Here is a 48,042-nt window from a genome sequence, read left to right on the forward strand (position 1 = left end):
CAGGCGAAATTTCGGCGCCGATGGAGCCGCCCTTGAGCGGCGCGGCAAATTCCACGCCCGGCGTGTCTTTCCAGCCCTTGAACGAGATATTGAATACCTTGTACAGCAAGCCGACGGCAAAACCGCCGAAGATGATCTTCGCGCGGCGCTTGGCGTCCAGCGCGGCGGCCGAATCCTTCTCGATGCTTTCACCGGCGGCGATGCGCGATTCTTCCGTGGCGGCCGCCTTGAGCACTTCGGCGCACGCCGTGCCTTCGGGGAATTTGAGTTCCTTGTGCTGGTCGACGATCATGGTGCGGCGCATGGGGATCATCATCAAAATGCCCAGCAGGCCGCCAAGGATACCGACCAGCATGACCCGCGAGATTTCCAGGTCGAAGCCGAGGATCAAAATGGCGGGCATGGTCACGCCCAGGCCGAAGGCCAGCGATTCGCCGGCCGAACCGGCCGTTTGCGTGATGCTGTTTTCCAGGATCGACGAATCCTTGCCGCCCACCTTCTTGGCCAGGCCGAACAGGGTGATGGCGATCACGGCGACGGGAATCGAGGCGCTGACGGTGAGGCCCACTTTCAGCACCAGGTACAGCGAGGAGGCGCCAAAGACCATCCCCAGGATGACGCCCATGAATAGCGCGCGGAAGGTCATCTCGGGCAGCTTCGCATCGGCCGGAATGTACGGCTTCACGACGCTCGGTGTTGCATCTTTTGCCATGGATATTTCCTTAATTTTTAAAAATAAACAGCCCGGATTGACGCCCGGGCTATTTTCTTGAAGCCGAGACTATCGCACAGCCGCGTTTCGATGAAAAGGTTTTTTGCTCCCGGTCCCGGCGGCCGGCCCTGCCGCCCCGCCCGCGCCGGAACGGCTGGCGCATTGGTCTATAATCGCTGCCACCGTGCCTTGCACGCTCACGTGAGACTGCCTTGACTGCCAAACGAACCGGATTCCCCTGGCCTTCCCGCCGCGCCACCGTGCGCGCTATCATCATCGCCGGCTGCGCCGCGCTGGCAGCTGCCGTGCTGCTGGCCGCCTACCTGTTCCTGTACGTGCGCCCCCGCCTGCCCGAACTGGGCGTCATTACCGACTACCAGCCGAAGATACCGCTGCGCGTGTACACGGCCGACAATGTGCTGATCGGCGAATTCGGCGAAGAGCACCGCGACTTCGTGCCGATTGCGCAAGTGCCGGAAATGATGAAGAAGGCCTTGCTGGCCATCGAGGATGGCCGCTTCTACGAACACCACGGCATCGACTTCGTGCGCGCCGGCGGCGCCGTGCTGTCGAACCTGCGCCATGGCTTTGGCCACGGCGGCGGCTCCACCATCACCATGCAGGTGGCGCGCAACTTCTTCCTGACGCGCGAAAAGGTCGCCTCGCGCAAACTCAATGAAATCATGCTGGCCCTGAAAATCGAGGCGGCCCTGTCGAAAGACCAGATTCTCGAGCTGTACATGAACCAGATGTACCTGGGCCAGCGCTCGTTCGGCTTCGGCAGCGCGGCGCAGACCTACTTCGGCAAGCCATTATCCGAACTGTCGATCGCGGAAATGGCCATGCTGGCGGGCCTGCCGCAAAACCCGTCGCGCCACAACCCGATCAGCAATCCGAAAAAGGCGCACGCGCGCCAGCGGCTGGTCTTGAAACGCATGCGCGAACTCGATTACATCAGCGAAGGCCAGTACCAGCAGGCGCTGGCCCAGCCGCTGCATATCAATAGCCGCGGCAAGCAGGGTTTCGATACGCACGCCGAATACGTGGCCGAACTGGCGCGCCAGGCCGTCTACGCGCAGTTCAAGGAAGACAGCTACACCAAGGGCATCAGCGTCTACACGACGATCCTGAAAGCCGACCAGGATGCGGCCTATGCCTCGACGCGACGCAACGTCATCGCCTACGACCAGCGCCACGGCTACCGCGGTCCGGAAACCTTCATCGACATGCCAGCCGACCCGGAGCAGCGCGACGACGCCATCGATGCGGCGCTGCAAAAACGCCCGGACAGCGACGGCCTGATCGCCGCCGTCGTCACGGACGTGGCCAGCGGCAAGGTGCTGGCCGACACGGGCGACGGCGACGCCAAGACGATCACAGGCGATGGCTTGCGCTTTGCCGCCCCTGCCTTGTCCGCCAAAGCGAGCGCCGGCATCAAGCTGCGCCCGGGCGCCGTGATCCGCATCACCAGGGATGGCAAGGACAACTGGACCATCACGCAAGTGCCGCTGGTGGCCGCCGCGTTTGTGTCGCTCGACGCGGACACGGGCGCCTACCACGCCATGGTGGGCGGCTTCGATTACAACCTGCAGAAGTTCAACCACGTCACGCAGGCATGGCGCCAGCCCGGTTCGGCCATGAAGCCGTTCGTGTATTCGGCGGCGCTGGAAAAAGGCTTTTCGCCGGCCACCCTGATCAACGACGTGCCTTTGGAAATGCAGGCGGGCGGCAAAGTGTGGGCGCCGCAGAACGACGACTTCAAGTTCGACGGCCCCATCACCATGCGCTACGCGCTGGCGCAATCGAAGAACGTGGCCTCGGTGCGCATCCTGCGCGCGCTGGGCGTGTCGTACACGCACGACTTCCTGGAAAAATTCGGCTTCGACCCGGCCCGCCAGCCAAACAATCTGACCATGGCGCTGGGCACGGGTTCCGTCACTCCCGTGCAGATGGCGGGCGCCTACGCCCTGTTTGCCAATGGAGGCCACCAGGTGGAGCCCTACCTGATCGATCGCATCGTCGACGCCAAGGGCACCATCCTGATGCAAACCAAGCCGCCCGCGCCGAACGACGACAAGACCCTGGCGCTGGACCCGCGCAACGCCTTCGTGATGGACAGCATGCTGCGCGAAGTGGCGCGCACGGGCACGGGCGCGGCGGCGACGAAAAAACTGGGCCGGACTGACATCGCCGGCAAGACGGGTACCACCAGCGACGCCGTCGATGGCTGGTTCGCCGGCTACAGCGGCGGCATCGTGGCCGTGGCGTGGATGGGCTACGACGAGCCCAAGTCCCTGGGCGGACGCGAATTCGGCGCGACCCTGGCCATGCCGATCTGGATCGACTACATGCGCACGGCCCTGTCGACGCGCCCCCAAATCACGCGCGCCGTGCCGGCTGGCCTGAGCCAGGTCGACGGCGAGTGGCTGTACGATGAATTCATCGACATGAACGGAATCAGGACCCTGGATATGGACGTGGAGACGCCGACGGATCCGGCGGCCGTGCCGGAGACGCTGCCGGTGGAAACCACGAACTGATCAGTAGGTCGGGTTAGCCGGAACGGCGTAACCCGACAAGCGCCGCCGTCGACGCCTGTCGGATTACGCTGCGCTAATCCGACCTGCTTCCGGCGCCTTGACCATGCTCAAATACCCGCGCGCCGTACCGACGACACTGTCGGCGAAATCGTCGACATTGACCTTCGCGGCGCGGTACTTCCAGCGTTTCACGTACCAGTCCTGGAACAGGGCCAGGCAGTGCGCGGCCAGCAAGGTGGGATCGCCCTGCGGCTTCGGTTCGATTTCGGCAATGGTGGCGGCGATCAGGGTCTGCACATACAGTTCCGAATTTTTCGCCATGCTGCGCTGCTCCACCTGCAGCACGCGCGAATCCATGAAGACGAAATAAAACCACGGCTGCAGCACTTCGGACAGGTAGATCGACGAGCGTATCATCGCCTCCAGGCGGTCCAGCGGCGACTTCACGTCGACGAACAGCAGCGGCAAGGCTTGCGTGGCGTGGCGCACCACGTCCTCGATCATTTCGGCCAGTTGATCCTTGCTCGTGATATAGCCATACAGGCCGCCCATCGACAGCCCCGTCTCGCGGCACAGGTCGCGCAAGCTCATGGCGCGGAAGCCCACGTCATTGGCCAGGCGGAAGGTGGCGACGAAAATGCGTTCAAGATTTTCCAGCGCCGGCTTGCGGCGCTTGACGCCGATACGTTCCGCGTGGCGGTCAAGAATATATTCCCAGATGTTTTCGCCATTTAAAGGCGTCATCTGCTGAAACTGTTCAAAATTAAAATGGGTCGACAAGTGCATTCCCAAATAACGGTGTAAGAGCGATATCCATGCAATGCCTGGGCACGGCACTGCAAGATGGCGGGACGGCTGATGCGGGGCCGATTATAGCTCAGGAAAACAACTATTTTACTTTTCAACTATGCAATGGGCGCATAAGCCACGCCAAATACCCACAGTTATTGCGCTGCATCATGCAATTCAAATGCAATTTACATCGAGCAGTGCTACATTTAAAAAACCGAGCGCTCGCTATTTTTAATGCATCGAGAATGTAAAGGGGCGCACGGTTCACCGCTACAGCATCGACATTTCCATACTATTCAAATAACGGAGACAAAATGAAGACTCGCTTTTGGCAACTGCTATCCACCCTGCTCCTCGCCCTCGCCATCCTGCCTGGCAGCGCCAGCGCCGCCGGCTACACGCAAACGAAGTACCCGATCGTGCTCGTGCACGGCCTGTTCGGCTTCGACAAGCTCGGCCCCGTCGAGTATTTTTATGGCGTCCCCGACGCCCTGCGCAGCGGCGGCGCGCAAGTGTATGTGACCACCGTGTCGGCCGCCAACAGCACGGAAGTGCGCGGCGAGCAGCTGCTGTCGCAGGTGCGGCAAATCCTCGCCGCCACCGGCGCGGCCAAGGTCAATTTGATCGGCCACAGCCACGGCGGCCCCACGGCCCGCTATGTCGCTTCCGTGCGCCCCGACCTGGTGGCGTCCGTCACCAGCGTGGCCGGCGTCAACAAGGGTTCCAAGGTGGCCGACATCCTCAGCGGCGCCATCCCCAACACCAGCAACGCGCTGGGCAATGCGCTCGCCTCGCTGATCGGCATTTTGTCGGGCAACAAGGGCTTGCCGCAAAACGCGGGCGCCTCGCTGGCGTCGCTGTCCACCGCCGGCTCGCTCGCCTTCAACAGCCGCCACCCGCAAGGCGTGCCTACCTCCGCCTGCGGCGAAGGCGCCTACCAGGTGCAAGGCGTGCACTATTTTTCGTGGAGTGGCGCGCAGCCGTACACGAACGTGCTCGACGTGGGCGACCCGCTGCTGGCCGCCATCAGCCTGGCCTTCGGCGGTGCCAAGAACGATGGCCTGGTCAGCAGCTGCTCCAGCCACCTGGGCAAGGTGATCCGCGACGACTACGCCATGAACCACCTCGATGAAATCAACCAGTTCGTCGGCATCGTCAACCTGTTCGAAACGAACCCCGTCACGGTCTTCCGCCAGCAGGCCAACCGCCTGCAAGGCCTGGGACTGTAAGGAGAAGCGCATGCACGCGAAATGGATCATCGGCGGCAGCCTGGCGGCCCTGGCCCTGTACCTGGTGCTGCGCCCGGGCGAAGCGCCCGCCCCGACGCCGGAAAAGGCGGAACCGGACCTGTTCGCGTTCGTGCGCTCGATGGAAGGCACGCGGCCCGACGGCAACGTGACGGTGGCCGCCGGCGACAAGCTGGTGGTCGACGCGGAACTGGGCCACCTGTTCGACTACTACCTGGCGGGCCTCGGCGAAAAGCCGCTGGCCGCCATTCGCAACCAGATCGAGGCGGAACTGGACAGGCGCCTGGCGCCCGTCCCCGCCCGCGAAGCCAAGCGCCTGCTGGGCGCGTATCTGGCCTACAAGCAGGCGCTGGCCGGGGCCGAGCAGGCCTTGCCGGCGCAAGCCGATGCGGCCCTGGCGGCGCGCGCGCGCCTGCAAGCCATGCGCGCCTTGCGCGGCAATTACTTTACGCCCGAGGAAAGCGCGGGCCTGTTCGGCGCCAGCGACGCGTATGACGACGACGCCGTGGCGCGCATGGCCATCCTCGGCGACACCACGCTCGATGAGGCGCAGCGCCAGTCGCAACTGGCGGCGCTCGATCAAAAAATGACGCCCGCCCAGCGCGCCGCGCGCGATGCGCCGCTGCGGGTGGCTCAGCTGGACGCCTCGGTCAGGACCTTGCGGGCACAGGGCGGCGGCGACAACGAAGTGTACCTCCTGCGCGCCAGCACCTTCACGCCGGCGGCGGCGGCGCGCCTGGCGGAACTGGACCGCGAGGAATCGCAGTGGCAGCAGCGCATCATCGCTTATCAAGCACAAAGGGCAAGCCTACCCGGCGGCGCGCAGGATGCGGCAGCCCTGCAGCAGCTGCGCGACGCCAGTTTCACGCCGGACGAGCAGCGCCGGCTGGGCGCCTACGAATAAGGCTCAAGCCAGCTGCGCCAGCAAAGCCGCCGCCGCCATCACGTCCGCCGTGCCGCGCCCCTGCCGGTAGCCGGCATGGACGGGGGCCAGCACGGCATGCGCGGCCGCGCCGCGGCCTTGCGCCTGCAGCACGGCCGCCAGGCTGGTGGCGCAGCGCAGTTCCCAGCCCGGCGCCTGCTGCTCCCTGGCCAGCTGCAGCGCTTCTTCCAGCTGTACCCGCACCGCGTCCAGCCCGGTGACATCCTCTTGCGCCAGCGCGCGCCAACGGTGGTGCGCGTCGCGGCGCAGCACTTCCGGCGCGCTCCATGGCGCCTGGCCCATGCGTGCGCGCCGCAGCGCCTGGCTATCGGCGGCAGCGTCGTGCAGGGTGGCCATCAAGTCGACCTGTATCGGCCAGCTGCGCACCGAAGGCCAGGGAAACTGTGTCAGCGCCTCGTCCGCATCAAGCAGGCGCTGGTAAGCGGCGCCCCAGGCGCTCCAGTACAGCAAGCCATAGCGGGCCGCATGCTCGCACAGCAGGCAAGTCCACGCATGCGCCAGTTCCCGCTGCCCGCACCACAAGGCGACGGGAATGGCATTGATGGCCAGCGCCACGCACAGCGTGACGCCATTGTGCTCGAAGCCCACCGCCACCGCCTCGCGCAACAGGGCCAGGGCGTCGTCGGGGCGGCCCTGCATCCACAGGCAGCGCGCCAGCGTGCCGCGCAGGCAAACCTGGTGGTCGGCCAGCAAGACATTGTTGACGCCAAGCTGGCATGCGCCCTCGGGATGCGCGAGCACCATGTGCGCCAGCGCCGCCGCCTGCGCGTAGCGTCCCTGCACGTACTCGCCGACCGAACGCATGCGCGTGAGCACCAGCCGCATCGGCGTATCGTCGCGCGTGTCGCACAGGACGGCAAGCTCGATGGCGTAACTGTCGGCGCGCTGGAAATCGGCCAGCTTCAGGCTGCATATCCACATGCCGCAAATCGCCTCGAAGCGCCGGCTGCCATCGTCCGTGCGCATGGCCAGCGCATAACCGCGCTGGAACGAACGCAGCATGGTGCAGGTGATGCCCTGCGTATGCAGCAGCAGGTGCGCCTGCGAGGCATGCAGCCGCATCTCGCTGTCCGGGTCGTCCAGCGCATGCGCGGCCATGCACTCGAGCGCCCGCTCGACGCGCACGCGGTATTCGTCCATCAGCGACAGCTGATAAAACAGGGTTTGCGCGGCCAGGGTCAGGGCCACGCCCAGCGCCACGTCGCCCTCCTCGCCGAAGGCCCAGTCGATGGCGGCCCGCAGGTCGTCGACATGGTGGCCATAGCGCGCATTCCAACTGGCCGGCGGCATGCTCCCCCAGTCGGCCGCGATGCGTTGGGCCAGGCCCAGCCAATGGCGTGCATGGCGCAGCAGCACGGCGCCCGCGTCCCCGCCCGCCGACAGCTGCGCACCGGCATAGGCGCGCGTGGTGTCGAGCAGCCGGTAATACACGTGCTGGCGGCAAAACTCGATGCTAACGAGGGATTTGGCCGCCAGGTCGGCCACGGTGTCGAACACATCGCATCCGGCCACGGCGCTGGCCGACTCGAGGCGGAAGCGGCTCCTGAACACGCTCAGCGCCTGCAATACCTGGCGCTCTTGCGCGTCGAGCAGGCCATAGCTCCAGTCCAGGGTGGCGCGCAGGGTCTGGTGGCGCAAGGGCATGTTGCGCGCGCCCCGCGTGAGCAGGCGAAAGCGGTCGTCGAGCTGGCGGCGCAATTCGTGCAAGCCGAAATGGCCGATGCGCCCGGCCGCCAATTCCAGCGCCAGCGGGATGCCATCGAGCCGCCGGCAGATATCGACGACGACGGGCACGTCGGCGTCGGCCAGCACGAAAGCATCGTCGACGGCCGCGCAGCGTTCGCAAAACAGCTGCACCGCAGAGAAATGGCGGGCTGCCGCCGCATCGGGCACGGCATCGGCGGGCGGCAATTCCAGCGTGGGCAGGCGCTGCAACTGCTCGCTGGTGAGGCGCAGCGGCTCGCGGCTGGTGGCCAGCACGTGCAGCAGCGGCGCACCCTTGAGCAAGGCGTCGGCCAGCGTGGCGGCCGCGCCGATCACGTGTTCGCAGTTATCGAGCACGATCAGCATGTGGCGCGGGCGCAGGTAGGCCAGCAAGACCGGCATGGCGTCGTCGGCCGCCACGGCCACGCCCAGCGCCGTGGCCAGCGCCAGCGGCACCAGGCGGGCCTCGTCCAGCGGCGACAGGTCGACGAAACACACGCCATCTGCATAGCGGCGCAGCACGCGCGTGGCCAGGCCGACGGCCAGGGTGGTCTTGCCGATACCGCCCGGGCCGGCAATGCACAGCAGGCGCAATTGCAGCAGCTGGTTGGCCATCGTTTGCAGCACCTCGGCGCGGCCCAGCATGCGCGTCAGCATGACGGGCAGGTTGTGCCGTGGCTCGGCGCCCGCCGCACCGGGCGCCGGCCGGCCCGTATGCGCCAGCGGCGCCAGGAAGCCGTAGCCGCGCCCGGGAATGGTGGTGATGTAGCGCTGGCCATCGCGGCCGTCGCCAAGCGCCTTGCGCAGCGCCGCCAGGTGCACGCGCAAGGTCGCGTCGTCGACCACGGCGTTGGGCCAGACGATAGCCACCAGATCGTGCTTGTCGACGATGTCGCCGGCGCGCTCCAGCAGGGCCAGCAGCAAGTCCATGGCCCTGCTGCCCAGGCGCAGCGCGCGTTCGCCCTCGAACAGCACGCGCTCCAGCGGCAAAAGGCGAAACGGGCCGAAGACATAGGCCGGGGCAGGACTGTTTATCATTCTTGCGTGGGGGAGTAGGTGTTAAAGCACGCGGCTTGCAGTGGCCATATTCTACTGAGCATCCGCGCCATGCCGCATGGCGCCATGTTTCGGCACTGTTACAGGGCCGGCCGGCGCGCCCGCGGCCAGCAGCGCGGCCACGTCGGCCGCGGGCGCCGGGCGGTGCAGATAAAAGCCCTGTACCTGGGGGCAGCCCAGCCGCCGCAGCTGCGCCAGCTGTTCACCGTTTTCCACGCCCTCGGCCAGCGCCTGCAAGCCCAAGCCCCGCGCCAGGGCAAGGGTCGAGGCGACGATGACGGCGTCGCGGCCGCCGCTGGCCACGTCGTGGATGAAGCAGCGGTCGATCTTGATGGTATGAATCGGCAGCATCCTGACATGGCTCAGCCCCGAATGGCCGGTGCCGTAATCGTCGAGCGAAATGGCCAGGCCCAGCGCGCGCAGCCGGCGCAATACCTGCGTCGCCTGCGCCATGTCGTCGATGCAGCAGCTTTCCGTCACTTCCAACTCCAGCAAGCCGGCAGGTATGGCGTGGCGCCGCAAGCAGCCCAACACAAAATCGGGTAACTGCGCCGACAAATGCGGCTGGCACAGCTGGCGCGCCGAGACGTTCACGGCAACCGGCACCACGGGCAGGCCCGCCGCGCGCCACTGCGCCAGCTGGCGACAGGCCGCGTCGATGCCCCAGTTGCCCAGCGCGGCAATGGCGTTCGTCCGCTCGGCCAGGCCGATGAATTCGTTCGGATAGACGAGGCCGTGGTGCGGATGGTTCCAGCGCAGCAGCGCTTCCAGGCCGACCAGGCGCAACTGCGCCGTATCGAACTTGCCCTGGTAGTGAAAGCAGAATTCGCCGTCGACGATGGCCCTGTCCAGGCGCCCCTGCAACTCCCGGCTGCGCGCCGGCGTCCGGCACAGCCGCGCCAGCGCGCCGTGCCAGAACCTTGCCAGGCGCGCCACTAGGCCAGCAGGCGCGGTACGGCCGGCGCAGTGCGGCCCGCCAGAACCGCCGGCCCCTGGCGCAGGCGAAACACGCTGACCACCTGCAGCAGCCTGGCCGCCTCGCCTTCCAGCGATTGCGAAGCGGCCGCCGCCTCTTCCACCAGGGCCGCGTTCTGCTGCGTCACTTCGTCCATCTGCACGACCGCCTGGCTGACCTGGCCGATGCCCGTGCTTTGCTCGGCGCTGGCCGCCGTGATGTCGGCCACCATCTGGCTCACGCGTCCCACGGCCGCCACCACGTCCCGCATCGTGGCGCCGGCCTGTGCAACCAGCGCCGCGCCTGCGTCCACCTGCTGCGTGGAGGTGGCGATCAGGGCGCGGATATCGCGCGCCGCCGCCGCGCTGCGCTGCGCCAGATTGCGCACTTCCGTTGCCACGACGGCAAAGCCGCGCCCCTGCTCGCCCGCGCGCGCCGCTTCCACGGCCGCATTCAGGGCCAGGATATTCGTCTGGAAGGCCAGCATGTCGATCACGCCGATGATGTCGGCCATCTGCGCCGACGAGGCGCTGATGGCGTCCATCGTATGGATCACCTGGCCCACGGCTTGCCCGCCGGCGCCGGCGATGTTCGCCGCCTCGACGGCCAGCACGCTGGCATGGCGGGCATTGTCCGCGTTCTGCTGCACGGTGGAGCTCAGTTCCTCCATGGCCGACGCAGTCTGTTCGAGCGAGCTGGCCTGCTCCTCGGTGCGCGAGGACAGGTCGATATTGCCGGCCGCGATTTGCGACGAGGCCGTGGCGATGGTGTCGGTGCCGCTGCGCACCTGCTGCACGATGTCGAGCAGGTTGCCGTTCATGATGCTCAGCGCGTCGAGCAGCTTGCCCGTTTCATCGCCGCCGTGGCGGCCGAAGGTCGACGTCAGGTCGCCGGCAGCCACGGTCTGCGCCACTGCCAGGGCATGGCGCAGCGGATGGACGATGCTGCGCGTGACCAGCCAGGCGGTAAGGAGCGAAAAGAGCACGGCCAGCGCGCTCAGCGCCAGCATCATGTTGCGCGCCGTGGCGTGTTCCGCGCGCACCTGGGCGCCCGCCTCCTCCATCAGCCCATGCTGGTGCGCGATCAGGCTTTCCAGCGCCGCCATGTAGCGCAGCTGGTCGCCCCGCACCGTGCCGAGCAGCAAGCTGGTCGCTTCATCGCGCGCGCCCTCTTCCAGCAAGGCCAGTACCTTGTCGCGCCCGTCGTTGAACGCGGCGCGCGCCTGCGTCACGGCCGCCATCAACTGGCGGCCCTGCAGCGACGTTACCACCTGTTCCAGCTGCGCCAGCCCCTTTTCCGTTTCGCCGCCTGCCCTGGCGATCGTGGCGCGTTCCTGCGCCAGCTGCTGCGGTTCCGTCATCAGCAGCAGGTTGCGCGAGGAGCGCGCGATGATATTGACATTCTTGATGATGTCGTTGGCCAGCACGGTTTTCGGATATTTGTCATTGATCACGTCGCGCATGCGCAGCTCCAGGCTGGACAGGCGCAGCATGCCCAGCACGGCGGTCGCCAGCAGCAGCAAGGTCAACAATGCAAAGGCGCAGCGCAGGCGCGTGCCGATTTTCATATTTGCCATCTTTATTCGCATCCTTCAGTGTGGTGCATCGGTCATCACGCCGGGCTCGCATGCAAGGCTGACGGCAATGGCTGCCGCCTGCCATGAATGGCTGGACGCAGCAGGCGGAAGGGTCAGCCGGGATGTGGCCGAGGCGGGAACAAGGGCGGTACGGCAGGCAGTGTGAGTTATCTCACAGGCAATGTCGCGTTAAGTTTTGAAAAGATTTGCTTAGATGGCAAAACAGCTATTTTTATAACGCTGTTTTTTTAGTAAGTAGTAACCGCAGTTCGAACCGCAGTGCGACCCTGTGCGCGCATGTGAAAACGGCCGCGCAAGGCGGCCGTCCGGTAGCGCATGCTGGCGCCGTCAATCGATCAGAACACTTCCCACTCGTCGTCGCGCGGCGCGCTCTGGCGCTGGGACGGCACGGCGTGCAAGGCCGGGCGGCCCGCAGCGGGACGCGGCGCAGGCCGCGATGCCGGACGCTTCGGCGCCGCGCTGGCCGCCACGGCGCGCGGCGCGGCCGGCTTTGCGTTCGCGTTTGCCCGCGCGGCAGGCGCCTGGGCGCCATCGAGCTTGAAGACGCTGACCACCTGGGCCAGCTGGCCCGATTGCTCCTGCAGCGATTCGGCCGCGGCGGCCGCCTCTTCCACCAGGGCCGCGTTTTGCTGCGTCACCTGGTCCATCTGGCCGATGGCCTGGTTGATCTGGTCGATGCCCGAGCTTTGTTCCTGCGTGGCCAGGCTGATTTCCGCCATGATGTCCGTCACGCGCTGCACGCTGGAGACGATTTCGGCCATCGTGCTGCCCGCCTCGGCCACCAGCTTGCTGCCCGCATCCACTGCCACGACGGAGTCGCCGATCAGGGTCTTGATTTCCTTCGCTGCGGCGGCCGAGCGTTGCGCCAGATTGCGCACTTCCGTGGCCACGACGGCAAAGCCGCGTCCCTGCTCGCCCGCGCGCGCCGCTTCCACGGCCGCATTCAAGGCCAGGATATTCGTCTGGAAGGCGATGCCGTCGATGACGGAAATGATGTCGACGATCTTGCGCGACGAGTCGTTGATGGCGTCCATGGTCTCGACCACCTTGCCCACCACGGCGCCGCCCTTGACCGCCACGCCCGAGGCGCTCAGCGCCAGCTGGTTGGCCTGCTGGGCGTTGTCGGCATTCTGCCGCACGGTCGACGTCAGCTCTTCCATCGACGACGCCGTCTCTTCCAGCGAACTGGCTTGCTCTTCCGTGCGCGAGGACAGGTCCAGGTTGCCGCTGGCAATTTCCGACGACGCCGTGGCGATGGTCTCCGTGCCGCTGCGCACCTGGCCGACGATGCTGACCAGGCTGGAGTTCATGTCCTTGAGCGCCTGCAGCAGCTGGCCCGTTTCTTCCGTCGTGAGTACCTCGATGTGGCTCGTCAGGTCGCCCGAAGCCACCGTTTGCGCCACTTTCACGGCCGAATTGATCGGCTGCGTGATGGCGCGCGTGATATAGGCGGCGCAGCCGATGCCCAGCGCGGAGGCCAGCAAGCCGAGGATGACCATCAGGCTTTCCGAGCGGATCACGGCCGCGCTGCCGTCCTTGACGCTGGCATCGGCCACGCCGTTATTGAGCTTGATGATCTCGTTGAGCGTGCCTTCGGCCTTGCCGAACAGGCTGCGCGAGTCCTGGTACTGCTTGTAGAACGCCGCGAACAACTCTTTCTGCCGCGGCTCGTCACGGTTGTCGGCCAGCTGGCGCAAGATGGCGCGCACCTTGTCGTCGTCCGCCTTCCATGCCGTCCACTCGCCCTGGAAGCGCTTCCACAGCACGGCTTCTTCGGCGGTTTGCGGCAGCGGTTCGTACAGCTTGCGGCCCGCCTCGATATTGTTCCAGGCCTTGGTGCGCAGCTGCAGCGCTTCCGCGAACTTGTCCTGTGCCTGGTAATTGTTTTCATACATGGCGGCCGTCAGGGTGGCGGCGGCAACGGCCGTCTGGCCTTCGTTGATCATCATCAAGCCCTGGATCGACGGCAGGCGCACCACGCCGATTTCATTGACGGCGTTGCCCACGGTGGCGATGCCCGTGTAGCCGCTGATGCCCACCACCAGCAAGGCCACCATCATCACGGCGACAAGCGTCGCCAACTTCCATTTGATCAGTAAATTCTTAAACATGGCGAGGTCCTTTATAAAGTCACGAAGACTGCTGGCGAAGTTGGGGCTGGCATGTTCGAGTAAAACAGCTGACACTTGTATAAAGGTGGCGGGGATAGGGCGTACGCTTCGTTACAATTGGCGAGATTTTATAAGTGGAAGCATAGTGGAAAACAGGCGCGCTGGCTGTCAAATACTTGATACAAAACAATATTTATTTCTTTACTGTGGCGCGCATTGCACAGCGGTCAAAAAAATTGACAGAGCGCCCCGCTTTGGTGCAAAAAATCCCCATGCCTCACTATTGGCTACGCAGTTGATAGTCGTATAAGATGAGCAACAAGCAAACAACAGGCAGACCATGGCTTATCCTATCGAACACAAACTGGTGATCGGGGTCGCTTCCAGCGCCCTGTTCGACCTGGCCGAATCGCACCAGGTCTATCTCGACAACGGGCCCGAGGAATACCGCAAGTACCAGGAAACGCATATCGACACGGTCTTGCCGCGCGGCGTGGCCTTCCCCTTCATCCGCCGCTTCCTGAACATCAACAAGCACTATCCGCGCCAGTCGCCCGTGGAAGTGGTGCTGTTTTCGCGCAATTCGCCGGAAACGGGCTTGCGCGTCATGCATTCGATCGCCCACTATGGCCTGGACATTTCGCGCGCCGCCTTCATGACGGGCAAGTCGCCCTATCCCTACCTGCCCGCCTTCAACGCGTCGCTGTTCCTCAGCGCGAATGAAGACGACGTACGCAGCGCGCTGGCCTGCGACTACCCGGCCGGCCTGGTGCTGCCGTCGCGCACGGAAGACGACGAAAACGACGAGGAATTGCGCGTGGCCTTCGATTTCGACGGCGTGATCGCCGACGACGAAGCGGAAACCGTTTTCAAGCGCAACAACGACGTCGATGAATTCCACGCCCATGAAACCCTGAACGTGGGCACGCCGCACCGCCCCGGCCCGCTGGCCGGCCTGTTCCAGAAGCTGGCCACCATGCAGCGCCTGGAAGAAAGGGCCCAGCGGCGCGACCCCGGTTATAAAAAGATCCTGCGCATCGCCATCATCACGGCGCGCAACGCGCCTTCGCACGAGCGCGTCGTGACAACCCTGAAAAGCTGGGGCGTGGCGGCCGACGAGACGTTTTTCCTCGGCGGCATGGACAAGTCGCGCGTGCTGGCCGTGTTCAAGCCGCATATCTTCTTCGACGACCAGCTGAGCCACCTCAAATCGGCGGGCGGCACGATACCGATGGTGCATGTTCCTTTCGGTGTCGCGAATATGCGCGCGGGCGATGGTCTATAATCCTGCCTGTCAGCGCCGTCACTGGCGGCGCGGCGCGCACCACAGCTGTCCCATTCAACTGCCTCTGCCACTAGTGTCATCGCCTGCATGTCCTTAGACTTAACAAAAGCCCTCCCCAAGCCCGGCAACCGCTATGCGCTGCCCGCCCTGTATGGTTCGTCCGACGCCTATGCCCTGGCGCTGGCCGCTTTGGCCTTGAAAGCGCGGGGCCAGATGCTGGCCGTGGTGGTGGCGCAGGCCAGCGACGGCCAGCGCCTGCTCGATGAAATCCCTTGGTTTGGCGGCAAGGAACTGCGCTGCCACCTGCTGCCGGACTGGGAAACCCTGCCCTACGACGCGTTTTCGCCGCACCAGGACCTGGTCTCCGAGCGCCTGGCCACGCTGCATGAAATCCAGACGCGCCAGTGCGACGTGCTGATCGTGCCGGCCACCACGGCGCTCGTGCGCCTGGCGCCGCCGTCCTTCCTGGCCGCCTACACGTTCTTTTTCAAGAAGGGTGAAAAGCTCGACGAGGCGCGCCTGAAGTCGCAGCTGACCCTGGCCGGCTACAGCCATGTCTCGCAAGTGATGTCGCCCGGCGAATACTCGGTGCGCGGCGGCCTGCTCGACCTGTTCCCCATGGGTTCGGCCCTGCCCTACCGTCTGGACCTGTTCGGCGACACCATCGAGACCATCCGCACCTTCGACGCCGACACCCAGCGCTCGCTGTATCCCGTGCATGAAGTACGGTTGCTGCCGGGCCGCGAATTCCCCATGGACGAAGCGGCCCGCACCACCTTCCGCAACCGCTGGCGCGAACAGTTCGAAGGCGATCCATCGCGCTCGGTCGTCTACAAGGACATCAGCAGCGGCATCGCCTCGGCCGGCATCGAATATTATCTGCCCCTGTTCTTCGAGCAGACGGCCACCCTGTTCGACTACCTGCCGCCCGACGCTTCGCTGGCCCTGGTGGGCGAGATCGACTCTGCCATCGGCCGCTTCTGGACCGATACCCAGTCGCGCTACCGCTTTTTAAAAGCGGACCGCGAACGTCCCATCCTGCCGCCCGAATCGCTGTTCCTGTCCGACGAGCAGTTCTTCGGCCTGGCCAAGCCGTATGCGCGCCTGGCGATAAGCAAATCGAACGATGCGCTGGCGTCCGAACTGTCGGCGCCCGTGCCGAACATCGCCGTCAACCGCCGCGCCGACGATCCGCTGGCCAACCTGCGCAGCTATTTGCTGCAATCGGGGCGCCGCGTGATGATCTGCGCCGAATCGAACGGCCGCCGCGAAACCTTGCAGCAGTACTTCAGCGAATACGACCTGCACCTGACGCCGGTGGAAGGCAGCGACGGCTTTTTGCAATCCGACGCCAAGCTGATGCTGGGCGTGGCGCCGCTGCATGCGGGCTTCGAGCTGTTTACGCCGGAAGGAAATCTATCCTTCATCACCGAGACGGAGCTGTATGCCGGTTCCGGCCGACGGGTCGGCAGCAAGAAGCAGGAAGGCGTGACGCAAGTCGAGTCGATGGTGCGCGACCTGTCGGAGCTGAAGATCGGCGACCCCGTCGTGCACATCAACCATGGCATCGGGCGCTACATGGGCCTGACCAGCATGGACCTGGGCGAAGGCGAGACGGAATTTTTGCACCTGGAATACGCGAAGGACACCAAGCTGTACGTGCCCGTGTCGCAGCTGCACGTCATTTCGCGCTATTCGGGCGCCTCGCCGGAAGACGCGCCGCTGCACTCGCTCGGTTCGGGCCAGTGGGAAAAAGCGAAAAAACGCGCCGCCGAACAGGTGCGCGACACGGCCGCCGAGCTGCTCAACCTGTATGCGCGCCGCGCGCTGCGCCAGGGCCACTCGTTCGAATTCTCGTCGCACGACTACCAGCGTTTCGCCGACAGCTTCGGCTTCGACGAAACGCCGGACCAGGCCGAGGCCATCCACAACGTCATCAAGGACATGACCTCGGGCAAACCGATGGACCGCCTCGTCTGTGGCGACGTCGGTTTCGGCAAGACGGAAGTCGCGCTGCGCGCAGCCTTCATCGCTGTCATGGGCGGCAAGCAGGTAGCCATCCTGGCGCCCACCACCCTGCTGGCCGAGCAGCATGCGCAAACCTTCGCCGACCGCTTCGCCGACTGGCCCGTGCGCATCGCGGAACTGTCGCGCTTCCGCAGCGGCAAGGAGATCACGCAAGCGTTCAAGGGCATGGCCGACGGCACCATCGACATCGTCATCGGCACGCACAAGCTGCTGTCCGACGACGTGAAGTTTACCCGCCTGGGTCTCGTCATCATCGACGAGGAACACAGGTTCGGCGTGCGCCAGAAGGAAGCGCTGAAAGCGCTGCGCGCGGAAGTGGACGTGCTGACGCTGACGGCCACGCCGATCCCGCGTACCCTGGGCATGGCCCTGGAAGGCTTGCGCGACTTTTCCATCATCGCCACGGCGCCGCAAAAGCGTCTGGCCATCAAGACGTTCGTGCGCAGCGAAGGCGAAGCCATCATCCGCGAAGCGTGCCTGCGCGAACTCAAACGGGGCGGCCAGATCTACTTCCTGCACAACGAGGTGGAAACCATCCAGAACCGCCTGGCCATGCTGACGGAACTGCTGCCCGAGGCGCGCATCGCCGTGGCGCACGGCCAGATGCACGAGCGCGACCTGGAAAAGGTCATGCGCGACTTCGTTGCCCAGCGTTTCAATATTTTGCTGTGCACGACCATCATTGAAACGGGCATCGACGTACCGACGGCGAACACCATCATCATGCACCGCGCCGACAAGTTCGGCCTGGCGCAGCTGCACCAGCTGCGCGGCCGGGTGGGACGCTCGCATCACCAGGCCTACGCCTACCTGCTGGTGCACGACGTGCAGGGCCTCACCAAGCTGGCGCAGCGCCGCCTGGACGCCATCCAGCAGATGGAAGAACTGGGCAGCGGCTTTTACCTGGCCATGCACGACCTGGAAATCCGCGGCGCCGGCGAGGTGCTGGGCGAGAGCCAGTCGGGCGAAATGACGGAAATCGGCTTCCAGCTGTATTCGGACATGCTCAACGAAGCCGTGCGCTCGCTGAAAGCGGGCAAGGAGCCGGACCTGGCCGCGCCGCTGGCGTCGACGACAGAGATCAACCTGCACGTGCCGGCCCTGCTGCCGGCGGACTTCTGCGGCGACGTGCACGAGCGCCTGTCGATCTACAAGCGCCTGGCCAACTGCGCCACGCAGGACAAGATCGACGATATCCAGGAAGAGTTGATCGACCGCTTCGGCAAGCTGCCCGACGCCGTCAAGGCCCTGGTCGAGACGCACCGTTTGCGCATCGCGGCGAAAACCGTGGGCATCGTCAAGATCGATGTGCATGGCGAGGCGGCCACCCTGCAATTCATGGCCAAGCCGCCCATCGATCCGATGCGCATCATCGACCTGATCCAGAAAAACCGCCATATCAAGCTGCATGGCCAGGACAAGCTGAAAATCACGGCCGCCATGCCGGACCTGGCCGCGCGCGTGACGCAAATCAAGACCACCATCAAGCAATTGACGGTGTAGACCATTTCGACAATTAATGCAGGACTGCCCCATGACCAATACCAAGACCATCACCATGAATCTGATCCTGCAGGGCCTGGACGGCGATAGCGCCCGCCTCGAACGCATCGCCGCGCTGGCCGCGCCGACGTCAGTCACGCGCCTCGGTCCGAACGCCGTGCGCTGCGAGCAGATCGCCTACTCGCCCGCACTGCGCCCCACGATCGAAGTGGCGGCCCAGGCGGCGCAGCTGGACGCCACCTACATGATGGGACAGCGCGAGCTTAGTGAATTCAAGCTCGTGGCGATGGACATGGATTCGACCCTGATCACCATCGAGTGCATCGATGAAATCGCCGACATGCAGGGCTTGAAACCACAAGTGGCAGCCATCACGGAAGCGGCCATGCGCGGCGAGCTCGATTTTGCCGCCAGCCTGAAACAACGCGTGGCCCTGCTCGAAGGCCTCGATGCGTCGGCCCTGCAGCGCGTCTATGACGAGCGTTTGAAACTGTCGCCGGGCGCGGAAGCCATGCTGGCGGCCGTGCAAAAGGCCGGCCTGAAAACCCTGCTGGTGTCGGGCGGCTTTACTTTCTTCACCGAGCGCCTGAAGGAACGCCTGGGCCTCGACTACACGCATGCGAACGCACTGGAAATCGTCGACGGCAAACTGACGGGCAAAGTCCTGGGCGGCATCGTCGACGCCGAGGAAAAGCAGCGCACGGTGGAGCGCGTGTGCGCGGAACTGGGCATTTCCCCGTCCGAAGCCATCGTCATGGGCGACGGCGCCAACGACTTGAAGATGATGGGCATCGCCGGCCTGTCGGTTGCCTTCCGCGCCAAGCCCGTGGTGCGCTCGCAAGCCGACGTGGCGCTGAACTTCGTGGGACTCGATGGCTTGCTCAACGTCTTGAGCTGAGCCGGCGCCAGCTTAGCGCTATCTGGCGGGCGGTGCGCGCACGGCGGCACAAGTTTGCTATATTGCAAACTTGTGATCACCCCGCCAGCCCATCGTGAAAGAACACCGCATGCCGCCACCGCTGCCAGAAGAGATACAACGCCATCTCGATATATTCGTCGCTGCCGCGCAGAAAGCCTTCGGCGCCGACCTGGCCGCCGCCGTGCTGTTTGGCTCGGCCGCCGATGGCCAGTTGCGCGCCACCTCCGACGTCAACCTGCTGTTGCTGCTCAAGCGCTTTACGCCGCAGGCGGCCGATGCGCTGCGCGGGCCCTTGCGCCTGGCGCACGCCGCCATCGATTTGCAGGTGATGTTCCTGCTCGAAAGCGAATTGACGCAGGCCGCCGACGCCTTTGCCGTCAAGTTCGCAGACATCATCGCGCGCCACCGGGTGCTGCATGGCGTTGACCCTTTCGCCAGCCTGCACACGAGCCGCGACGCCGTGCTGCGCCGGCTGCGGCAAGTGCTGCTGAACCAGCAGGTGCGCATGCGCGAACGGTATATGCTGTTGAGCCTGAATGAAGAACAGCTGGTCGGCGCCATCGCCGACGCGGCCGGTCCCCTGCGTTCGGCCGCGGCCTCGCTGGCGCAGCTGGAAGACAAACCTGCGCAGTCCGGCAAGCAGGCGCTCGAAGCGTTTGTCGACCAGCTGGGCGAACCGGCCATGCACGCTGCCCTGCAAGCCATGTCGGCCGCGCGCGAAACGGCGCGCCTGGCGCCGGGGCAGGCCCTGCCCGCCTTTACGGGCTTGATGACGATTACCGAACGCCTGCGCGAACACGCGGAGCAGATGCGGTGAACGGCGCGAATCCGTTTGACTGGAGCGGGCCATCGTTCCTGCTGGCCTACCTGATCTTCGGCGCGCTCGTGTACTACGGCGTGCGCGAGCTGCTGATCCGCCAGGAATTGCGCAATCCGCACGCCCAGCTGTCGCTGGCCGACGATCCCTACCGCATTGCTTTTTTGCGCGGCGGCGCCCTCGAAGCCGTGAAGATCGCCGCCATCGTGCTGGTCGACCGGGGCTTGCTGCGCGCCGATGGCCCGCTGCTGGAAACGGCCAGCGCAGACAGCCTGCGCTTCGCCAGCCACGACATCGAACGCGACGTGCTGCGCTTGTATCTCGGCCGCCAGAGCCACAGCAAGGAACTGGCCGTGCAAGCCGAGATGCTGCCGTCGTGCCGCGCCTACCAGGAGACGTTGACGCAGCAGGAATTGCTGGTCGGCCCGCAGCTGCTGCGACGGCGCGAACGCATCACCTGGACCGCGCACTGGCTGCTGCTGACGGTGGCCGCCGTCAAGGCCGTCATCGCCATCAGCCGCCAGCACTACAACCTGCTGTTCCTGGCGGTCCTGCTGGCGATTTTTCTCCTCATGCTGCGCGGCCTGCGCACCCAGGCGACCAGCTGGAGCGCGCAGCGGCTGCTGACCGACCTGCGCATGTTGTTCGGCCGCCTGAACATGCGCTCGGCGCGCCTGCAGGCGGGCAGCAGCAGCGCCGACATGGCCCTGCTGGCCGCCATCTTCGGCATCGGCGCGCTGCCCTTGTCCGTGTACGCGTATGTCGCCGAGCTGTATCCGGCGCCCCGGCAAAACGGCGGCGGCGACTCCTCGTCCAGCAGCACGGGCGACTCGGGCGACTCGTCATCAGGCGGCGGCGGTGACGGCGGCGGCAGCGGCTGTGGCGGTTGCGGCGGTGGTGGCGGCTGTGGCAGTTAGCCAGGAGACCACGCGCGACCGCGTCGGCCTGGGCTGGCGCGGCGAACTGGCCGCCGGCATCCTGTCCAACCTGGCGCGGATCGACGTGCTGGAAGTGATCGCCGACGATTATTACCGCGCCTCGCGCGCCGGCATCGCCGCCTTGCGCAGCCTGGCGCGCCAGGTGCCGGTCAGCTTGCACGGCGTGGGCATGGGGTTGGCGTCGACGATTCCCGCCGACCCGCGCCGCCTGCATGCGATGGCGCGCCTGATGAAAGAAGTGCAGGCGGAGTCGTGGTCAGAGCACCTGAGTTTCGTGCGCGCCGGCGGCGTCGAGATCGGCCACCTGGCGGCGCCGCCGCGCACGCCGCACAGCGCCGCCGGCGCGATCGCCAATATCGCGCTGGCCACGCGCATCGTCGGCAGCGCGCCGCTGATGGAAAACATCGCCACCCTGGTCCAGCCGCCGGCCAGCACCCTGAACGAAGCGGCATGGCTGGCGCAGATTATCCACGGCGCGCAAGTGCCGCTGCTGCTCGACCTGCACAACCTGTATGCGAATGCCGTCAATGCCGGCGAGTCGCCGCAGGAACTGCTGCTGCGCCTGCCGCTGGACAGGGTGGGCGCCGTGCACCTGAGCGGCGGCCACTGGATCGCTGCGCCGGGCGGCGGCCAGCGGCTGCTGGACGACCATCTGCACGACGTGCCGCCCGAAGTCTTTGCTTTATTGACGGTGCTGGCGCGCCATGCGCCGCAACCGTTGACGGTGATCGTCGAACGCGACGGCAATTACCCGTCGTTCGAACATGTGCTGGGCCAGCTGGAACTGGCGCGCGCGGCCTTGCGCGCGGGGCGCAGCGCATGAGTTCCCCCGCACTGGAAACCTTGCTGGCAAAGCTGTACACGGACGACGCCCTGCGTGCCGCCTTCCTGCTCGAACCCCATGCGCAAGCCCTGCTGCATGGCTTGTCGCCGCAGGAAGCGGAGGCGATGGCGGCGATCGACCGCATCGGCCTGCAGATGGCGGCGACCAGCTATCGTTCCAAGCGCACCACACACGGTACCCGGGCGGCACCGGCGCAACGCTGGTGGCGCCGGCTGCTGGCTGCCTGGACCTGACGGCCTACAGCTGCCACAGCCGCAGCGGCAGCAGTCCCCACCACGCCAGTACCAGCAGCAGTTGCAGGGCCGCCAGCAAGGCCACCCAATCCCATTTCGCCCACGAGCCCGCCTCGGCCGCCGTGCCGCGGCTGCGCCAGCAGCGGGCCAGGCCGAACGCCGTCGCCAGCGGCAGCGCGCCCGTCACCAATACCAGCAGCACGCTGGCGATGGTGATGTCGCCCAGGCGCAGGTAGGACTGGAAATAGAAAAACGGCAGCGGCAGGAGCAGCGCCAGCATGGCCAGCAAAGGCGCGAACAGATGGTCGCCCCGTCCCAGGCTGCGCAGCGCGGCGCGCCAAACGCCCACCACCAGCACGTACAGCAAGCCGGCCGCACCGAGGGCCAGGCTGCCCCACAGTACCAGCATGCGCAGCATCGACGCGCGCTCATAGCTGCGCAGGCCATCGCTGAGCACATGCTTGCCATCTTCCTGCATCAGCACGTGCGACGGCGTGCTGCGGTCGCTGGCGCGGAACAGCAGGCCGCCCACCGGCTCCAGTTCCTTAGGTTCGCCCTGGAACGGAATCAGGAACAGCGACTCGCCATCCCATTTCACACGCGTAAAACCGAAGACGGCGTCGACCCAGGCCATGCTGGCCATGGGGCTGGGCGACGGCACGTAGACGCCCTGCCAGTTTTCCACCGTGGGTGCGGGCGTGCCGCGCGGGGCCGGCGCGCGCAGCGGCAGTTCCAGGTCGCGCAGCAGCAGGCGGTTGAAGCGTTCATAGTCGGCCTGCTCGGCATCCGTATTGAAGGCCACGAAGAACGCGCTGTCCTGCTCCGGGTAGATGCACAGCATGGTGCGGAAACCCACGGCCGTGCCAGGATGGCAGGCGCCCACCACGTTATGGCGGTCGCGCACGGCCAGCGCCAGGCCGTGTCCCGTTGCCAGGCCCGCCTGCGCCGCATCCGTGCCGGCCGGCTCGGACAAGGCGCCCATCAGCGCCAGGTCAATGAACTGCGCGCCCTGCAGCTTGCCATCGCCCATCAGGAATTGCGCCAGCTTGCCCATGTCGGCCGCCGTGGTGGTGAACTGCGCGGCCGGACGCAAATACTGGGGCACGGCCGGCTGCGCCACGCCATGCTCGAAGTGGCCCATGGCCAGGCGCGGGTCCGCGAGCGATCCCGCCTGGGTGCTCATTTGCGTACTCATTTGCGTAACGTAGGCAAACGTGCTGTCCGCCATGCCCAGCGGTTGCAGCAGCTGCGCATCGAGGTAGCGCTCGTACGGCTGGCCCGTGACCTTCTCGATCACCATGCCCAGCAAGCCATAGCCCATGTTCGAGTACGCATAGCGGCTGCCGGGCCGCGCGCGCACGCGCAGCAGATTGCGCCCACCGTCAAACGCCTCGGCCAGCGGCGTCTCCGGCGCCGGGTTCAGACTGAACGCCTGCCAGAAGCGCACGTTATCGAGGCCCGACGTATGCGCGAGCAGGTGGCGGATGCGCACGGGGTCGCTGGCCTGCCACGGGTTTTTCAGCGCCAGTTCCGGCAGCACCTGCTGCACGGGCGTGTCGAGCGTGAGCTTGTCTTCGCTGACGAGGCGCAGAACGCCCAGCGCCAGCGCCACCTTGCCCACGGAGCCCACCTGCATGCGCGTATCCGTCTGCATGGGTATGTTCTTGGCCGCGTCGCGCAAGCCGGACGCGCCGACTTTGACTGTCCCGTCAGGCAAGACTTCGCTCCAAACGGCGCCCGCCAGACCCTCTTCCTTCAAGCCGGCGGCAAACTCCGCGTCCAGGGTTGGGCCGGCGGCATGGGCAGCGGTGACGCACAGCAGCAAGGCCGGCAAAGCCTGGCGCAGCCATGATCTGGCGCGCGCGGCCAGGGTAGGATATCGATCTCGTTTCAACAATGTATTCTGCCTTTTTCCATGGACTGCGCTGCCGCGCCGTTTTGCTTGTTACAATTAAAAATTGAGCAACGACGGGAGCTTTCATGTCACAAGATATTATTTTGGATACCCAACTTCAGCAGACCAAAAAACTGGCCTGGTGGTTATACCTGATACATGGCGCCAGCTTCGTGTTTTCGCTGGGCGCGTTTTCCTTCATTCCGCTCATCATCAATTATGTGAAGCGGGACGAGGCGGCCGGGACCTTCGTGCACAGCCATCACAGCTGGATGATCCGTTCCTTCTGGTGGTACGTGGTCTGGATCGTCGTCGGCGCCATCCTGTGGGTCACGCTGATCGGCATTCCGCTGGCCCTCATCGTGTGGGGCGTGGCCTGGCTGTGGAAAGCCTACCGCCTGCTGCGCGGCTTCATCGACCTGAACAACAACAGCCCCGTCCCCATGTAAATGCTTGCGGGCAAGCCATCGTGCTTGCCCGCACACGGCTACATCGCCGCGAACGCCCGTTCGATATCGGCAATCAAGTCCTGCGGATCTTCCAGTCCCACGTTCAGGCGCACCAGCTGGCCCGGCAACTGCCAGCCCTTGCGCATGGCGGCGATACGGTACGGCATCACCAGGCTGTTCGCGCCACCCCAGCTGTAGCCAATCTTGAACAACTGCAAGGCATCGACGAAACGGTCCGTCTGCGCCTCCGTGTAGCGGGCATCGAACAGCACGGAAAACAGGCCGCCCGCGCCCGTGAAATCGCGCTGCCAGATGGTGTGGCCCGGACAATCCTCGAAGGCCGGATGCAGCACCGTGGCGATCTCGCTTCTTCCCTTGAGCCAGGCGGCCACCGTGCGCGCGCCCACGTCATGGGCATCGAAACGCAGCTTCATGGTGGGCAAGCCGCGCAGCACCAGGTAGGCATCGTCGGCGCCCACGCCCATGCCAAGGCGCATGTGCGCCTGCGCCAGGCGCTCGTGCAGCGCCCTGTCGCGCGTAATGAGCGCGCCCATCAGCACGTCCGAGCCGCCCGACTGGTATTTCGTCAACGCCTGCATGATGATGTCCACGCCCAGGTCGAAGCCGCGCAGGGCCAGGCCCGCCGACCAGGTGTTGTCCAAAGCCACCAGCACACCGCGCGCATGGGCGGCCGCGCAGATGGCGGGCAAGTCCGGCACCTCCATGGTCACGGAACCAGGTGCTTCCGTCCAGATCAGTTTGGTGTTTGGCTGGATCAGGGCCGCGATGCCGGCCCCGATAAGCGGGTCGTAATAGCGGGCCGTGATGCCGAAATCCTGCGCCAGCCAGCGTCCCAGTTCGCGGTTCGGGTTGTATATATTTTCCGGCAATAAAACGTCGTCACCCGTTTTCAGCAGGGCAAAGTCCGCCATGGCGATGACCGCCAGGCCCGACGGCGCCAGCAGGCAGTATTGTCCCCCTTCGATCTCGGCCAGCCGCGCTTCCAGGGTGAACGTGGTGGGCGTGCCGTGCAAGCCGTAGGTATAGGCATTCTTGTCTTTCCAGTCGCCCGAGCGCATGGCCGCCACGTCCTTGAACAGCACGGTCGATGCGTGATGGATGGCGTTGGGAAACGCGGCAAAGCCTTGCGGTGCCTGGTAATCGCTGTGGATCAGCGCGGTTTGCGGAGATTTGGGTGTGGTCATGGCGTCGGCAACGGGTCGTAGACAATAAAAAAGCAGACCGCACAGTGCGGGTCCGCATTGATTGTAAGGGCTTTGCTCAAAAACTGCCGTACAACTGGCGCCAGATGTATAGCGAACGGAAGAATAAATCCGATAATGCTTTCACATTTATCATGTATTATTAGCATGCTTTATTTTTAATATTTTAATTTATACATTCCAATCTGAAGGATATCCCATGTTGAAAAATGCAGTGCTCGCTTGCGTCCTGGCTGTGGCCACGACAACGGCGCTGGCCGCTCCGGCCAAGCCTAACGTGGTCAACTTTTCCTATACCGGTTTTTATGATGAATTGAATGGCGGTGCGTGGAACCCCGACTTGCGGCTGGAAGGGAGCTTTAATTTCAACAATGCCAATGGCGACAATGTCATCACGAAAAACGAAGCCTACAACTTGGTATTCAATGGTCGGAACTACTACCATGACTGCAACAATGGCAATATCTACATGCGCTGTGGAGTAGATGTACTGGAATATTCTGCTGCAGGCGGCTTGAATATCTCCGCGTATTTCACCGGCAGCTATCCCGACGAAACCTATTTTGGCAGATTGAAGACGGGTGACTCTTTTGCCTACACTTATTACCATCCTTTTGATCCCGGTTCGAGCAGTATCAGCGTACGCTGGTCGCCAGACACCAAGCTGACGATCAGTCCCGTACTGGTCCCCGTACCCGAGCCTGAAACCTATGCCATGCTGCTGCTGGGCCTGGCCGGTATCGCCTGGATGCAGCGCCGGCGTCGCGCCATCTGAAGCGCCACAAAAAAAAGGGACCGCCAAACTGGCGATCCCTCTTTTCAAAACAGTATCAACGCTGTCGGCCGCACCAGGACAGCGTTACTCCGCAGCGCCCCACAAGTCATGCGCATCCGCGGACGTGATGGTCACGTCAACAAATTGGCCGACCGCCAGCTTGCGGTGCGGTTCGAACGGCGGCTTCACATACACGACGCCATCGATTTCCGGCGCGTCGGCGGACGAACGGCCCACGCCGCCGGAGCGGGTGACTTCATCGATCAGCACGCGCACGGTCTTGCCGACCTTGGCTTGCAGGCGTTTCTTGGAAATTTCTTCCTGCAGCAGCATGACGCGGCCGCGGCGCTCTTCGCGCAACTCTTCCGGCACGGGGTTGGCAATTTCGTTGGCCGTCGCGCCTTCCACAGGCGAATAGGCGAAGCAGCCCAGGCGGTCGATCTGCGCTTCCTTGAGGAAGTCCAGCAGGTATTCGAATTCCGCTTCCGTTTCGCCCGGGAAACCGGCGATGAAGGTCGAGCGGATGGTCAGGTCCGGGTTGATCGCGCGCCAGGCCTGGATGCGGTCGAGGTTTTTCTCGCCGCTGGCCGGACGCTTCATGCGCTTCAATACGTCAGGATGCGCATGCTGCATCGGGATGTCGAGGTATGGCAGGATGTGGCCGCCGCTCATCATCGGGATGATCTGATCCACGTGCGGGTACGGATACACATAGTGCAAGCGCACCCAGGCGCCGTAGGACTTGGCCAGTTCGCCCAGCGCTTCCGTCAGCTGCGTCATGTGGGTTTTCACGGGACGGCCATTCCAGAAGCCGGAACGGAATTTCACGTCCACGCCATACGCCGAGGTGTCTTGCGAAATGACCAGCAATTCCTTGACGCCGGCCTTGAACAGGTTTTCCGCTTCGATCATCAGTTCGCCGATCGGGCGCGAAACGAGGTCGCCGCGCATGGACGGGATGATGCAGAAGCTGCAGCGGTGGTTGCAGCCTTCGGAAATTTTCAGGTAGGCATAGTGCTTCGGCGTCAGCTTGACGCCTTGCGGCGGCACCAGGTCGAGGAACGGTGCATGCGGTTTCGGCAGGTGCAAGTGGACGGAATCCATCACTTCGGCCAGCGCGTGCGGGCCCGTGACGGACAGCACTTTTGGGTGCACCTTCATGATGATGTCGTCGCCGGCAGCATCCTTCTTGGCGCCCAGGCAACCGGTCACGATGACCTTGCCGTTTTCAGCCAGCGCTTCGCCGATGGCGTCGAGCGACTCTTGCACCGCAGCATCGATAAAACCGCAGGTATTGACGATCACCAGATCGGCGCCAGCGTAGGATTTCGCCGTTTCGTAGCCTTCGGCGCGCAGTTGGGTCAGGATTTGTTCGGAGTCGACCAGCGCTTTCGGGCAGCCGAGCGAGACAAAGCCCACTTTCGGCGCCGCACCTGGCATGGCCAGCATGGCCTCGGGCTGGGCGGAAGGAACGGGAATACGGTGAATTTCAGACATAGTTGGCAGCTAGTAAAATGGTGAGGCGAATCGGCTATTGTACCCCGAGCCGCCCCTTGCTGGCAGAACTATGCTGCTTTGATGACGCCGATACAACTCCCGGGCGATCAAATCGCCCGGTGAGCGTGTGGCATTGCTTACTTTTTGTCCGTTGGCGGGACCGGCGGAACGAACGGGAACGTGCCGAACAGATTCTTGCTCTGGCTTTGCATCTGTTCCTGCATCTGCACGAACAGGCTCTTGCTCTGGTCGATGTAGTTGTTCATCATGCCTTGCATCATCGGGCCCTGGACATTCATGAACTGGGTCCACATTTCAGGGCTGAATGGCTTGCCTTCGAAACTGCCGGCCGACGTGCCCGTGAATTTGTGCTGGATATCGGTGAACGCTTGCACGTTCTTTTCCAGGTAGGATCCCATCATGCCCTGCATGGCGTGGCCATAGTAGCGGATGATCTGCGACAACACGCTGCTCGAGAACATGGGCGCGCCGTTCGCTTCCTCTTCCAAAATGATTTGCAGCAAGATGCTGCGCGTCAAATCTTCATTGGATTTGGCATCGACGACGGTAAACACCTCATTGTCCAACACCAGTTGCTTGACGTCCGTCAAGGTGATGTAGGAACTGGTTTGCGTGTCATACAGACGGCGGTTAGGATATTTTTTAATCAGGCGGTCTATACTTTTTTTTGCACTACTCATCACAAGTTCCACTTATTGCGCCGCAGCGCATACTGAGTTAATCCGAAAAAAAAGCGAACGTGGGTCCGCTTTCGCACCTGCCTACGTTTTCCATTATAGAGTGGAAAACGGCTCCATTGCACATCAGGGTAGTAGATTCCCGCATTTATTGCAACGCAACTAAAAGTAGATTCCTGACAAGACCGGAGATTACGCCGGTCTCGTCAGCAAAAACGCTTTGTGAATTAATCCGCCCTGACTTTAACATACCGCCCTGGCGCCGGCTCGATTGCCGCGTGGCGTTTGTTGCCTGGCTTGCCTGGCGCCTTCACCTGGGCGCCGCCGTGTTCGGCCAGGAAGGCAGCCCATTCGGGCCACCAGCTGCCCACGTGCTCGGTCGCGCCTTCCATCCATTGCTCGGCAGTCAAGGGCTTGGCTTTGGCCGTGCGCGGCTGGTCATTACTCCAGTAACTGCGCTTTTTCTTCGAGGCAGGATTGATCACGCCGGCGATATGCCCCGAAGCACCGAGGATAAAACGGTTGGCTTTCGGTTTTTTCGGATTCAGCAAAGCCGTGCTGGCGTAGGCCGCGCCCCAGGGCACGATGTGGTCTTCGCGCGAACCGTAGATGAAAGCGGGCGCGTCGATGCTGCTCAGGTCGACCTTTTCACCGGCCACCGTCAGCTTGCCCGGCACTTTCAGGCTGTTTTCCAGGTAAGTGTTGCGCAAATACCAGCAGAACATGGGGCCCGGCAAGCCCGTGCCGTCGCCATTCCAGTACAGCAAGTCGAACGCGGGCGGCTCCTTGCCCTTCAGGTAATTCGACTGCACATAATTCCACACGAGGTCGTTCGGCCGCAAGCTCGAGAAAGTGCTGCCCAGGTCGCGGCCCGACATCAGGCCACCCTTGGCCAGAGACTGCTCGCGCAGCACCACTTGTGGCTCGTCGATAAAGACGTTGAGCGCGCCCGTGTCGCAGAAATCGAGGAAAGTGGTCAGCAAGGTCAGGCTGGCGGCCGGATTCTCGCCGCGTGCCTTGAGCACGGCCAGCGCCGTCGAGACGATGGTGCCGCCCACGCAAAAGCCGAACATATTGAGCTTGTCCTGGCCGGAAATTTCCTGCGTGACCTTGATGGCTTCGATCACGCCTTGCTCGACGTAATCGTCCCACGTCAGGTGCTGCATGCTCATGTCCGGATTGCGCCAGGACATGAGGAATACGGTATTGCCCTGCTCCACCGCGTAGCGCACGAGCGAATTTTCCGGCTGCAAGTCAAGGATATAGAATTTATTGATGCACGGCGGCACCATCAACAGCGGACGCTGGTGTACCGTGGCCGTCGTCGGCGTGTACTGGATCAGCTGGAATAAGGCGTTTTCAAACACCACCGTGCCCGGCGTGGTGGCCACGTTGCGGCCAACTTCGAAGGCCGATTCATCGGACTGCGAAATGCGTCCCTTCTGCATGTCGGCCAGCATATTGCTCAAGCCCTTGGTCAGGCTTTCGCCCTTGGTCTCGATCAGGGTTTGCTGAGCATCGGGATTGGTGGCAAGAAAGTTGGCGGGCGACATGGCATCGACGATTTGCTGCACGGCAAACGCAATCTTTTGCTTCTGGTGCGGCGTCGCTTCCACGGCGTCGGCCATGGCGCTGAGAAACTCCGCGTTCAGCAGGTAGGCCGCCGCATTGAAGGCCGACAGGGGGCTGGCGTGCCAGGCAGGGGCAGCGAAACGGCGGTCTTTCAGCTCCGGTGTCTTGCCGGCCATGAAGTCGGCCCACAAGCCCGTCAGCTTGGCCACGTAGGCGTTTTTCAGTTGCTCGATCACGTCCGGCTTGATGCTGGCGCCCGCATCCTGCAAAATGCCGGCAATCGGATTGCCCTGGGGCTGCGGTACCATGTTGAACCACGTCTTCCACTGCTCAGGATTGCTGATCTGCGCCATCCATTCCTTGGTCATCATTTGAGGATCGGGCATATTCATAGGTATATGTAAGTCCATTCAAGAATTAATAAATAATTACTTCCGGGCCACCTGCATGCAAACTCTTACTGATTGCCACTACTTATGATGCTCATGACCGCTGTCGCCTGGATCTATGTCGTCGGCCTCATGGCGCTGACGGAACCGTCCATCGTCGCCGGGGTGATGACCTTCGTGCTGTACTGCGTCATTCCCCTGTCCATCCTATTCTATCTGACGGGCTCGCGGCGACGCAAACGCAAGGCGGCGCGCATCGCGGAACAGAACGCGCGCTCCAAAGCCTCAGCAGACGATAAAACAAAAACGGCAGACACATAAGTGTCTGCCGTGCAGATTATTTGCGCCAGATCAAGCTGGCCTGTCTTCCCGTGACGCCATCGCGCCGGTACGAGTAAAACTGCGCCGCATCGCTAACGGTGCAATATTCCCCACCCGCCACTTGCGCCACGCCATCGCGCAGCAGCATGGTACGCGCCAGCGCATAGATGTCGGCCAGGTACTTGCCCGGCTTGCCAGCGATGGCGGCGAACGCAGCGCTCAACACTTGCCGTTCAGCATCGTCGCGCGCGCCGTCGCGGAACGCTTGCAGCACATCCTGCCCCACTTCGAATTGCTGCGGACCAATGGCCGGCCCCAGCCAGGCGAGAATGTCCGTCGCACCCTGCGCCCGCATGGCCGCCACCGTGCGCTGCAAGACGCCGTTGGCCAGGCCGCGCCAGCCCGCATGGGCCGCGCCGACGACCAGGCCATCGCTTGAACAGAACAGCACCGGCAGGCAATCGGCCGTCATCACCACGCACACGGCGCCAGGCTGCGCTGCCACACTGGCGTCGGCGTCCGGCACGTAGCCGTCCAGCTTGCCAGCATCGGCCACGGCCACGCCATGCACCTGCGACAGCCAGGCCGGTTGCGCCGGCAAGACCTCTGCCAGCCGCGCCCGGTTGGCGGCCACGTGCGCAGGGTCGTCGCCCACGTGCGTGCCCAGGTTCAAGCCATCGCCGCCCTGCCCGTCACCATACGGCCCCTGGCTTACGCCGCCTGCGCGCACGGTTGCCAGCGCGCCCACGTTTGCAGGCAAGCCGGGCCAATCGGGCACAAGGCAAGGCAACGGCGACGTCATCAGACCTGTTCCGGCTCGGGAATACCAGCGGTGGCGATCAATTGCGCGAAATCATCGGCCAGCGGCACGATCCATTCGCACGCTTCCAGAGTGCCCGGATGCACGAGACCAAGACGGCGCGCCTGCAGCGCCTGGCGCGAGAAGACGGACACCAGGTGCTGCTTGCCGTACACGTAGTCGCCGACCAGCGCGAACCCCAGATGCTGCATGTGCACGCGGATCTGGTGCGTGCGGCCCGTTTCCAGGCGGCATTGCATCAGGCTCACGGGACGACGGTCGAGTTCGCCGCTGCCGATCAATTCATAGTGCGTGATGGCGGGCTTGGCGGTGAAATTCTCCGAGACAGCCATCTTGACCCGGTCGCGCGGGTGGCGCGCGATGGACGCATCGATGGTGCCCGCCATTTTCGGCGTACCCCACACAAGCGCGAAATATTCGCGCTTGACGGTGCGCGCCTGCAACTGGCGCACCAGATCCGTTTGCGAGGCCAAGGTCTTGCCGACGACCATCAGGCCGCTCGTATCCTTGTCCAGGCGGTGCACGATGCCGGCGCGCGGCACCCCCGCCAGCTGCGGGCAGTGGTGCAGCAAGCCGTTGAGCAAGGTGCCCGACCAGTTGCCCGGGCCCGGATGCACGACCAGTCCGGCCGGTTTGTTGATGACGATGATATGCTCATCTTCGTGCACGATGTTCAATTCCATCGCTTCCGGCTTAAAAGCCTCGTCTTCCGGCGCGCTTTGCGGCAGAATGACGATCTTCTCGTCGCCATAGGCGGTCATGTTGCGTTTGGCAACTTTTCCATCGACGGTCACGAAACCGGCTTCCAGCCACAATTGCAGGCGGCTGCGCGAGTATTGCGGCACCAGCTTGGAGATGACTTTATCGAGGCGGTGGCCGCAGGCGTCCGGCGTCAGTTCCAATGTAATCGGGGCCATTTCCTCGAAGACGTCGTCGGCGGCAAAATCGCCGTCAAACGCCTCTTCGGCAGCATGGTCAGAAAGGGAGTCAAACGCGGGGTCAGCCAAATTAGGCTTCGGAGTTAATATCACAGCATTCCCATCGGCTATAATCAGCCTATTGTAAAATCTTGGTTAAAACCTTCTTGCAAAACGTCATGCAAAAAAAATTATCGTTGGTAGTCGCTTCAGTCGTTCTGCTCGGCATGTCCGCTTGCAGCTTGTTGCCTGAAAAAGTGGATGAGACCAAAAACTGGTCCGTTACGAAATTATACTCGGAGGCGCGTGAAGAAATGACCGGGCAGCACTATGAAGCTGCAATCGGTCTGTTCCAGAAGCTGGAGGCTAACTATCCTTTTGGCAACTATGCTCTGCAAGCGCAGATGGAGATCGCTTACGCGTATTATAAGTCGGGAGACCAGGCGCAGGCACTGGCTGCCGTCGAACGCTTCATCAAGTTGCATCCGAACCACGCCAATGTGGACTATATGTACTACTTGCGGGGCCTGATCAGCTTTAACGACCAGATCAGCTTCCTGAACTTCCTGTACGAGCAAGATCCGACCGAGCGCGATCCGAAAGCCACGCGCGAAGCGTTTGCGGCCTTCAAGCAACTGGTCGACAAGTTCCCAAATAGTAAATATGCGCCCGATTCGCTGGCCCGCATGAACTATTTGATCGATGCGATGGCGAAATACGAAGTGCACGTGGCGCGTTATTACTACCGCCGCGGCGCTTACCTGGCCGCCGCCAACCGCGCGCAAACGACGGTGAGCGACTTTGCCGCCTCGCCGGCCATCGAAGAAGCGCTGTTCATCATGTACCGTTCGTATGACAAGCTGGGCTTGACCGACCTGCGCGACGACGCCTTGCGCGTGCTGACCAAGAACTACCCGAACACGGCATTCCTCAGCCCGGAAGGGGTGAACAAGGAACGCAAGTGGTGGAAATTCTGGCAGTAAGATAAGAAAAAACCGGGCTAGCCCGGTTTTTTTACTTATTCGCCTACCTTGCGCCGGAACACCCAGCTAGTATCGTTCGATGCTTCCGGCACATACGCGTAACCGTCGACGTCGAATTGCTTCAGCTGCTGCGGATCGCGGATATTGTTGACGGCCGCATAGCGGGCCAGCATGCCGCGCGCGCGCTTGGCGTAGAACGAGATGATTTTATACTTGCCGTTCTTCCAGTCCTCGAACACGGGCGCGATGACGGGCACGTCCAGCTGGCGCGGCTTGACGGATTTGAAATATTCTTCGGAAGCAAGATTGACCAGCACTTGCGCGCCCTGCTCCCTGGCAGTACGGTTCAGGCCGTTGGTGATGGTGTCGCCCCAGAACGCATACAAATCCTTGCCGCGCGCGGTCGACAGCCGCGTACCCATTTCCAGGCGGTGCGGGTGGATCAGGTCCAGCGGGCGCAGCAAGCCGTACAGGCCCGACAGGATGCGCACGCGCGACTGGGCATAGTCGAGCTGGGCCGGCTGCAGGCTGCGCGCCTCGAAACCGGCATACACGTCGCCATTGAAGGCCATGATGGCCTGGCGCGCGTCGTCAAGCTGGGGCGTCCAGGACGCGTAGCGGGCCACGTTGAGGGCCGACAAGGCATCGGAAATGCCCATCAGGCTGCCCACTTCGGCAGGCGAAAACTGGCGCATGCGGGCTATGAGCTGGGCGGAATGGTCGAGAAAATCAGGGGTGCTGTGCAACGAGGTTGTTGGCGGCGTCTCCAGGTCGAGACTCTTGGCGGGCGAAAGCACGATCAACATAAATTATCACTACAAAATAGAATTGCCGACATGATACCTGCTCCACAAAAACTCGTCCTCGACACCAACGTTTGCCTCGACCTGTTCGTCTTCAACGACCCGCGCTGGGCGGGCCTGCTGGCGGCCATGGAAAGCGGCGCCGTGCACGCCATCACGCGCGAAGATTGCCGCGCGGAATATCTGGTCGTGTTGCATTACAAACATCTGCCGCTCGATGAAGCCAGCCGCGCCGTTGCCGCCGCCCGCTTCGACGCCCACATCAGCGTCGTGGCGCCGCCCGTCTCCGGCGTGCGCCTGCCCGTCTGCACGGACAAGGATGACCAGAAATTCCTCGAACTGGCGCGCGACGCCAACGCCGACATCCTCATCACCAAGGACAAGGCCCTGCTGAAACTGGCCCGCAAGACGGCCAAGGCCGGCATGTTCAAGATCATGGTGCCGGAAGGCTGGGCATTGCCAGGCTGAGCCGCCAAAGCCCCGCACGCAACGGGGCGCGCTGCGCTAGAATGGGACACGATTCCACTTTTCGCACCGCGCCCCTACCGTTCATGAACAGCCCGTCCCTGCCCAACACGACTCCCGCCCTGACCACCCGCTTGCCTCTCGTGGGCACCACCGTGTTTACCCGCATGTCCAGCCTGGCAGCCCAGCATGGCGCCGTCAACCTGGGCCAGGGGTTTCCCGACTTCGATTGCGCGCCTGGCCTGGTCGACCGCGTCAGCGACGCCATGCGCGCCGGCCACAACCAGTATCCGATGATGACGGGCGCCGCGCCCCTGCGCGAAGCCATCGCCGCGAAGATCGCCAGCTTGTACGGCCACAGCTATGACGCGGGCACGGAAATCACCGTCACGGCCGGCGCCACGCAGGCGCTGACCACGGCCGTCCTGTGCTGCGTGCATCCGGGCGACGAAGTCATCGTCATCGAACCGGCCTACGACAGCTATCTGCCCGCCATCGCGCTGGCCGGCGGCGTGCCCGTGCTCGTCTCCATGGAGGTGAGTGAACAGGGCTACAGCGTGCCGTGGGACAAGCTGGCCGCAGTTGTCAGCAACAAGACGCGCCTGATCATCATCAACACGCCGCATAACCCGACGGGCACGATCTTGCGTCCCGCCGATATCGCCGCGCTGGCCGACATCGTGCGCGGCACGCAAATTTTGATCCTATCCGACGAAGTGTATGAGCACATGGTGTACGACGGCGTGCCGCACGCCTCGCTGAGCCGTAATCCGGAACTGGCGGCGCGCAGCTTCATCGTTTCCAGCTTCGGCAAGACGTATCACGTGACGGGCTGGAAAGTCGGCTATGTAGCGGCCCCGGCCGCGCTGACGGCGGAATTTCGCAAGGTGCACCAGTACAACGTGTTTACCGTCAACACGCCGATGCAGCACGGCCTGGCCGGCTACATGGCCGACCCGCAGCCCTACCTGGACTTGCCCGCCTTTTACCAGCGCAAGCGCGACTTGTTCCGCGACGGCCTGGCGGGCAGCCGCTTTACCCTGCTGCCGGCCGACGGCACGTATTTCCAGTGCGTGCGCTACGATGCCATTTCGCAAGAGACCGAAGCGCAGTTCGCCGAATGGCTGACGACGCAAATCAAGGTGGCCGCCATTCCTGTCTCCGCGTTTTATGCGCAGGGCAAGGAGTCAAGCATCGTGCGCTTCTGCTTTGCAAAAAAAGACGAGACCTTGCGCCTGGCGCTCGAGCGCCTGCGCAGCATATAACCGAGCACTGAGCATGGCTTCGCTGCGGCGGGGCAAAGGATGACAAGCATGGTACAGCGTCGCATCGGCCCGGCCGACCTGGTTCCTGGCGAACCCCTGCCCTGGGATCTGTTTCTGGCTGACCATAGTGCCGGCCCACAACTGCGCAAGGGGCAGATCATCACGGACGGTGCACAACTGGGGCGGCTAATGCAGCTGGGCCTGTATGTGGGCGCGCCGGACCAGCCGTCCGTCTTGCGTCTGCTCAACGAGGCGGCGCAGCGCCTGGAGCGCTTGCTGTTGGCCTTGCGCAGCGAAAACAATGCCGAGCGCGACGTGCGCGACATCGCCCGCGAACTGCTGCGCGCGCTTGAGCACGATGCCGATATCGCCCTGGCCAGCATCCTGCTCAACCAGATCGCCGGCAGCTACGCCGTGCGCCACTGCATCGAAACGGCCTTGCTGGCCATGCTGGTGGGACGCAGCATGCACAAGTCCCACGACGAATTGCTGTTGATCGGCGCGGCCGCGCTGACGATGAACGTGGGCATGCTGCGCCACCACGACAGTTTCCAGGACCGGCGCGGCCCCCTGAACGACGAAGAAATGCGCATCGTGCGCCAGCATCCGCAGGAAAGCACGGAACTGTTGCGCTGCGCCGGCGTCGACGACGAGGAGTGGCTCAGTTGTGTGCTCTTGCACCATGAAAACGACGACGGCAGCGGCTACCCGCAAGGGCGCACGGCCGACGAAATCCTGCAAAATGCCAAGCTGATCGGCCTGGCCGACCGCTATTGCGCCCGCGTCTCGGCGCGCAACTACCGCCGCTCCATCGTGCCTGACCAGGCGCTGCAGCACATTTTCCTCGACCAGGGCGTGCCCATCGACCCCTTGCTGGGAGAACAGTTCGTCAACCTGCTGGGCAAATATCCGCCAGGAACGTTAGTGCGCCTGCGCAGCGGCGAACTGGGGGTGGTGACGCAACGGGGCGCCGGCCACGTCCACCCGCTCAGCGACCCGCTGGGTGCGCCGCTGGCCGCCGCCCAGCTATCGCAGATGACGCCGCGCGATACGGGCGACAGCCAGTTCGCCATCGTTTCGTCGCTGCATGAAGACGATGCGGGCGTGCGCTTCAGCATGCGGCATGTGTGGGGGGATGAAGCGAGGTTGTAGCGTTTATTCCCTGACGGCGCATCGGTGGCAGCGACCACTCTCTGTTGAAAAAATCCACGATATTACAAGGTACTCAAGCTCCTGGCCGCCATGGCAGTGAAATTGTCATTTCGATGCTTTCAAATACGCCCGCAATCCATGCGTCAGGATAAAGGGAAACACGCTCGCATGGTCTTCATCCTCGAACACGCGCAGGCGCGTCTTCAGGCCCGGGTACTTGTGCGATTTCAGCTTGCCGTCGAACTCGCGCAAGTCGGCCAGCATGTCGGCATCTTCCTCCGAACGCGAACGCTTCTTGCCCGGCGCCAGCTTTTCCAGGCCGCCGATGCCGAAGAACACGGATGCAGGAAGATCCTTGTGGCTGGCGGCATACGCCTGCTCGCGGTCGAACATGACGCCGGCGTCGTACCACAGTGACGGACTGCCGAGAATGTAATGCTCGAAAGTGCGCGGTTCGGTCAGCAGGAATTGCAGGCCCAGCAGGCTGCCATAGGAATGGCCGATAAACACCTTGCGCTGCATGTCGACGCGATAGTTACTGGCGATGAAGGGAAACACTTCGCCCGAAATGAACTGGCCATACGCCTTCGCTTCGCCGAACGCCGGTTGCCGTCCCGGCATGTCCGAGCGGTAGTCATGCTTGCGCGGCGTGGTGGGCGTATAGTCGCGCCGGCGGCTATATACCCCGCCATCGCCGTTGGCGTACGACAGGCCGACCACGATGACTTCTTCCATTCCGGCATGCTTGTTCAGGCGCTGCGCGATATTGCGCACGATGGCGAACGAGTAATTGGCGTCCACGACAAACAATACCGGATAGCGTTTGGTCCCCTGCCGATAGGAATCGGGCAAGGCGACATAGAGCTGGTAGTCCCGTTTCAGGGCTTGTGCACGGATGTCGCGCACTTCCGTATTTTCCAGCACGTAGCTGGCAGGCGGGCTGGCGGGCGCGGCCAGGGCATTGCTGGCCAGGGTGCTGCTGGCCAGGCAGCACAGGACGATGAGCAGATTGAGAGGCTTCAAGCTGGTTTCTTTCATTGAGGTAAAGTTACTTCGCCGCAGCCGCCGTCAGCTGCACCAATTTACGTTCGACAAACGCCTGCAGTTGCGGCGACAGCGTCTGCAAACCCTTGGCCCGCTCGAACGCCTGGCGCGCCTGGACCGGGTGGTTATCCGCTTGCAAGGCGATACCGAGACCCATCCACCAGACGCTGTTGTCGGGCGCCGTCTGCAGGGCCAGCTGGTAGTGCTCGGACGCTTCGCGGTAGCGCTGTTCGCGCTGCAGCACGCCGGCCAGGAAGGCGCGGTATTCGCCATTGTCGGCGGCGTACGGCAGGCTGCGCGTGAGGGTATCGAGGGCGGCCGCGCCGCCGTTGGCCTTGTCCAGCTGCAGACGGGCCAGCATCATGGCTTGCGCCGGCTGTTTCGGGTCCAATGCCAGGCTCAGCTGTAACTGCCGGGCCGCCTCGTCGGGGCGCTGCGCTTCGAGCAGCAGGCGCACCAGGGTTTCGCGCGCGCCCTGGTGGCGCGGGTCCAGTTGCAGGGTCTGCTGCAAGGCCAGCATGGCGTCGGAGACGCGGCCATCCTGCAACTGGGCCAGCGCGCGCCGGTATTCATTTTCCACGCGCTGCTGCGCAGTGACTTGCTTGCCGTCGATGATGCGCTCGCTGGCGGCCGGCACTGCCATCTTCACGACGGGCGCGGCGGCAGGCTTGGCGGCCTTTTCCGTGATGCGGCGCAATTCGGCGGGCCGCGCCGTGGCTGGCGCGGGAGCAACTTCCTCGGCCTGGAACACGGGCTCGGGTTCCGTCGCCGCGACGGGCGCCGCCGGGGCGGCCACCACCGGCGCTGGTACAACGGCAGCAGGTGCGGGAACCGGGATCGGAACCGGCGTGCTGGCCACATTGACCAGCATGGGCGGTACGGACGGGCGCTTCAGGTAGACCCAGCCCAGGGCGATGGCGGCGGCCGTCAGGCCGGCGGCGCCGCCAAAGACCAGCGCGCGCGAAACGCCCCGCTCGCGTTCGGGCACGGAGCGGATGCCGGCCGCGTCGCCGCGTCCATCGGGGGTGCCGCGCGCATCGAGGTCTTGCAACATCTTGTTAATCAGGCTCATCTACAGGCTCATCTTCGTCATCGGTTCAATAAAGTCCAGCTCACGGCACCGGCGGCGGCCAGCACGCCGGCGCCGGCCAGCCATGGCCACGGCCGCAGCCAAAAGCGACGCGGCTTGCTGGCCAGGGTGTCGCTGGCGGCCAGCGCCACGTGGCGCCCGCTGACCTGCTGCCGCCCTTCCCCATACGCCACCATCAGCGCCTTGTGCGCCATGATGTTGATCAGGCGGGGAATGCCGCCGGACGCCTGGTACAGCTTGCGCACGCCGCCACGGCTGAACAGGCGCGCGCCGTCGAAACCGGCCACGCGCAGGCGGTGCGCCACATAGAAATCCACGTCGTCGCGCGACAGCGGACCCAGGTGGTAGTGAAAGGTGATGCGCTGCGCCAGCTGGCGGATTTCCGGCAGGGCCAGCTTGACGTCGAGTTCCGGCTGGCCGAACAGCACGATTTGCAGCAGCTTGCGCTTTTCCGTTTCCAAATTCGTCAGCAGGCGCAGCGCTTCGAGGCTGTCGACGGGAATCGCCTGCGCTTCGTCCAGGCACAGCAGCACGCGCTTGCCCTGCGCCGCCAGGTTGAGCAGGCGCAAGTTGAGCGACTTGAGCAATTGATGCTGATCCGCATCTTTCTCCAACAGCACGTCAAGGTCGTCGGCCAGCGCCAGGATCAGCGAACGGGGCGGCAAGTTCGGATTCGGGATGTAGGCCGTGACGAAGTCCGGCCCCAAGGATTGCATGAACTTGCGGCACAAAAAGGTTTTACCAGTCCCCACTTCGCCAGTGATCTTGATGAAGCCCTCGCCATTGCGCGCCGCCACCAGCAAGGTGTTGAGCGCCTTTTGCGACTGCGGGCCGTTGAAGAAGAAACTGGTATCGGGCGTGAGGCCGAACGGCGCCTCGCGCAAGCCGAAATGGGCCTGGTACATTTAGCGCCGCTCCGACGGACGGCGCGGGTCGAGCGCCTCGATGCGCTTGCCCGAATCGAGCAAGTCCTCGTTCCAGCTATTGGCGCCATCGACGATGGTCGGCTTGATCAGCACCACCAGCTCGCGCTTCTGGATCACCTGCCCCGTGTTGCGGAACAACGCGCCCAGCACGGGAATATCGCCCGCTCCCGGCACTTGCGAGCGGTCCGCCGTGGTGGCTTGGCGCATCAGGCCGCCAATCGCGACGATGCGGCCATCCTGGCTGCGCACCATGCTGTCCATCTCGGACGTGCTCGATGCGGCCAGTGGCAGTTTCAGCGAACCGGCGCTGCCCAGGTCGATTTCCTTGCTGATGGTCGACACCTGGCTGACGGACGGGTGCACGTGCAGGATGATGTTGCCGTCCGCATCGATCTGCGGCGTCACGTCCAGCACCACGCCGGAAAAGAACGGCTGCAGGGTCACGTTGGGGCTGGTCGTCGCGCCGCTGGCCGTCGTGTTCGTCGTGGTCGACACGCCCGTCACGTAAAACTCGTCCGTGCCGATCTTCAGCACGGCCTTCTGGTTGTTCATGGTGGCGATGCGCGGACTCGACAGCACGTGCACGGAACCCTGCGATTCCAGGAAGGAAATCATGGCGGCGAAATTGGCCGTCTGGAAAGCCAGGCCGAACATGGAACCGGCCGCGTTGGCCGCCGAACTGAGGCCAAAGCCGCTGCTGGCCGTCAAGCCATTACCGGTGGTCATGTTGGGCGGCTGGCCGCCGTTGAACGGCAGCGGCGCCAGGGTGCCGCCCGGCTGGATGAAACCGGTCGAGATGCGGTTCGTGTGGCCGCTCTTGATCGAGGCGAACGAGGCCCAGTTGATGCCCGTCTGCGTGTTGTCGTTGAGTTCGACTTCGAGGATTTTCGCTTCCAGGATCACCTGGCGGTCGACGGACAGCTGCGTGGCCTTCAGGTACATGTCGACATTGCGCAACTCTTCCGGCATGGCGCGGATGACGATCACGCCCGACTGCGGACTCAGCACCACTTGCCGCCCCCCTTCGGTGCTGCCGACGATGGCTTCCAGCGCCGCTCTCAATTCCGGCCAGAAATCTGCCGTGGACGAAGTGGTCAGGTTGCTGCTGTCCAGCGTGCGGCCGCCCTGGCCGCCGTTGGTCTGCTGGTTCTGTTCGTTATTCTGGTTATTGCCCTGGCTGTTATTGCCGCTGTTGCCTGAACCTCCCGAGTTGGTCGAGCCCACCGATCCGACCGACGTCGACGAAACCCGCAGGTTGGAACTGCCACGCCGCGCACCCGTCAGATAATTGACATGGAACAACCGCGTCTGCATGGTCAGGGGCTTGATGTAGATCTGCGTGCCCTCGACCTTGTAGTCGTAGCCATACAGTTCGCGCACGGCGTCGAGCGCCTGGAACAGGGTCACGTCCTTCAGGTTGGCGGAAATCGTGCCGCCGATGTCGGGATGGACCAGCATGTTGTAGCGCGTGCCGGCCACGATGGAGGTGAAGAACTGGCGCGCCGGCACATTGTTGAAAGCCACGTTGAAGCGCTCGTCGAGCGCGGCGCGGGCCTTCGGCAATTGCTGGGCCAGGGCCGCCACGGGCGGCAGCAGCGCCGCTTCCACGGCGTCCGGCTGGGCCGCTGGCGCCGTGGTGGCCGCAGCGCCCTTGACGGCGTCGGTGATCGCATTGTAGGTGTCGCGCTTGACGGGCGCGACATTGCAGCCGCCCAGGCCCAGGCTGACGCTGATGACAGCCGCCATCGTACTGATCTTGAACATGCTCGCCTTGTGTTGATTGAGTTGCTTGGCCACTTCTTCTACTCCTGCTTGCGGCCGGTCTTGCGATCGGTCTCGTTGTCGGTCTTGTTATCGGTCTTGCTGTTCGGGTACAGCTTGAAGGTTTCCAGTGATTTGCCACGCCGCAGCACTACGGCCGTGTCGCGGATTTCCGTCACCATGGCGTTGCCCACCTTGCTGCCGACCTTGACCGTCTGGCCATCGATGACGGCCAGCCGGCGTCCGCCCGGCTGGGTGGAAATGAGCACCGATTGCAGTTGCGGCCGGGCCGCGACAACGGGCGCGGCGCTGGCGGGCGCCCACAGGGCCGCGGGCGGGCGCGTCGGATCATCGAGCGCCTGCGCCTGCGCGCCCGGCCATGCCAGGCTCAGCATCAGCAAAGGCGCCAGCAGCGCGGGACCAAAGGTCAGAGTGCGATCCATGTGTCGTCCATGCTGAGGGTGTGTAAGGTCAGGGTCAGGGTGGCGCTTGGATAAGTGGCCGCATCGAGGTGGGCGGCGCCCCAGAAGACACGGGTCGGCATCGCTTGCAGCGCCTGCATGTATTGCACCATGTCGGCATAACTGCCTTGCAGCACCACTTCCACGCCATGCTGGTGCAGCAACGGCGCCGGGGCCGGCGCCTTGGCGGCATCCGCCTTGGCCGCCGCGTCGCCGTTTTCAGCATCGGCCTGGTGGGCGCCGACTGCGCTGCCGGGCAAGGTTTTCAGCGACACCACGCGCAATCCCGCGTGCCGGCGCAGCAAGTGTTCAAGCAAGGTGACCATGCGCTCGGGTGCCACCAGGCCATGCTGCTTCTCGCGCAGCGCCCGCGCCAGGGACGCCGTTTCCGCCTGCAAGGCCACCAGGCGCATGCGCGCTTCCCGGTCGGGATCGGTGGCGTGGGCGAGCATGGTCAGCTCGATTTCCTTGTTCGTCGCGGTCAACAGGCTTTGTTTTTGCGCAATACTCGCCTCCAGCGCGGCGCGTTTCGCCAGCAGGGGATTGAAGCTCATGAAATAAAACACGAACAGGACGGCGGCCGCAGCGGCGCCAAACACCATCAGCCGCTCGCGCAGGCTGAGGGCGTCGAAGGCGGTGGCCCATTTCTTCAGCAAGGGCAGCATCAGCGTGTTCCTCCCGCAACAGGTTTGGCCGGCGTGACAGCACGCTCCGCCGACTGCAGGCTGAACGCGACATACGGCAGGCTGGCCGCCTTGCCGTCAACCACCGCCCCGGCCGGCTGCTCGGGCTGGCCGATGTCGAGGCTGGCGAAGCTCTTGCCTTTGAGTACTTCCTGCTGGCCCAGGCGCGTGATGTAGGCGGGCAGCAGCGACGCATGCAAGGCGCGGCCCTGCAAGCCGAAGTCATTGCCGGCGCCGGCGATGTCCACGCCCGTCAGCCATACGCCGTCGACCCTGGCTTGCGCCAGCGCGCGGAAATAGCCGGCATAGCCGAGGGTATTGCCCAGCTTGCCACTGTCCAGCACGCTTGACGCGTCCTGCAGCAACTGGCGCTGCGCTTCGACGGCCGCCAGTTCCTGTGCCAGGGCCGGATCTTTCTTGCGTGGAGGAAAATCGCGCAAAATCTGGTCGCGCTTCGCCTCGACTTGCGCCAGCGCCGCCTTGACGCCCGCTTCGCGCTGTTCCAGGCTGGCCATTGCCTGCTGGGCCAACACGCCCAGGGCCAGCAAGACCAGCGCCAGGCCACCCAGGCCCAGGCCGGCCGTGCGCGCCGACATGTGGTGTTGTTTCAGTTCAAACTGGGGATTGAACAGGTTGATCTGCTGGCTCATGCGCCCTTCCCTTCGTGCTTGCCCGGGTGCAGGCCAACCTCGCGCAGGGCAGCGCCGATGGCCAGGAAGTAGCGCGCCTGCATGGCGGGGTCGTGCAACTCGACGGCCTGAGAAAAGTCCAGCACCGTGGCCAGGTCCAGCTGCTCGACGGGCATGTAGAGATTGTCGGCCAGGTAGGCGTGCAAGCCGTCGCTGGCGCCCGTCATCAGCATCAACCGGGCCAGCGAAATGAAATGAAACTGGCGGTCAAAGTGATCGAACGAGCGCTGCAGTTCGAGGGTGACGCGGTCGTAGTACTGGCTGGCGTCGGGCGACTGCAATTGCGTCAGGGTCACGTCGATGCGGCGCGCCTGGTACAGCTCGCCATTGAAGCTCATGGTCAGCAAGCCGCCGTCGCCATCGAAAAACAGCACGGCGATGCCGCGTCCCGGCGTTTCCAGCAAAGTGGCGATATTACGCTGCGCCATCTCAGGAATATCGATCACGGACAGGCCGATCTTGCATTCGGCGTACAGCGCCTGGCGGCGCGACACGGCGCTGTTGCGCGCAGCGACGGCAAACACGCTGCTGCCCCGCTGGGTGCCGTTCGGGTCGCCCGGAATGTCGAACACGTCGATGGTGGCGTCGGCCAGGGGAAAGTCCAGCATGTCCTTCAAACGCCAGCCCACGGCCGTCTTCAATTCCTCGCGCGGCACGGCCGGCGCTTCCAGCGACAGCAGCTGGTATTCGCCGCCGGCCAGCACGCTGGTGCAGTGGCGCGTGACCGCCTGCAACTCCTTGCCCAGTTTTTCCAGCACCTCGGCCGGCGCCGGCCGCGCGGCCGCCTGGTAGCTGGCGCCCCGCACACGCGGCATGCCGCCGCCGGAACGCTCGACAACGACAGCGCTGACGCCTTCGCGGCCAAACGCCGTGGCCAGCCAGCCATCGTACTTCTTTGCTCTTGCGAATAAACCCATGCGAACTATCCAGTGTAAGTGCCTGCCCGATCTTGTCGCGCAGTGATGCATCCAGCCAATTTTAATTCATGAAGCCAACTTTATTGTGTAAAAACAATAAATTAGCGATCTTTTTTGCACGCCGTTGACTTTACTGCGACAGCACGGCTTGCAGGCGGCGCTGGACGTAATCGGGGTTATTGCCCGGGTTCGGGCAGCCGGCAGGTCCAGGCTGGTTGCAAGCCGTGGCCGTGATGGTCCAGCTGGTCAAGGTGCCGGGCCCCGTGGCCGCGCCGCATCGCACGCTGACGCTGAACGGCGACAGGGTCGTGCCAGGTGGCAAACTGAACGTGGTGGCGCCGATGCACGCCGCGCCGGCGGTCAGGCCGGCGCTGATCTGCCGCTGCAACCCCCATTCGAGGCCCGCGCGGGCGGCCTGCTCGGCACGCACGCCCTGCACGTCCATCGCCGATTCCGTCTGCTGCAAGGTGGAGATATTCACCATCACGGCCGCCAGCGCGGCCAGCACCACGAGCAGGAAAATCGCCGTGACGAGGCTGAAACCGCGCATGCGGCCCGTGCGGTGGCGCAGCAAGCGCGTCATGGCGTATTCCTCGCCTGCACTTGTTGCACCAGGCGCAGCACGCCCGTATTGCTGTTCGCCGCGCCCAGGCTCAGGTCGATATTCACCAGGCCCCGCTGCACATTGGCCAGCACGGTATAGCTGAAGGTGCACGCCGTCACCTGGCGCGCCAGCAGGGCGCCATTCGCCGCCGCCAGCGGCGCGGTGCCCTCGACAACCGGCTGGTCGGCCTGGATGGTATAGCCGTCGTACCGGGTCAGGGTGCCGGTTTTCAGATTGCAGGCATACGTGACGGGCGTCGAGACCACCTGGAAACGGTTCGAGGGCGACGGCAGCGGCGCGGGGGCCGTCGTGAACGGATAGCTGCCCAAGGTGACGACACGGCCGGCCACGCCCGTCACTGGCGCGCGGTTGCAGCCGTTTGCCGGGCTGCACGCATACGCATTGTTCGGCGTGTAAACTCCGCCCACGTTGTAAACGACGATCTGGTCGCCCACGCTGATCGCCTGGCGCGCGCCCAGCGCATCGGCAGGCATGGCGCCGACGACGGTGAAGCTCGCCGGAACGCCAGCGGCGGGAGGGGTGTCAAAGCTCAGCACATTGCCCGGCGCGGCCGCATCGCTGTCGCTCAGGTAGCGCCCGCCCGTCTTGGTCAGCAGCAATTCCAGGAACAGGCCGCCGTTCGACACGCGCACGCTGTTGGGCAGGGCCAGGCGCACGTCGCGCGTCAGGCGGCGCGCCGCCGTATCGGCCGTGTCGGCCAGCGCCGCGCGCGCCGCGACGTCCATATAGCCTTGTACGGGCACGCGGATGAAGACGGCGACCATGGCGCCGATCATGCCCGTGATGACGATCACGATGACCATCTCGACGAGGGTAAAGCCGCGCGGGCGGCGCTGGACGTTAAGGAGATTTTTCATGGAATACTGTTCGGCGCATAGCGCACGCGATAGCCGTCGAGCACGATCTGCTGGTCGGCATACGGCACGACCACGCGGATATGCAGGCCCTCCGTCGCGGGCAAGCCGTTCAGGGCTACCGGAGTGATCGTTACCGATGCAACATATTTCTGGGGGGACCCGGCAGCCCAGACGGCGCCTTGGGCATCCGTCTCGTAGTCCGTGGCCGCGCCATACGCATTCACGTAATCGTTGACGTTATCGAAAGGCCGCGTCACGCCGCCCGCCTCTTGTCCGGCCACTTCCGGGATGGCGCAGCCGGCCGGGCTGGTGGCCGTTTCCGCGGCCGGGTCTTGCGGATCGCAATAGGTAAACCGCGCCAGCTGGATTTCTTCCAGCATGCCTTCGGCAATCGCCAGCGCCTGCTTGCGCAGTTGGGGGTCGGCGCTGTTCCGCGTCGTCAGGCTCATCACGCCGAGGATGGCGGCCGAGGCCAGGCCGACGATGACGATAAACAACACCAGTTCGATCAGGGTCACGCCGCGTTCACGCTGGCGACGCTGGCTAATGGACATAACCAGTCTCCCTTTCGACGATGACGTAGCGCTCCATGCCGTCGCCCTGGATAGTGATCGTCACTTGCGCCGGGAATGTCGATGCGGCAGGAAATACGTCGTCCGATGCATACGGCTTGCCCAGCGCGTCGAAATAAAATCCCGGCATGATGCCGGAGGCGCCGGGCATGGTCACGCTGGCCGGACGGCCTTCGCATAGCCAATTGCTCCCCAGGCAATACTTGACCGTTTCCTTGCTGCCGCTGTTGCTACCAGTGGGCGGCACCACCTTCTGGGCGGCGCTGCAATCGGCATCGAAGCACAGGCCCACTCTGTCGGCATTGATACTGACAAACACGGCACGGTTTTGCGCCACCGCCAGTTTTTGCCCGTAACGCACAATATTCGTCACCTGATCCGTAAAACTGCGCGCGTCAAACGTGTCGCGCTGGAAAAATCGGTTGACGGCAAAGGTCGCCAGCAAGCCCGCCAGCACCAGCACGGCCACCAGCTCGATCAAGGTGAAGCCACGCGCAGCCGTACGCAGCAGCCGGCGTGGCGGCGCTGCGTAGCGATGCGGAAAGACTGTCGGTGGCTGCAGCAATGGATGGCCCGTAAAAAAGCCCAACGGGCTGGCGCCTGGGGTTGGGCTGGTGGTGCGCAAGGAAGGCCGGGCGTGGCCGGGCTTTCCTTGCAGTGTGCTCAAAGATTACTTACACGTGGCGGCAGTTGCCGCACTGGTAACTACCGGTGCGACAGTCGCCGTTGGGGCGGGGTAGGTAACCGAGCATGTCGTGCGCGTTGCATCAGGGGTCACGACGAAACCCGCGGTGGTTGTGATCACATAATCAGGAGTGGCAATACCCGCAGCCAATCCAATCCCGGCGGCGTCGGCCGTAGGGTAGCCACCTACTCCGGTAATCGCCTGGCCTTCCATCTTCACCGTGTTGCCATCGGCAGGCGAACCGCTCACCAGCCACTGCGCATGGTACAGCGCCGCGCCCGCCTT

43 protein-coding genes and 1 pseudogene are annotated in these 48,042 nt (G+C 64.0%); 17 read left to right on the forward strand and 27 right to left on the reverse strand.

Going from position 1 to position 48,042, the window contains the following annotated elements; genetic code table 11:
* Positions 1 to 712 (reverse strand): OPT/YSL family transporter (locus VM94_RS28905; RefSeq protein ID WP_046683011.1); only part of this gene is annotated, 712 nt, incomplete at its 3' end.
* A gap of 260 nt (positions 713 to 972) precedes the next feature.
* Here VM94_RS28905 and VM94_RS08350 point away from each other — a divergent pair.
* Positions 973 to 3,252: a penicillin-binding protein 1A gene (locus tag VM94_RS08350; RefSeq protein WP_082127622.1), complete on the forward strand. Its 2,280-nt coding sequence runs from the start codon at positions 973 to 975 to the stop codon at positions 3,250 to 3,252.
* 63 nt (positions 3,253 to 3,315) lie between these two features.
* On the opposite strand, the gene VM94_RS08355 is transcribed toward VM94_RS08350, so the two are convergent.
* Entirely contained in the window at positions 3,316 to 3,996 is a 681-nt protein-coding gene (locus tag VM94_RS08355) for a TetR/AcrR family transcriptional regulator (RefSeq protein ID WP_046683139.1), read from the reverse strand.
* 362 nt (positions 3,997 to 4,358) lie between these two features.
* Here VM94_RS08355 and VM94_RS08360 point away from each other — a divergent pair, with 362 nt between their 5' ends.
* Together VM94_RS08360 and VM94_RS08365 are read left to right on the forward strand one after the other, a co-directional pair.
* Positions 4,359 to 5,273 (forward strand): lipase family alpha/beta hydrolase, encoded by a 915-nt coding sequence (locus VM94_RS08360; protein ID WP_052755636.1) that lies wholly within the window; start codon positions 4,359 to 4,361, stop codon positions 5,271 to 5,273.
* 10 nt (positions 5,274 to 5,283) lie between these two features.
* Positions 5,284 to 6,195, forward strand: coding sequence for a lipase secretion chaperone (locus VM94_RS08365; RefSeq protein ID WP_046683013.1), 912 nt, complete (start codon positions 5,284 to 5,286; stop codon positions 6,193 to 6,195).
* Positions 6,196 to 6,198: 3 nt separating this feature from the next.
* Here VM94_RS08365 and VM94_RS08370 read toward each other — a convergent pair whose 3' ends face one another.
* The 4 genes from VM94_RS08370 to VM94_RS08385 form a co-directional block, all read right to left on the reverse strand.
* Entirely contained in the window at positions 6,199 to 8,976 is a 2,778-nt protein-coding gene (locus tag VM94_RS08370; RefSeq protein ID WP_046683014.1) for an ATP-binding protein, read from the reverse strand.
* Positions 8,977 to 9,027: 51 nt separating this feature from the next.
* Entirely contained in the window at positions 9,028 to 9,930 is a 903-nt protein-coding gene (locus VM94_RS08375; protein WP_052755638.1) for a putative bifunctional diguanylate cyclase/phosphodiesterase, read from the reverse strand.
* Positions 9,930 to 11,525, reverse strand: a complete 1,596-nt coding sequence (locus VM94_RS29390; RefSeq protein WP_313902979.1) for a methyl-accepting chemotaxis protein — start codon at positions 11,523 to 11,525, stop codon at positions 9,930 to 9,932. Before VM94_RS29390 ends, VM94_RS08375 begins: the two co-directional genes overlap by 1 nt.
* Positions 11,526 to 11,881: 356 nt before the next feature.
* Positions 11,882 to 13,657 (reverse strand): methyl-accepting chemotaxis protein, encoded by a 1,776-nt coding sequence (locus VM94_RS08385; protein WP_046683015.1) that lies wholly within the window; start codon positions 13,655 to 13,657, stop codon positions 11,882 to 11,884.
* Between the two features lie 340 nt (positions 13,658 to 13,997).
* Here VM94_RS08385 and VM94_RS08390 point away from each other — a divergent pair, with 340 nt between their 5' ends.
* The 7 genes from VM94_RS08390 to VM94_RS08420 all read left to right on the forward strand — a co-directional run bounded on the left by VM94_RS08390 (position 13,998) and on the right by VM94_RS08420 (position 22,224).
* Positions 13,998 to 14,942 (forward strand): 5'-nucleotidase, encoded by a 945-nt coding sequence (locus VM94_RS08390; RefSeq protein ID WP_046683016.1) that lies wholly within the window; start codon positions 13,998 to 14,000, stop codon positions 14,940 to 14,942.
* Between the two features lie 87 nt (positions 14,943 to 15,029).
* Positions 15,030 to 18,473: a transcription-repair coupling factor gene (gene mfd, locus VM94_RS08395; RefSeq protein WP_046683017.1), complete on the forward strand. Its 3,444-nt coding sequence runs from the start codon at positions 15,030 to 15,032 to the stop codon at positions 18,471 to 18,473.
* Positions 18,474 to 18,528: 55 nt separating this feature from the next.
* Positions 18,529 to 19,371 (forward strand): phosphoserine phosphatase SerB, encoded by an 843-nt coding sequence (serB, locus tag VM94_RS08400; protein ID WP_046683143.1) that lies wholly within the window; start codon positions 18,529 to 18,531, stop codon positions 19,369 to 19,371.
* 109 nt (positions 19,372 to 19,480) lie between these two features.
* The gene (locus VM94_RS08405; RefSeq protein WP_046683018.1) at positions 19,481 to 20,209 is read left to right on the forward strand and encodes a nucleotidyltransferase domain-containing protein; all 729 of its coding nucleotides are present in this window, start codon (positions 19,481 to 19,483) and stop codon (positions 20,207 to 20,209) included.
* Positions 20,206 to 21,126 carry a TIGR04222 domain-containing membrane protein gene (locus VM94_RS08410; protein WP_046683019.1) on the forward strand — a complete coding sequence of 307 codons (921 nt, stop codon included), beginning with the start codon at positions 20,206 to 20,208 and terminating at the stop codon, positions 21,124 to 21,126. Before VM94_RS08405 ends, VM94_RS08410 begins: the two co-directional genes overlap by 4 nt.
* Positions 21,116 to 21,970: a DUF692 domain-containing protein gene (locus VM94_RS08415; protein ID WP_160309285.1), complete on the forward strand. Its 855-nt coding sequence runs from the start codon at positions 21,116 to 21,118 to the stop codon at positions 21,968 to 21,970. The genes VM94_RS08410 and VM94_RS08415 overlap by 11 nt, the downstream gene beginning before the upstream one ends.
* Positions 21,967 to 22,224 (forward strand): hypothetical protein, encoded by a 258-nt coding sequence (locus VM94_RS08420; protein WP_046683020.1) that lies wholly within the window; start codon positions 21,967 to 21,969, stop codon positions 22,222 to 22,224. The genes VM94_RS08415 and VM94_RS08420 overlap by 4 nt, the downstream gene beginning before the upstream one ends.
* Before the next feature lie 4 nt (positions 22,225 to 22,228).
* Here the strand turns inward: VM94_RS08420 and VM94_RS08425 are convergent, their stop codons facing one another.
* Positions 22,229 to 24,118, reverse strand: coding sequence for a serine hydrolase domain-containing protein (locus tag VM94_RS08425; protein WP_160309286.1), 1,890 nt, complete (start codon positions 24,116 to 24,118; stop codon positions 22,229 to 22,231).
* 86 nt (positions 24,119 to 24,204) lie between these two features.
* On the opposite strand from VM94_RS08425, the gene VM94_RS08430 reads away from it, so the two are divergent.
* Positions 24,205 to 24,567 (forward strand): DUF4870 family protein, encoded by a 363-nt coding sequence (locus VM94_RS08430; RefSeq protein WP_046683021.1) that lies wholly within the window; start codon positions 24,205 to 24,207, stop codon positions 24,565 to 24,567.
* 38 nt (positions 24,568 to 24,605) lie between these two features.
* Here the strand turns inward: VM94_RS08430 and VM94_RS08435 are convergent, their stop codons facing one another.
* Positions 24,606 to 25,772: a cystathionine beta-lyase gene (locus VM94_RS08435; RefSeq protein ID WP_046683022.1), complete on the reverse strand. Its 1,167-nt coding sequence runs from the start codon at positions 25,770 to 25,772 to the stop codon at positions 24,606 to 24,608.
* Positions 25,773 to 25,989: 217 nt separating this feature from the next.
* Between VM94_RS08435 and VM94_RS08440 the strand changes: the two genes are divergently transcribed.
* Positions 25,990 to 26,565: a PEP-CTERM sorting domain-containing protein gene (locus tag VM94_RS08440; protein ID WP_046683023.1), complete on the forward strand. Its 576-nt coding sequence runs from the start codon at positions 25,990 to 25,992 to the stop codon at positions 26,563 to 26,565.
* An 84-nt stretch (positions 26,566 to 26,649) separates the two neighbouring features.
* Here VM94_RS08440 and rimO read toward each other — a convergent pair whose 3' ends face one another.
* From rimO to phaC, 3 genes are all read right to left on the reverse strand, one after another.
* Positions 26,650 to 28,005 (reverse strand): 30S ribosomal protein S12 methylthiotransferase RimO, encoded by a 1,356-nt coding sequence (gene rimO / locus VM94_RS08445; protein WP_180979539.1) that lies wholly within the window; start codon positions 28,003 to 28,005, stop codon positions 26,650 to 26,652.
* Positions 28,006 to 28,199: 194 nt separating this feature from the next.
* Positions 28,200 to 28,763 (reverse strand): polyhydroxyalkanoate synthesis repressor PhaR, encoded by a 564-nt coding sequence (gene phaR, locus VM94_RS08450; protein WP_010399000.1) that lies wholly within the window; start codon positions 28,761 to 28,763, stop codon positions 28,200 to 28,202.
* A gap of 224 nt (positions 28,764 to 28,987) precedes the next feature.
* Positions 28,988 to 30,703, reverse strand: coding sequence for a class I poly(R)-hydroxyalkanoic acid synthase (gene phaC / locus VM94_RS08455; RefSeq protein WP_082127634.1), 1,716 nt, complete (start codon positions 30,701 to 30,703; stop codon positions 28,988 to 28,990).
* 114 nt (positions 30,704 to 30,817) lie between these two features.
* On the opposite strand from phaC, the gene VM94_RS08460 reads away from it, so the two are divergent.
* On the forward strand, positions 30,818 to 31,042 hold the full coding sequence (locus VM94_RS08460) for a hypothetical protein (RefSeq protein ID WP_235432875.1): 225 nt from the start codon (positions 30,818 to 30,820) through the stop codon (positions 31,040 to 31,042).
* A gap of 16 nt (positions 31,043 to 31,058) precedes the next feature.
* Here the strand turns inward: VM94_RS08460 and pgeF are convergent, their stop codons facing one another.
* Positions 31,059 to 31,844 (reverse strand): peptidoglycan editing factor PgeF, encoded by a 786-nt coding sequence (pgeF, locus tag VM94_RS08465; RefSeq protein WP_046683026.1) that lies wholly within the window; start codon positions 31,842 to 31,844, stop codon positions 31,059 to 31,061.
* On the reverse strand, positions 31,844 to 32,869 hold the full coding sequence (locus VM94_RS08470) for an RluA family pseudouridine synthase (RefSeq protein ID WP_046683027.1): 1,026 nt from the start codon (positions 32,867 to 32,869) through the stop codon (positions 31,844 to 31,846). Before VM94_RS08470 ends, pgeF begins: the two co-directional genes overlap by 1 nt.
* An 89-nt stretch (positions 32,870 to 32,958) precedes the next feature.
* Here VM94_RS08470 and VM94_RS08475 point away from each other — a divergent pair, with 89 nt between their 5' ends.
* The gene (locus tag VM94_RS08475; RefSeq protein ID WP_046683028.1) at positions 32,959 to 33,762 is read left to right on the forward strand and encodes an outer membrane protein assembly factor BamD; all 804 of its coding nucleotides are present in this window, start codon (positions 32,959 to 32,961) and stop codon (positions 33,760 to 33,762) included.
* A gap of 35 nt (positions 33,763 to 33,797) precedes the next feature.
* Here the strand turns inward: VM94_RS08475 and yaaA are convergent, their stop codons facing one another.
* Positions 33,798 to 34,568, reverse strand: a complete 771-nt coding sequence (yaaA, locus tag VM94_RS08480) for a peroxide stress protein YaaA (protein WP_046683029.1) — start codon at positions 34,566 to 34,568, stop codon at positions 33,798 to 33,800.
* Between the two features lie 30 nt (positions 34,569 to 34,598).
* On the opposite strand from yaaA, the gene VM94_RS08485 reads away from it, so the two are divergent.
* The 3 genes from VM94_RS08485 (at position 34,599) to VM94_RS08495 (ending at position 37,447) form a co-directional block, all read left to right on the forward strand.
* On the forward strand, positions 34,599 to 35,033 hold the full coding sequence (locus tag VM94_RS08485; RefSeq protein WP_035819658.1) for a putative toxin-antitoxin system toxin component, PIN family: 435 nt from the start codon (positions 34,599 to 34,601) through the stop codon (positions 35,031 to 35,033).
* Positions 35,034 to 35,116: 83 nt separating this feature from the next.
* Positions 35,117 to 36,295: a pyridoxal phosphate-dependent aminotransferase gene (locus VM94_RS08490; RefSeq protein WP_046683030.1), complete on the forward strand. Its 1,179-nt coding sequence runs from the start codon at positions 35,117 to 35,119 to the stop codon at positions 36,293 to 36,295.
* A gap of 48 nt (positions 36,296 to 36,343) precedes the next feature.
* Positions 36,344 to 37,447, forward strand: coding sequence for an HD-GYP domain-containing protein (locus VM94_RS08495; protein ID WP_052755647.1), 1,104 nt, complete (start codon positions 36,344 to 36,346; stop codon positions 37,445 to 37,447).
* 105 nt (positions 37,448 to 37,552) lie between these two features.
* Here the strand turns inward: VM94_RS08495 and VM94_RS08500 are convergent, their stop codons facing one another.
* The 13 genes and pseudogenes from VM94_RS08500 to VM94_RS28920 form a co-directional block, all read right to left on the reverse strand.
* Positions 37,553 to 38,470: an alpha/beta hydrolase gene (locus VM94_RS08500; RefSeq protein WP_235432876.1), complete on the reverse strand. Its 918-nt coding sequence runs from the start codon at positions 38,468 to 38,470 to the stop codon at positions 37,553 to 37,555.
* A gap of 25 nt (positions 38,471 to 38,495) precedes the next feature.
* On the reverse strand, positions 38,496 to 39,563 hold the full coding sequence (locus tag VM94_RS08505; RefSeq protein WP_046683032.1) for a tetratricopeptide repeat protein: 1,068 nt from the start codon (positions 39,561 to 39,563) through the stop codon (positions 38,496 to 38,498).
* 17 nt (positions 39,564 to 39,580) lie between these two features.
* Entirely contained in the window at positions 39,581 to 40,486 is a 906-nt protein-coding gene (locus VM94_RS08510) for an ExeA family protein (protein ID WP_046683033.1), read from the reverse strand.
* Positions 40,487 to 42,271: a pilus (MSHA type) biogenesis protein MshL gene (gene mshL, locus VM94_RS08515; RefSeq protein WP_046683148.1), complete on the reverse strand. Its 1,785-nt coding sequence runs from the start codon at positions 42,269 to 42,271 to the stop codon at positions 40,487 to 40,489. It lies immediately after the preceding gene.
* 38 nt (positions 42,272 to 42,309) lie between these two features.
* The gene (locus VM94_RS08520; protein WP_046683034.1) at positions 42,310 to 42,711 is read right to left on the reverse strand and encodes a hypothetical protein; all 402 of its coding nucleotides are present in this window, start codon (positions 42,709 to 42,711) and stop codon (positions 42,310 to 42,312) included.
* Positions 42,696 to 43,394, reverse strand: coding sequence for a type II secretion system protein GspM (gspM, locus tag VM94_RS08525; protein ID WP_046683035.1), 699 nt, complete (start codon positions 43,392 to 43,394; stop codon positions 42,696 to 42,698). Before gspM ends, VM94_RS08520 begins: the two co-directional genes overlap by 16 nt.
* On the reverse strand, positions 43,394 to 44,062 hold the full coding sequence (locus VM94_RS08530) for a hypothetical protein (RefSeq protein WP_046683036.1): 669 nt from the start codon (positions 44,060 to 44,062) through the stop codon (positions 43,394 to 43,396). Before VM94_RS08530 ends, gspM begins: the two co-directional genes overlap by 1 nt.
* The gene (locus tag VM94_RS08535; protein WP_046683037.1) at positions 44,059 to 45,018 is read right to left on the reverse strand and encodes an agglutinin biogenesis protein MshI; all 960 of its coding nucleotides are present in this window, start codon (positions 45,016 to 45,018) and stop codon (positions 44,059 to 44,061) included. Before VM94_RS08535 ends, VM94_RS08530 begins: the two co-directional genes overlap by 4 nt.
* A gap of 130 nt (positions 45,019 to 45,148) precedes the next feature.
* Positions 45,149 to 45,601, reverse strand: coding sequence for a hypothetical protein (locus VM94_RS08540; RefSeq protein WP_046683038.1), 453 nt, complete (start codon positions 45,599 to 45,601; stop codon positions 45,149 to 45,151).
* Positions 45,598 to 46,500, reverse strand: a complete 903-nt coding sequence (locus VM94_RS08545) for a prepilin-type N-terminal cleavage/methylation domain-containing protein (protein ID WP_046683039.1) — start codon at positions 46,498 to 46,500, stop codon at positions 45,598 to 45,600. The genes VM94_RS08540 and VM94_RS08545 overlap by 4 nt, the downstream gene beginning before the upstream one ends.
* Positions 46,497 to 47,054 carry a type IV pilus modification PilV family protein gene (locus VM94_RS08550; RefSeq protein WP_046683040.1) on the reverse strand — a complete coding sequence of 186 codons (558 nt, stop codon included), beginning with the start codon at positions 47,052 to 47,054 and terminating at the stop codon, positions 46,497 to 46,499. Before VM94_RS08550 ends, VM94_RS08545 begins: the two co-directional genes overlap by 4 nt.
* Entirely contained in the window at positions 47,044 to 47,583 is a 540-nt protein-coding gene (locus VM94_RS08555) for a prepilin-type N-terminal cleavage/methylation domain-containing protein (protein WP_046683149.1), read from the reverse strand. Before VM94_RS08555 ends, VM94_RS08550 begins: the two co-directional genes overlap by 11 nt.
* Positions 47,584 to 47,742: 159 nt before the next feature.
* Positions 47,743 to 48,042: pseudogene (locus VM94_RS28920) on the reverse strand (hypothetical protein); the annotation flags it as partial.

This window comes from Janthinobacterium sp. KBS0711, assembly GCF_000988085.1.
GTDB classification, from domain to species: domain Bacteria; phylum Pseudomonadota; class Gammaproteobacteria; order Burkholderiales; family Burkholderiaceae_D; genus Janthinobacterium; species Janthinobacterium lividum_E.

Coding starts and splice junctions, on each gene's coding strand:
- VM94_RS08355 (WP_046683139.1), bottom strand. CDS start 3,996: ATGACGCCTTTAAATGGCGAAAACATCTGGGAATATATTCTTGACCGC.
- VM94_RS08360 (WP_052755636.1), top strand. CDS start 4,359: ATGAAGACTCGCTTTTGGCAACTGCTATCCACCCTGCTCCTCGCCCTC.
- VM94_RS08365 (WP_046683013.1), top strand. CDS start 5,284: ATGCACGCGAAATGGATCATCGGCGGCAGCCTGGCGGCCCTGGCCCTG.
- VM94_RS08370 (WP_046683014.1), bottom strand. CDS start 8,976: ATGATAAACAGTCCTGCCCCGGCCTATGTCTTCGGCCCGTTTCGCCTT.
- VM94_RS29390 (WP_313902979.1), bottom strand. CDS start 11,525: ATGGCAAATATGAAAATCGGCACGCGCCTGCGCTGCGCCTTTGCATTG.
- VM94_RS08385 (WP_046683015.1), bottom strand. CDS start 13,657: ATGTTTAAGAATTTACTGATCAAATGGAAGTTGGCGACGCTTGTCGCC.
- VM94_RS08390 (WP_046683016.1), top strand. CDS start 13,998: ATGGCTTATCCTATCGAACACAAACTGGTGATCGGGGTCGCTTCCAGC.
- mfd (WP_046683017.1), top strand. CDS start 15,030: ATGTCCTTAGACTTAACAAAAGCCCTCCCCAAGCCCGGCAACCGCTAT.
- serB (WP_046683143.1), top strand. CDS start 18,529: ATGAATCTGATCCTGCAGGGCCTGGACGGCGATAGCGCCCGCCTCGAA.
- VM94_RS08405 (WP_046683018.1), top strand. CDS start 19,481: ATGCCGCCACCGCTGCCAGAAGAGATACAACGCCATCTCGATATATTC.
- VM94_RS08420 (WP_046683020.1), top strand. CDS start 21,967: ATGAGTTCCCCCGCACTGGAAACCTTGCTGGCAAAGCTGTACACGGAC.
- VM94_RS08430 (WP_046683021.1), top strand. CDS start 24,205: ATGTCACAAGATATTATTTTGGATACCCAACTTCAGCAGACCAAAAAA.
- VM94_RS08435 (WP_046683022.1), bottom strand. CDS start 25,772: ATGACCACACCCAAATCTCCGCAAACCGCGCTGATCCACAGCGATTAC.
- VM94_RS08440 (WP_046683023.1), top strand. CDS start 25,990: ATGTTGAAAAATGCAGTGCTCGCTTGCGTCCTGGCTGTGGCCACGACA.
- rimO (WP_180979539.1), bottom strand. CDS start 28,005: ATGCCAGGTGCGGCGCCGAAAGTGGGCTTTGTCTCGCTCGGCTGCCCG.
- phaR (WP_010399000.1), bottom strand. CDS start 28,763: ATGAGTAGTGCAAAAAAAAGTATAGACCGCCTGATTAAAAAATATCCT.
- phaC (WP_082127634.1), bottom strand. CDS start 30,703: ATGATGACCAAGGAATGGATGGCGCAGATCAGCAATCCTGAGCAGTGG.
- VM94_RS08460 (WP_235432875.1), top strand. CDS start 30,818: ATGACCGCTGTCGCCTGGATCTATGTCGTCGGCCTCATGGCGCTGACG.
- pgeF (WP_046683026.1), bottom strand. CDS start 31,844: ATGACGTCGCCGTTGCCTTGCCTTGTGCCCGATTGGCCCGGCTTGCCT.
- VM94_RS08475 (WP_046683028.1), top strand. CDS start 32,959: ATGCAAAAAAAATTATCGTTGGTAGTCGCTTCAGTCGTTCTGCTCGGC.
- yaaA (WP_046683029.1), bottom strand. CDS start 34,568: ATGTTGATCGTGCTTTCGCCCGCCAAGAGTCTCGACCTGGAGACGCCG.
- VM94_RS08485 (WP_035819658.1), top strand. CDS start 34,599: ATGATACCTGCTCCACAAAAACTCGTCCTCGACACCAACGTTTGCCTC.
- VM94_RS08490 (WP_046683030.1), top strand. CDS start 35,117: ATGAACAGCCCGTCCCTGCCCAACACGACTCCCGCCCTGACCACCCGC.
- VM94_RS08495 (WP_052755647.1), top strand. CDS start 36,344: ATGGTACAGCGTCGCATCGGCCCGGCCGACCTGGTTCCTGGCGAACCC.
- VM94_RS08505 (WP_046683032.1), bottom strand. CDS start 39,563: ATGAGCCTGATTAACAAGATGTTGCAAGACCTCGATGCGCGCGGCACC.
- VM94_RS08510 (WP_046683033.1), bottom strand. CDS start 40,486: ATGTACCAGGCCCATTTCGGCTTGCGCGAGGCGCCGTTCGGCCTCACG.
- mshL (WP_046683148.1), bottom strand. CDS start 42,271: ATGTTCAAGATCAGTACGATGGCGGCTGTCATCAGCGTCAGCCTGGGC.
- VM94_RS08520 (WP_046683034.1), bottom strand. CDS start 42,711: ATGGATCGCACTCTGACCTTTGGTCCCGCGCTGCTGGCGCCTTTGCTG.
- gspM (WP_046683035.1), bottom strand. CDS start 43,394: ATGCTGCCCTTGCTGAAGAAATGGGCCACCGCCTTCGACGCCCTCAGC.
- VM94_RS08530 (WP_046683036.1), bottom strand. CDS start 44,062: ATGAGCCAGCAGATCAACCTGTTCAATCCCCAGTTTGAACTGAAACAA.
- VM94_RS08535 (WP_046683037.1), bottom strand. CDS start 45,018: ATGGGTTTATTCGCAAGAGCAAAGAAGTACGATGGCTGGCTGGCCACG.
- VM94_RS08540 (WP_046683038.1), bottom strand. CDS start 45,601: ATGACGCGCTTGCTGCGCCACCGCACGGGCCGCATGCGCGGTTTCAGC.
- VM94_RS08545 (WP_046683039.1), bottom strand. CDS start 46,500: ATGAAAAATCTCCTTAACGTCCAGCGCCGCCCGCGCGGCTTTACCCTC.
- VM94_RS08550 (WP_046683040.1), bottom strand. CDS start 47,054: ATGTCCATTAGCCAGCGTCGCCAGCGTGAACGCGGCGTGACCCTGATC.